Annotated in this window: 47 protein-coding genes (2 of these 47 running past the window's edge); 28 read left to right on the plus strand and 19 right to left on the minus strand. The window is 70.9% G+C overall.

The genetic code is table 11. From position 1 onward, the window contains the following. Both ACFYWS_RS24850 and ACFYWS_RS24855 read right to left on the minus strand, forming a co-directional pair. Positions 1–75, minus strand: the 5' portion of a protein-coding gene (locus ACFYWS_RS24850) for a thiamine pyrophosphate-binding protein (protein WP_389280246.1). The gene continues 1,725 nt to the left of window position 1, outside the view; 75 of the gene's 1,800 nt are visible here — the first part of the coding sequence; it begins with the start codon at positions 73–75; its stop codon lies beyond the left edge, outside the window. Then, positions 72–1,577 carry an aldehyde dehydrogenase family protein gene (locus ACFYWS_RS24855; RefSeq protein WP_389280248.1) on the minus strand — a complete coding sequence of 502 codons (1,506 nt, stop codon included), beginning with the start codon at positions 1,575–1,577 and terminating at the stop codon, positions 72–74. The genes ACFYWS_RS24850 and ACFYWS_RS24855 overlap by 4 nt, the downstream gene beginning before the upstream one ends. A gap of 181 nt (positions 1,578–1,758) precedes the next feature. On the opposite strand from ACFYWS_RS24855, the gene ACFYWS_RS24860 reads away from it, so the two are divergent. The 5 genes from ACFYWS_RS24860 to ACFYWS_RS24880 all read left to right on the plus strand — a co-directional run bounded on the left by ACFYWS_RS24860 (position 1,759) and on the right by ACFYWS_RS24880 (position 7,995). Further along, positions 1,759–2,568 (plus strand): IclR family transcriptional regulator, encoded by an 810-nt coding sequence (locus ACFYWS_RS24860; protein ID WP_389280250.1) that lies wholly within the window; start codon positions 1,759–1,761, stop codon positions 2,566–2,568. A gap of 36 nt (positions 2,569–2,604) precedes the next feature. Then, complete coding sequence (locus ACFYWS_RS24865; protein ID WP_389280252.1) at positions 2,605–3,807, plus strand: CaiB/BaiF CoA transferase family protein; 1,203 nt, start codon at positions 2,605–2,607, stop codon at positions 3,805–3,807. Next, positions 3,804–4,658: a citryl-CoA lyase gene (locus ACFYWS_RS24870; protein WP_389280254.1), complete on the plus strand. Its 855-nt coding sequence runs from the start codon at positions 3,804–3,806 to the stop codon at positions 4,656–4,658. The genes ACFYWS_RS24865 and ACFYWS_RS24870 overlap by 4 nt, the downstream gene beginning before the upstream one ends. A 152-nt stretch (positions 4,659–4,810) precedes the next feature. After that, positions 4,811–6,970 (plus strand): PQQ-binding-like beta-propeller repeat protein, encoded by a 2,160-nt coding sequence (locus ACFYWS_RS24875; RefSeq protein ID WP_389280256.1) that lies wholly within the window; start codon positions 4,811–4,813, stop codon positions 6,968–6,970. A 35-nt stretch (positions 6,971–7,005) separates the two neighbouring features. Next, positions 7,006–7,995 (plus strand): ThuA domain-containing protein, encoded by a 990-nt coding sequence (locus tag ACFYWS_RS24880; RefSeq protein ID WP_389280258.1) that lies wholly within the window; start codon positions 7,006–7,008, stop codon positions 7,993–7,995. Positions 7,996–8,044: 49 nt separating this feature from the next. On the opposite strand, the gene ACFYWS_RS24885 is transcribed toward ACFYWS_RS24880, so the two are convergent. From ACFYWS_RS24885 to ACFYWS_RS24900, 4 genes are all read right to left on the minus strand, one after another. Further along, positions 8,045–9,193, minus strand: coding sequence for a mandelate racemase/muconate lactonizing enzyme family protein (locus ACFYWS_RS24885; protein WP_389280260.1), 1,149 nt, complete (start codon positions 9,191–9,193; stop codon positions 8,045–8,047). Further along, positions 9,190–10,134, minus strand: a complete 945-nt coding sequence (locus ACFYWS_RS24890) for a dihydrodipicolinate synthase family protein (RefSeq protein WP_389280262.1) — start codon at positions 10,132–10,134, stop codon at positions 9,190–9,192. The genes ACFYWS_RS24885 and ACFYWS_RS24890 overlap by 4 nt, the downstream gene beginning before the upstream one ends. Further along, complete coding sequence (locus ACFYWS_RS24895) at positions 10,131–11,432, minus strand: MFS transporter (RefSeq protein ID WP_389280264.1); 1,302 nt, start codon at positions 11,430–11,432, stop codon at positions 10,131–10,133. Before ACFYWS_RS24895 ends, ACFYWS_RS24890 begins: the two co-directional genes overlap by 4 nt. Positions 11,433–11,626: 194 nt before the next feature. Continuing rightward, positions 11,627–12,310 carry a GntR family transcriptional regulator gene (locus ACFYWS_RS24900; protein ID WP_389280265.1) on the minus strand — a complete coding sequence of 228 codons (684 nt, stop codon included), beginning with the start codon at positions 12,308–12,310 and terminating at the stop codon, positions 11,627–11,629. A gap of 125 nt (positions 12,311–12,435) precedes the next feature. Here ACFYWS_RS24900 and ACFYWS_RS24905 point away from each other — a divergent pair, with 125 nt between their 5' ends. The 5 genes from ACFYWS_RS24905 (at position 12,436) to ACFYWS_RS24925 (ending at position 17,745) form a co-directional block, all read left to right on the plus strand. Next, positions 12,436–13,464: a zinc-dependent alcohol dehydrogenase family protein gene (locus tag ACFYWS_RS24905; RefSeq protein WP_389280267.1), complete on the plus strand. Its 1,029-nt coding sequence runs from the start codon at positions 12,436–12,438 to the stop codon at positions 13,462–13,464. Between the two features lie 206 nt (positions 13,465–13,670). Beyond that, positions 13,671–14,822, plus strand: a complete 1,152-nt coding sequence (locus ACFYWS_RS24910) for an LLM class flavin-dependent oxidoreductase (protein WP_389280269.1) — start codon at positions 13,671–13,673, stop codon at positions 14,820–14,822. An 8-nt stretch (positions 14,823–14,830) separates the two neighbouring features. Then, positions 14,831–16,213, plus strand: a complete 1,383-nt coding sequence (locus ACFYWS_RS24915; RefSeq protein WP_389280271.1) for an MFS transporter — start codon at positions 14,831–14,833, stop codon at positions 16,211–16,213. 76 nt (positions 16,214–16,289) lie between these two features. Then, entirely contained in the window at positions 16,290–17,102 is an 813-nt protein-coding gene (locus ACFYWS_RS24920) for an amidohydrolase family protein (RefSeq protein WP_389280273.1), read from the plus strand. A 163-nt stretch (positions 17,103–17,265) separates the two neighbouring features. Continuing rightward, entirely contained in the window at positions 17,266–17,745 is a 480-nt protein-coding gene (locus ACFYWS_RS24925; RefSeq protein ID WP_389280275.1) for a hypothetical protein, read from the plus strand. 53 nt (positions 17,746–17,798) lie between these two features. On the opposite strand, the gene ACFYWS_RS24930 is transcribed toward ACFYWS_RS24925, so the two are convergent. The 4 genes from ACFYWS_RS24930 to ACFYWS_RS24945 all read right to left on the minus strand — a co-directional run bounded on the left by ACFYWS_RS24930 (position 17,799) and on the right by ACFYWS_RS24945 (position 20,590). Continuing rightward, positions 17,799–18,245, minus strand: a complete 447-nt coding sequence (locus ACFYWS_RS24930) for a hypothetical protein (protein ID WP_389280277.1) — start codon at positions 18,243–18,245, stop codon at positions 17,799–17,801. Further along, positions 18,242–18,838 (minus strand): RNA polymerase sigma factor, encoded by a 597-nt coding sequence (locus tag ACFYWS_RS24935; protein WP_389280279.1) that lies wholly within the window; start codon positions 18,836–18,838, stop codon positions 18,242–18,244. The genes ACFYWS_RS24930 and ACFYWS_RS24935 overlap by 4 nt, the downstream gene beginning before the upstream one ends. A gap of 111 nt (positions 18,839–18,949) precedes the next feature. After that, entirely contained in the window at positions 18,950–19,384 is a 435-nt protein-coding gene (locus tag ACFYWS_RS24940) for an LAETG motif-containing sortase-dependent surface protein (protein WP_389280281.1), read from the minus strand. A gap of 264 nt (positions 19,385–19,648) precedes the next feature. Then, the gene (locus ACFYWS_RS24945) at positions 19,649–20,590 is read right to left on the minus strand and encodes an aldo/keto reductase (protein ID WP_389280283.1); all 942 of its coding nucleotides are present in this window, start codon (positions 20,588–20,590) and stop codon (positions 19,649–19,651) included. Between the two features lie 46 nt (positions 20,591–20,636). Here ACFYWS_RS24945 and ACFYWS_RS24950 point away from each other — a divergent pair, with 46 nt between their 5' ends. Both ACFYWS_RS24950 and ACFYWS_RS24955 read left to right on the plus strand, forming a co-directional pair. Continuing rightward, positions 20,637–22,127: a PLP-dependent aminotransferase family protein gene (locus ACFYWS_RS24950; RefSeq protein ID WP_389280285.1), complete on the plus strand. Its 1,491-nt coding sequence runs from the start codon at positions 20,637–20,639 to the stop codon at positions 22,125–22,127. 440 nt (positions 22,128–22,567) lie between these two features. Continuing rightward, complete coding sequence (locus ACFYWS_RS24955) at positions 22,568–24,061, plus strand: alkaline phosphatase family protein (RefSeq protein WP_389280287.1); 1,494 nt, start codon at positions 22,568–22,570, stop codon at positions 24,059–24,061. Positions 24,062–24,399: 338 nt separating this feature from the next. On the opposite strand, the gene ACFYWS_RS24960 is transcribed toward ACFYWS_RS24955, so the two are convergent. Beyond that, entirely contained in the window at positions 24,400–25,866 is a 1,467-nt protein-coding gene (locus ACFYWS_RS24960) for an FAD-dependent monooxygenase (RefSeq protein WP_389280289.1), read from the minus strand. 63 nt (positions 25,867–25,929) lie between these two features. Between ACFYWS_RS24960 and ACFYWS_RS24965 the strand changes: the two genes are divergently transcribed. Continuing rightward, positions 25,930–26,547, plus strand: a complete 618-nt coding sequence (locus ACFYWS_RS24965) for a TetR/AcrR family transcriptional regulator C-terminal domain-containing protein (RefSeq protein ID WP_389280291.1) — start codon at positions 25,930–25,932, stop codon at positions 26,545–26,547. Between the two features lie 212 nt (positions 26,548–26,759). Next, positions 26,760–27,845, plus strand: a complete 1,086-nt coding sequence (locus tag ACFYWS_RS24970; protein WP_389280293.1) for a pentapeptide repeat-containing protein — start codon at positions 26,760–26,762, stop codon at positions 27,843–27,845. A 42-nt stretch (positions 27,846–27,887) separates the two neighbouring features. Here the strand turns inward: ACFYWS_RS24970 and ACFYWS_RS24975 are convergent, their stop codons facing one another. From ACFYWS_RS24975 to ACFYWS_RS24985, 3 genes are read right to left on the minus strand one after another with little or no spacing between them, the layout of a single operon-like run. After that, positions 27,888–29,402, minus strand: a complete 1,515-nt coding sequence (locus ACFYWS_RS24975) for an amino acid permease (RefSeq protein ID WP_389280295.1) — start codon at positions 29,400–29,402, stop codon at positions 27,888–27,890. 41 nt (positions 29,403–29,443) lie between these two features. After that, a complete protein-coding gene (locus ACFYWS_RS24980; RefSeq protein ID WP_389280297.1) occupies positions 29,444–29,893 on the minus strand; it encodes a hypothetical protein in 450 nt (149 codons plus the stop codon). Further along, positions 29,890–32,925 carry a glycoside hydrolase family 2 TIM barrel-domain containing protein gene (locus tag ACFYWS_RS24985; RefSeq protein WP_389280299.1) on the minus strand — a complete coding sequence of 1,012 codons (3,036 nt, stop codon included), beginning with the start codon at positions 32,923–32,925 and terminating at the stop codon, positions 29,890–29,892. Before ACFYWS_RS24985 ends, ACFYWS_RS24980 begins: the two co-directional genes overlap by 4 nt. A gap of 177 nt (positions 32,926–33,102) precedes the next feature. Between ACFYWS_RS24985 and ACFYWS_RS24990 the strand changes: the two genes are divergently transcribed. Next, positions 33,103–34,128 (plus strand): LacI family DNA-binding transcriptional regulator, encoded by a 1,026-nt coding sequence (locus ACFYWS_RS24990; protein WP_389280301.1) that lies wholly within the window; start codon positions 33,103–33,105, stop codon positions 34,126–34,128. A 35-nt stretch (positions 34,129–34,163) separates the two neighbouring features. Next, a complete protein-coding gene (locus ACFYWS_RS24995) occupies positions 34,164–34,877 on the plus strand; it encodes an NAD(P)/FAD-dependent oxidoreductase (RefSeq protein ID WP_389280303.1) in 714 nt (237 codons plus the stop codon). A 178-nt stretch (positions 34,878–35,055) separates the two neighbouring features. On the opposite strand, the gene ACFYWS_RS25000 is transcribed toward ACFYWS_RS24995, so the two are convergent. Beyond that, entirely contained in the window at positions 35,056–36,201 is a 1,146-nt protein-coding gene (locus ACFYWS_RS25000) for a Glu/Leu/Phe/Val dehydrogenase (protein WP_389280305.1), read from the minus strand. Positions 36,202–36,404: 203 nt separating this feature from the next. On the opposite strand from ACFYWS_RS25000, the gene ACFYWS_RS25005 reads away from it, so the two are divergent. Further along, a complete protein-coding gene (locus ACFYWS_RS25005) occupies positions 36,405–37,331 on the plus strand; it encodes a LysR substrate-binding domain-containing protein (protein ID WP_389280307.1) in 927 nt (308 codons plus the stop codon). Here the strand turns inward: ACFYWS_RS25005 and ACFYWS_RS25010 are convergent. Further along, positions 37,286–38,263 (minus strand): LysR substrate-binding domain-containing protein, encoded by a 978-nt coding sequence (locus ACFYWS_RS25010; protein WP_389280309.1) that lies wholly within the window; start codon positions 38,261–38,263, stop codon positions 37,286–37,288. The two genes, ACFYWS_RS25005 and ACFYWS_RS25010, sit on opposite strands and share 46 nt — an antisense overlap. Before the next feature lie 211 nt (positions 38,264–38,474). On the opposite strand from ACFYWS_RS25010, the gene ACFYWS_RS25015 reads away from it, so the two are divergent. From ACFYWS_RS25015 to ACFYWS_RS25030, 4 genes are all read left to right on the plus strand, one after another. Then, positions 38,475–39,650 carry an NAD(P)/FAD-dependent oxidoreductase gene (locus tag ACFYWS_RS25015; protein ID WP_389280311.1) on the plus strand — a complete coding sequence of 392 codons (1,176 nt, stop codon included), beginning with the start codon at positions 38,475–38,477 and terminating at the stop codon, positions 39,648–39,650. A gap of 37 nt (positions 39,651–39,687) precedes the next feature. After that, entirely contained in the window at positions 39,688–41,082 is a 1,395-nt protein-coding gene (locus ACFYWS_RS25020) for a 2-oxoadipate dioxygenase/decarboxylase family protein (RefSeq protein ID WP_389280313.1), read from the plus strand. 82 nt (positions 41,083–41,164) lie between these two features. Further along, positions 41,165–42,694: an aldehyde dehydrogenase family protein gene (locus ACFYWS_RS25025; RefSeq protein WP_389280315.1), complete on the plus strand. Its 1,530-nt coding sequence runs from the start codon at positions 41,165–41,167 to the stop codon at positions 42,692–42,694. 141 nt (positions 42,695–42,835) lie between these two features. Then, positions 42,836–43,066 carry an FAD-binding protein gene (locus ACFYWS_RS25030; protein WP_389280317.1) on the plus strand — a complete coding sequence of 77 codons (231 nt, stop codon included), beginning with the start codon at positions 42,836–42,838 and terminating at the stop codon, positions 43,064–43,066. Here ACFYWS_RS25030 and ACFYWS_RS25035 read toward each other — a convergent pair. Beyond that, positions 43,038–43,472, minus strand: coding sequence for an Lrp/AsnC family transcriptional regulator (locus ACFYWS_RS25035; protein WP_389280319.1), 435 nt, complete (start codon positions 43,470–43,472; stop codon positions 43,038–43,040). The genes ACFYWS_RS25030 and ACFYWS_RS25035 overlap by 29 nt on opposite strands. Before the next feature lie 80 nt (positions 43,473–43,552). Here ACFYWS_RS25035 and ACFYWS_RS25040 point away from each other — a divergent pair, with 80 nt between their 5' ends. Both ACFYWS_RS25040 and ACFYWS_RS25045 read left to right on the plus strand, forming a co-directional pair. Next, positions 43,553–46,543, plus strand: a complete 2,991-nt coding sequence (locus tag ACFYWS_RS25040) for an aminotransferase class III-fold pyridoxal phosphate-dependent enzyme (protein WP_389280321.1) — start codon at positions 43,553–43,555, stop codon at positions 46,541–46,543. 59 nt (positions 46,544–46,602) lie between these two features. After that, positions 46,603–48,015: an amino acid permease gene (locus tag ACFYWS_RS25045; RefSeq protein ID WP_389280323.1), complete on the plus strand. Its 1,413-nt coding sequence runs from the start codon at positions 46,603–46,605 to the stop codon at positions 48,013–48,015. A 40-nt stretch (positions 48,016–48,055) separates the two neighbouring features. Here ACFYWS_RS25045 and ACFYWS_RS25050 read toward each other — a convergent pair whose 3' ends face one another. Beyond that, entirely contained in the window at positions 48,056–49,699 is a 1,644-nt protein-coding gene (locus ACFYWS_RS25050) for an alpha-L-fucosidase (RefSeq protein ID WP_389280325.1), read from the minus strand. 269 nt (positions 49,700–49,968) lie between these two features. Between ACFYWS_RS25050 and ACFYWS_RS25055 the strand changes: the two genes are divergently transcribed. From ACFYWS_RS25055 to ACFYWS_RS25075, 5 genes are read left to right on the plus strand one after another with little or no spacing between them, the layout of a single operon-like run. Then, on the plus strand, positions 49,969–51,327 hold the full coding sequence (locus ACFYWS_RS25055) for an MFS transporter (protein ID WP_389280327.1): 1,359 nt from the start codon (positions 49,969–49,971) through the stop codon (positions 51,325–51,327). Beyond that, on the plus strand, positions 51,324–52,100 hold the full coding sequence (locus ACFYWS_RS25060; RefSeq protein WP_389280329.1) for an aspartate/glutamate racemase family protein: 777 nt from the start codon (positions 51,324–51,326) through the stop codon (positions 52,098–52,100). The genes ACFYWS_RS25055 and ACFYWS_RS25060 overlap by 4 nt, the downstream gene beginning before the upstream one ends. 45 nt (positions 52,101–52,145) lie before the next feature. Next, positions 52,146–53,405 (plus strand): hypothetical protein, encoded by a 1,260-nt coding sequence (locus ACFYWS_RS25065; RefSeq protein ID WP_389280332.1) that lies wholly within the window; start codon positions 52,146–52,148, stop codon positions 53,403–53,405. Beyond that, a complete protein-coding gene (locus ACFYWS_RS25070; RefSeq protein WP_389280334.1) occupies positions 53,402–54,490 on the plus strand; it encodes a DUF917 domain-containing protein in 1,089 nt (362 codons plus the stop codon). Before ACFYWS_RS25065 ends, ACFYWS_RS25070 begins: the two co-directional genes overlap by 4 nt. Then, on the plus strand, positions 54,487–55,992 hold the full coding sequence (locus tag ACFYWS_RS25075) for a helix-turn-helix domain-containing protein (protein ID WP_389280336.1): 1,506 nt from the start codon (positions 54,487–54,489) through the stop codon (positions 55,990–55,992). The genes ACFYWS_RS25070 and ACFYWS_RS25075 overlap by 4 nt, the downstream gene beginning before the upstream one ends. A 13-nt stretch (positions 55,993–56,005) precedes the next feature. Here the strand turns inward: ACFYWS_RS25075 and ACFYWS_RS25080 are convergent, their stop codons facing one another. Next, a protein-coding gene (locus ACFYWS_RS25080) for a hydantoinase B/oxoprolinase family protein (protein WP_389280338.1) crosses the window boundary here: on the minus strand, positions 56,006–57,671 show its 3' portion. Its footprint extends 8 nt past the window's final position; only the last 1,666 of its 1,674 coding nucleotides appear in the window; the start codon falls outside the window, past its right edge; its stop codon occupies positions 56,006–56,008.

Below are 57,671 nucleotides of genomic sequence, written 5' to 3' on the forward strand. Positions count from 1 at the left end.
GACCAGGGCGTGGGCTGCGGTGACGGGCTCGTCCGTGGTGGGTGCCGGGGCCTGGGTCGCGTTCTCGTGCGTCATGCGTCGGTCTCCCCGTCGAGGGTGGTCGTGTCGCCCCAGACGGACAGGCCGCGGAGCACGAGTGTCTTGACGACGGTGAAGTCGTCGATCATCGAGCGGGGTGTCTCGCGGCCGAAGCCCGAGTCCTTCACGCCGCCGAACGGGACATGGTCCAGGCGGTAGTTGGAGGTGCCGCCCGCGATCAGCGCGCCGGTCTCCAGCTCGCGCCAGGCCTTGACGATGCGGCCGATGTCCCGGGTGAACAGGCCGGCCTGGAGTCCGTAACGGCTCGCGTTGCAGGTCTCGATGACCGCGTCGAAGTCGTCGTACGGGAGCACGGCGACGAGCGCGCCGAAGACCTCGTGCACGACGACGGAGGCGTGGGAGGGCGGTCCCGCGACGACGGTGGGTGTCACGGTGGCGCCGTCCCGGCTGCCGCCGCGCAGCACGCGCGCCCCGGCGTCCGCGGCCTCGGCCGACCAGCGCACCACGCGCTCGGCGGCCTCCTCGTCGACCATGGCGCCGACGTCGGTGTCCGGGTCGAGCGGGTCGCCGACCTTGAGGCCGTCCACGGCGGTGGTGAGCAGGGCGAGGAAGTCGTCGTAGCGGGAGCTGTGGACGTAGACGCGCTGGACGGAGATGCAGCTCTGGCCCGAGTTGCTGTATCCGGCGCGGGCGCACTCCTTGGCCGCCTGCGCGAGGTCGGCGTCCTCGCAGACGACGGTGGCGGCGTTGCCCCCGAGTTCGAGGACGAGGCGTTTGGCGCCGGCGGCGCGGGCGACGGCCTGTCCGGTGGCGGCGCTGCCGGTGAAGCTGATGACGGCGACCTCGTCGGCCGCGCACAGCAGTGCGCCTATCTCGCCGCCGCCGTGCAGGAGTTGGACCGCCTGCGGGGGCATGCCGGATTCGAGGAGCAGCGCGACGACGGCGGCGGTGGCGGCCGGGGCCTGTGGTGGGGCCTTGACGAGGGTGGTGTTGCCCGCGGCGAAGGAGGCGCCGAGCTTGTGCGCGAGTAGGTTGGCGGGTGCGTTGAACGGGGTGATGGCCAGGGCCACCCCGGCGGGCGCGCGATAGGTGAAGGCGGTGTTGCCGACGCCGCGCTGCCTCCCGGCGACGGGCAGGGTGTCACCGCCGATCTGCCGGGCCTCGGCGGCGCAGACCGCGAAGGTGTCCGCGACGCGGTCGATCTCGCCGAGGCCGTCCTTGAGCGGCTTGCCCAGTTCGAGGGCCAGCAGTCGGGCGAGGTCCTCGCGGTGGGCGGTGGCGGCCTCGGCGGCCCGGTCCAGGATGTCGGCGCGTGCGGCGGGGGCGAGCCGGGCCACGGCGCGGGCGGAGGGGCGGGCGTAGGTGAGGGCGCGGGTGACCTCTTCGCCGGTCGCGGCGGTGGAGCGGCTGACGGTGCGGCGCAGGTAGGGGCCGGTGCGCAGGAGTTCAGGTCCTTCACCGCCCCACCGGCCGGCGACGTACGGCGGCGCGTCGATCACCACGCCGTCCGCGCCGGCCTTGAGAAGGGAATCGAGCATGACATCTCCCAGGAAACCGCTGAGTGGTACTGGTGGACTGCTCTGTGGTTCGGCGTGTAACGTACGGGCGCCAACTCGCCGTGACAAGAGGTCAGTTGAAGAATCAGTGGAAGAAGACCTCCGCGGATGGCACTCCCATCGGCGGCAGGCACCGACGACAGCGGACGGAAGGCGGGGCCCCATGGACAGCACCGGACCCGGGCAGGCAGCGGAAGCGACCGGCGTACGCAGTGTGCGCAGGGCTCTGGACATCCTGGGGCTGCTGACCGAGGATCAGCCGGCGGTCACCCTGCGGGAGATCGTCGACGCCACGGGGCTCGCCAAGACCACGGCGGTCCGCATGGTGCAGACCCTCGAACAGTGCGGTCTCCTCTGGGACACCCCGGCCGGTTACACCGCGGGCCCCGGCCTGTGGCGCTGGGCCCACCTGGCGCACACGAGCTGGGAACTCCCGCGTGAGACACGCAAGTTGATGCGCGATCTCGCGGAGGAGCAGCAGGAGACGGTCAATCTGTTCATGCTGCGCGGGCTCAGCCGGGTGTGTGTGGCGCAGCAGGAGAGCCCGCAGCCACTGCGTCACGTGGTGCGGGTCGGGGACGAACTGCCGTTGTGGGCGGGGGCGTCGTCGAAGATCCTGCTGCGTTCGGCGCCCGAGAGTCTGCTGCGCCGTATCGCCGTCGACTCTCCGCACGGCGAGGGGCACGCGCGCCAGCTGCGGGTGTGGGCGGACGTCGCGGTGGAGCAGGGGTTCGCCGTGAGCAGGGGCGAGCGCGACGAGGGGCTCACGGCGGTGGCGGTGCCGGTGCTCGGCCGCACGGGGACCGTCGTCGCGTCGCTGTCGCTCAGCGGTCCGAGTCACCGCTTTCCCGAGGCGGGCGTCCAGCGGTTCGCCACCGCGCTCGTCGAGGTCGCCCGGCAGATGTCGGAGCAGGGCTTCGACCATCCGCTCAGTCCGGTCGGGCCTGCCGGCCCGGCCGGCGGCAGGAAGTGACTCCAGCAAGGGACCCGTAACGGAAGGAGCCGGTGCATGCCCGAACGACCGCTCTCAGGAATCCGCGTACTCGATCTCACGAACGTGCTCGCTGGACCGTACTGCAGTTACCACCTCATGCTGCTCGGCGCCGAGGTCGTCAAGATCGAGCAGCCCGGAAAGGGCGATCTGGCCCGCGCCCTCGGCCCCGACCCCGAGCTGAACCGCAGCGGGATCGGGGCCTCCTTCCTCGCCCAGAACGCCGGGAAGAAGTCCCTCACCCTCGACCTCAAGGACCCGGCCGACCGGGCCGACTTCGAGCAGCTGATACGCGGCGCGGACGTGCTCCTCGACAACTTCCGGGCCGGGGTCCTCGCCAGGATGGGATACGACGGCGCCCGCCTCGACTCCCTCAACCCGCGCCTGGTCAGCTGCGCCATCACCGGCTTCGGACAGTCGGGCCCGATGAGCGGCGCCCCCGCCTACGACCAGATCATCCAGGGTGTGTCCGGGATGATGAGCATCACCGGCACGACGGACACGGCCCCGCTGCGCGTCGGTTTCCCGGTCTGCGACTCGCTCGGCGGCATGGGCGCGGCCCTCGCCATCAGCGCCGCCCTGCTCGGCCGCGAGCGGACCGGGCGGGGCGCGCACCTGGACGTGTCGATGCTGGAGGTCTCGCTCTCCGCGATGGGCTGGGCCGTCTCCAACTACCTGATCAGCGGCGTCGATCCGGAGCCGATGGGCGATCAGAACGCGACGGCCGCGCCGTCCGGCACCTTCGAGACCGCCGACGGTGGCCTGAACATCGCGGCCAACCGTCAGGAACAGTTCGTCACGCTCTGCCGTCTCACCGGCCTGTCCCATCTGATCCACGACGCGCGCTTCGCGGAGCGCGAGGCCCGCAAGCTCCACCGGGCCGAGCTGAACGCCGAGTTGAATGCGGCGCTGTCCCAGAAGACCGCCCTGGAGTGGGAGGAGACACTGTCGTCCGCCGGTGTCCCCGCCGCGCGCGTCCTGACCGTGCCGGAGGCGGTGGAACTCGAACAGCTCGCGCACCGCGGCTTCTTCACCGACCTGCCCTACCCGGACGGCTCCGACCGCACGCTGCGGGTCAGTGGCAACGGCGTCCTGGTGGACGGCGAACCGTTGCCCCCGGCCTCCCCTCCCCCGCTGCTCGACCAGGACGGCGAGGAGCGCGCACGGCTCATCGCCCGCTGGCGGGCCGAAAGCCGCACGACCGAGGCGCTGCGCTCATGACCTCCACTGTCCCCGCATCCGCCGGGGGCCAGGACCGCCAGGACCCGGACAGCAAGGTCGCCCAGTGGTGGGCCACGGCCGTCAGCCGCATCGAGCCGGGCATCATCGAACTGCGCGAGCGCCCCGTGCAGGAGCTGATCGGGCACACCACCTTCGTCGAGACGATCTGGCTGCTGCTGCGGGGCGAGCTGCCCCGCCCCGACCAGGCACGCCTCCTGGAAGCGGCCCTGGTGGCGGGGGTCGACCACGGTCCGCAGGCACCCTCCATCGCGGCCGCCCGGATGGCGGCGACCTGCGGGGTGGGCCTCAACAGCGCCGTCGCGACCGGGGTGAACATGCTCGGGGACGTGCACGGCGGGGCGGGTCAGCAGTGTGTGCAGCTGCTCACCGATGTCGTCCAACTCAGCGAGCAAGGACGGGAGTTGGAGGATGCCACAGCCGACGTGATCACCGAGTGGCGTGAGCGCTCCCGCTATCTGCCGGGCTTCGGTCATCGCTTCCACCCTCGCGATCCGCGCCGCGACCCACTGCTCTCGCTCGTGGACATGGCCGTGACGGACGGCACCGTAGAGGGCGCCTACCTGCGCGCCGCCCTGGCCGTGGAGGCGCACCTCAACCGCGGCCGCGAGGGCCGCAAACCCGTCCCGATGAACATCGACGGCGCCACCGCCGTCATCTACGCCGAACTCGGCTTCGCCGCGCCGCTGGCGCGCGGCCTGTTCGTGCTCAGCCGCAGCGTCGGCATCCTGGCACACGCATGGGAGGAGACCGGGCAGGGGCGCCGCAACAAGAGCCCCATGCCGCCGTCGATGGTCCCGGTCCACCTGGTGGTACCAACTCCACCTGCCTGAAAGGCAGTTGAGGAACTTCCGGGCAACAACCCCCGCCCCGGGTATTGCCATGCCCGCACCCCCGTCCCTAACGTGACCCACCGTCCCGCGAACCTACTGTGCGGAACTTTCGACCCATCTAGCGGACCTTGATCGAATCGAGGCACTGAACGATGGAAAGACGCACCTTTCTGCTGACCGCCGCCGCGAGCGGCGCCACCACACTCCCCGCGCTCTCCGCCACCGCCGCGGAGGCGGCCCCGAAGCCCGCCGGTCTGGCCCTCCCCGTCCCCGCGCAGCCCACCACCCTCGGCGTCGCCGCCCGTGACTGGCCCAAGGTCGGCGGCAACTACGGCAACCAGAACCACTCCACCCTCACCGACATCACCCCGCGCAACGTCAAGAAGCTCGGCGGCGCCTGGCACATCAACCTGGAGGGTGGCTCGACCAGCGCGTACCAGCAGTGCACGATCGTCGTGCAGAAGGGTGTGCTGTACGTCGAGACGACGCAGCAGAACGTCTTCGCCGTCGACGGACGCACCGGCAAGGTGCTCTGGAAGACCAACCTCGGCACCGAGACCACCAACATGCGCGGCGTCGCCGTCGCCGAGGGCAAGGTCTTCACCATCTCGGGTGCCAACATCGTCTACGCCCTCGACCAGAAGACCGGCGCGGTCGTCTGGCAGAAGAAGCTGATCGTCGAGGACAACGGCGGCGACGACGGCTGCGACAACGGCAGCGGCCAGTGCGGCGGCAACAGCGGCGGGCTCGCCGGCGCGGTCGTGCACTTCGACGGCATGATCTACGTCGGCACGGAGGGCTCGACGGCCGGCGCGCGCGGCCGCGGCTACGCGCTCGACGCGAAGAGCGGCGACGTCGTGTGGACCTTCTGGGGGCCGCCGGGCCCCGGCGAGTACGGGCACGACACCTGGGAGGGTGACTCCTGGAAGACCGGCGGCGCCGTGCCCTGGATCCACCCGGCCGTCGACCCCGAACTCGGCCTCGTCTACTGGACGTTCGGCAACCCCTACCCCCGCACCGACGGCTCCTCGCGCGGCGGTGACAACCTCTTCGCCAACTCCATCGTCGCGATCGACGCGAAGACCGGGAAGCGGCGCTGGCACTTCCAGTCCGTGCACCACGACATCTGGGACGCCGACAACGTCATGGCGCCGGTCCTCGCCGACCTCCTCGTCGACGGCAAGAAGCGGCAGGTCGTCGTCTACGGCTCCAAGACCTGCTGGTTCTACATCCTCGACCGGCGCACCGGCGAGGCGCTGCACGGCATGGAGGAACGCAAGGTCCCCCAGCACACCCTCCAGAAGACATCACCGACGCAGCCGTTCCCCGGCGGGGAGCCGTTCACCGACCCGTTCCCCCGCTTCGACAAGCCGACGAGGCCGGTGCCGTTCTACCCGGCGGGCGGCCTGTACTCGGTGTTCTGGGACCGGGCCACCATCATCTTCCCCGGCGCGGGCGGCGGCGGTGACTGGGGCTTCCCGTCCTTCAGCCCGAAGACCGGATACGTCTACATCGGCTACGGCCTGGTCAACTCCTCGTACTCCAACACCCGCGGCGGGAGGGTCAACACCGCCCGCCCGCTCGGGGAGTTGTTCGGCGGCGGACTGGTCGCCATGGACCCGCGGACGAACACGGTCGCCTGGCGCAAGGAGGGCGACTGGTCCCTCGCGCACGGCAACGGCATCCTCACCACCGCGGGCCGAGTCCTCTTCCAGGGCCGCCCCGACGGCGTACTCGAAGCGATGGACGACACCGACGGCTCGACACTGTGGACGTGGCAGTGCGGCGCCGGAGTGAACACCATCCCCGTCTCGTACGAGATCGACGGCGAGCAGTACGTGGCCGTCCTCGCGGGCGGGAACGGGCTGCCGTTCCCCGACATCCCGCGTGGCGACCACCTGTGGGCGTTCAAGGTCGGCGGCAAGGTCGGCCAGGCGCCGGCGCCCACGCCCCCGTCGCGCCGCAATCAGATCCGCGCCGCGGCGGTCACCGGCGAGACGGCGAAGAACACCGTCACCCTCGGCCGTGTCTGGGACACCAAGGCCAACGCACCGGGCACGACGGAGAACACCGTCGCCCAGACCGCCATGGCACCTCAGCACCTCACCGTCCCCGTCGGCACGGAAGTCACCTTCACCAACCCCGCCGACAACCAACAGCCGCACGGCGCGGCCGCGTTCTTCGACGCCGAGTTCGACACGGCGCTGCTGATGCCGGGGCAGTCGGCCAAGCACACCTTCACCAAGGCGGGCGAGTACTTCTACAACGATCCGGCCTTCCCGCAGTCCACCGGCAAGGTCGTCGTCAAGTGAGAGTCCCGAGAGTTCCCATGGGAGGTCCGACCGACATGACGACAAGACCCCGCACCCCGATGACGCTCCTCACGGCGGCGCTCGCGACCGCCCTGGTGGCCCTCGCGGCCTTCCTGGGCGCCGCCCACGGCCAGACCCGCGACACCAAGGCGGGTGCCACCGGCGCCCGGGAACTCGGCGACCCCGACTACGGTGTGTGCCGCGACACGAGCCCCAAGTGCTACCACGACTGGGGCAACTTCACCCCCGCCACCGACGGCTACAAGGTCCTCCTCTACACCCGCACCGCCGGCCCCCGCCACGCCAACCTCGGCCCGTCCCTCGGCAGCGGCCTCAACCCGGCACTGGGCGACACGAACGTCGTCCAGAAGGCGCTCGTCGCCATGGGCAAGAAGAACGACTTCACCGTCGACTGGACGGAGGACGTCACCCAACTGTCCTCACCTTCCCGTCTGTTCAACTACAACGCGGTCATCTTCTACTCCACCAGTCGTGACACCCTCGACGACGCGGCGCAGACCTCGCTGCGCCAGTACGTGCGCGGAGGCGGCGGCTTCGTCGGCATCCACAACGCCTTCGGAACCGAGTACAACTGGCCTTGGTACGAAGGCCTGTTGGGCAACGCCAACTTCTACGACCACGGCCCGAACCAGCCCGGCACGGTCGTCACCGAGAACCGCCGTGACACCTCCACCAAGGACCTCCCGGCGCGCTGGAACTTCACCGACGAGTGGTACAACCTCGTCCCGGCCCCCACCCGCGTCCGGCTCCTCGCCACGGTCGACGAGTCCACCCTCGCCGAAGGTGTCACCGGCAACCAGGGCCACCCCGGACACGGAAAGGCCCATCCGGTGGCCTGGTGCCAGTACTACGACGGCGGGCGCGCCTGGCTCACCACGCTCGGCCACGACGCCAAGGACTTCGCCACGGACGGCTCGTTCCCGGGAGCCGAGCAGTTCCAGAAACTGGTCCTCGGCGGCATCGAGGGGGCCATGGGCAAGGCGCCGTTCTGCCGGGCGGGGTGAGTCACCGGACGTTCGAGCGTCCACCCCCTCCGTCGGCGCCCCCGCCCTGCTACATCCAGGCGGTGGACCCGTCGGGGCGCACGGGCACCCGGCGGTTCCAGGTGACCCAGTCGTCGGCCACCAGCGCGTCCTCGTCGACCTCGATGCCCCAGCCGGGCCGGTCGGGGCGCAGCTCCAGGTGGCCGTCCACCGGGAGATACGGGTCGGGGCACCAGGTGACCTCGTCGACCTTGTAGCCCATCCCGTATTCAAGGATGCCGAAGTTCGTGGTGGCCGCCGCGAAGTGCACGTTCGCCGCGGTGGCCAACGGGCCCATCGGATTGTGCGGTGACACGGGGACGTAGTGTGCCTCGGCGATCGCGGCGATCTTCACCATCTGCGTCATCCCGCCGACCACACAGATGTCTGGTTGCACGATGTCGGCGCCGCCCGCCGTGAGCAGTGCGAGGAACTCCTGTGTGGTGTAGAGGGATTCGCCCGTGGCCAGCGGCACCTGTAGCTCCGAGCGGGTCCGGCCCCACGAAGGAATATGCTCGGGGCGGATCGGCTCCTCCAGGAACAACGGCTGGTGGGGTGCGAGCGCGGCGCCCAACTCGACCGCCTGGTGCGGCGCCCAGAGGCAGGCGTGGGCGTCGAAGGCGAACTCCCATTCCTCGGGGTGGTGTTCCCGTACGTCGCCGAAGTAGTCGCCGAGCTCACGGACGACAAGGCCGTATCGGGTGGTGTGCAGATCGCGACGGTAGGGGCTCAGCTTGAACGCCGTGAATCCGTACCGCTCGTGCAAGTCCGCTGTTCTGTCCCGTAGTTCGGCGACGTCCGGGGCGTTGTACAGCCCTGCGTAGACCCGCACCCGGTCCCGGACCGCGCCGCCGAGAAGCTGGTACACGGGCACGCCGAGTGCCTTGCCTGCGATGTCCCACAGGGCGTGGTCGATCGCGGCGATGGCGGCGGAGCCCAGGGCTCCCTGCGGGAAGCGGGCCGACTGGTGCAGGAACTGGTTGACCGCGGTGGGCCGCAGCGGGTCCATGCCCTTGATCTGGTCGAAGAGGTGGGCGAGCAGCGGGAGGTAGGCGAGGTCCGGGCCGTGGTTGTACACCTCGGACCAGCCGGTCACGCCGCCGTCGGTGGTGATCTTCACCAGGACACGGGGGCGGTCGCCGACCCGTTGACGGAAGGTCTCCAGGGATTCGATCTTCATGCCACGAGCTCCTTGTCGAGGGCGGGCACGAGCTCCCGCCAGGGCCGGACGGACTCGGTCACCTCGGCCGCGACCGCGCGGGACAGTACGTGGCTCGGCGGGCGCACCTCGCGTCCGCACAGGCCGAGTTGATGCATGGCCTCCTTCACCACGGACACGTTGTCGGCCGAGTGGTTGCGGGCCCGCATCTCCTCGAAGGGGCGGATCCGGCGCCAGAGGGCCGCCGCCTCGTCGTAGCGCCCCTCTTGCAGGGCCGCGAGCAGTTGAAGGGGTACGGCCGGGGCGACATTGGCCAGGCCCGAGGTGAACCCGCGGGCACCGGCCTGCCAGTAGGCGGACGCGTAGGACTCCGCAAGACCGGCGATCCACAGCAGACCGTCCCCGGCCTGCTCCCGATGGGCCGCGAACACCACGGGGTCCGGCACCGAGTACTTGAGGCCGACGACGTTGGGTGCCCGGCGCACGAGGGCCGCGATGTGTGCGCCGGAGATCGCCGGGTTGCTGAGGTAGGGCAGGACGCCGAGTTCCGGGACGGCGCCCGCGATCGCCGCGTTGTACTCGATCCAGCCTTCCGGTGACATGTAGGGCAGCACCGGCTGGTGGATCATGATGGCGTGCGCGCCGGTGTCACGGGCGAAGCGGGCGTCCTCGCTCGCGGTGTGTACGTCGAATCCGACTCCGGCGACAAGGGTCGTGGAGGCCGAGGACGCCGCGGCGACACTGGTCAGGACCGCGCGTCGTTCGGCCGGGGTGAGGGCGTAGAACTCTCCGGTGTTCCCGTTCGGTGTCAGGACCGAGATGCCGCCCGCGACGAGACGTGCGGCCAGTGCGCCTGCGCGGTCGTGGTCGATCTCTCCGTCCTCGCCGTAGGGCACGACCGGAATCGCGATGACGGTGCTCAACTGCCGTACGAGATCAGCGGTGTTCAGGGTCGAGGTCATGAAGTGCCCCCCTTGGGGTCGTTGGCGGCCGCGAGGGCGCTCACGGGTGTGACGGGCTTGATCCGGACCCAGAACAGGTAGATGGCCGCGCTGATGAGACAACAGGCCGCGGAGCCGAGCAGGGGGCCGAGGTAGGAGCCGTCGCCGAAGGTCAGGAAGAGTCCGATCACGATCGGGCTGGTGAGGTTCCCGAGCTGGGAACCGAAGTTCTGGAAGCCCGCGACCGAGCCGACGGTCGCCGGCGACGTGGCGACCTCAGCCGGAAGGCTCAGGATCGCGGCCCCCGCGAAGGAGTGTGCCGCGTTGCTGACGGTCAGCACGGTCATGACCACGAGGTTGCTCTCGATGAAGGGCGAGAACCCGATGCAGGCGCTGAGTGCGAGTCCGGAGACGATCGGTACCTTGCGGGCCAGGTTCGTGGACATCCCGGCCGCCAGCATGCGGTCGGAGACGATGCCACCGAGGACCGTGGAACCGATGGCGATGAGCGGCGGGATGGCGCCGACCATCCCGAACTCGGCCTCGGTGAAGCCGCGGTCGTCGAGAAGGTAGCTCGGGTACCAGGTGAGGAAGAACGCGCCGGCGAGGGAGCGGAAGACGTATCCCGTCATCAGCGCCCACACCTGGTTGTTGCGCAGCAGCACACGCCACGACGCCTCGTGGTTGTCGTCCGCGTTCTGCGCGGCCACCATTTCGCCCTGGTCGGACTGGATGTGCGCCAGCTCCGCCGCGGAGACGCGCGGGTGCTTCTCGGGCTCGCGGTAGACCATCCGCCAGCCGACGATCCAGAGCAGGCCGGCGACACCGATCACCACGAAGGCCATGCGCCAGCCGCTGAACGCGATCAACGCGGTCACGATGGGGACGGAGAGAGCCGTGCCGATCTGCTGGCCCATGTCGAAGAGGCTCGACGCGAAGGCGCGTTCCCGGCGGGGGAACCACCGTGAGACCACCTTGACGTTCGCCGGCTGCACCGGCGCTTCGCCGATTCCCAGGCCGAGCCGGAACACGATGACCGAGCCGACCCCCTGGGAGAAGGCGGTCAGGGCGGTCCAGATCGACCACCAGCCGACCGCGATGGGGTAGATGACCCGGGGCCCGAAGCGGTCGAGCAGCCAGCCGGACGGGAGTTGGAAGAGCGCGTACGTCCAGAAGAAGGCGGAGAGCAGTACGCCCTGCACCGCCGAATTGATGTGGAATTCCTTGGACATGAACGGCATGGCGACGCTGATGGCGGCGCGGTCGAGATAGGCGATGGTCAGCCCGAGGGCCGAGAATCCGACGATCGTCCAGCGCATTCGGCTGCGCTCGCGAACGGGACCTGGCCCTGCTGGGGCGGACGTGCGCACGTTAGACTGGGGCATCGTTGCTCCTAGTGGGTAACGGCGACGCTCCTCGCGGAGCGTGGATCTCTGAGGTGCGGCCCGGGATCTTGGCGGTGAACGGGCCGCATCTCGTCTTCAGTTGTTTTGTTGTTCAGCTGTTTCGCTGTTCAGTGAGTGAGCTTCTCCTCCTGAAGGTGCCGGGCCACGAATCCCTCGATGTGGCGTCGGACGAGCGTGGCGGCCTCGTCGGCCCGCCCCGAGCGCACGCATTCGAGTACGGCAGCGTGTTCGCGGGACTCCTCGTGCCACGAAGGCGACCGGGCCCAGGAGGACGCGGAGACCAGCGCCGTCTGATCCCTGAGCCCGTCCAGCGAGCGGACAAGGAGTGGGTTGCCGCACCCGGCGTAGAGGCCGCGGTGGAAGTCCCTGTTGGCGGTGGAGCGGGTCGAGGCGTCCTCGGCCAGTGCCGCGACCTCCAACGCCCGTGCCGCGTCGGAGAAGTCGCCTCCCGCGACGACGCTGCGGCGCACCGCTTCCGGCTCCAGGAGCAGGCGCATGTCATAGACCGCCATCGCGTCCTGCTCGCTCAGCTCCCGCACGGTGGTACCTGCGAACGGCCGGATGACGACGAGGCCCGAGCCCTCCAGCGCCTTCAACGCCTCACGCACCGGTGTCTTCGACACACCGAACTCCCCCGCCAGCACGTTCTCCACCAGCGCGGCTCCCGGCTTGAGCTCCCCGTTCAGGATCGCCGCCTTGATGGCGTCGAGTACGTGCGCCGTCCGTGACGGCAAGGCGGCCGGACTGAAAGCAGGCAAGGTCGCGCCCCCAAATGGAATCTCATATGTCATATACGACTGGACCGTAACTGCCGTAGCCACCAAGGGCAATGGGGCTGCCGCCAGGTTCCCCGAATCCATCCCGCCTGGGCGTGATGTACTCCTTCCGGTTCCGCCGGGAGATGGGAGTCCGCGAGATGCGTGCAGTGGTGTTCGAGGAGTTCGGCAAGGACGCGGCGGTACGGCAGGTCGCCGACCCCACGCCGCCCCGGGACGGGGTCGTGGTGCGGGTCGGGGCGACGGGGCTGTGCCGCAGTGACTGGCACGCCTGGCAGGGACACGACCCGGACGTCGTCCTCCCGCACATCCCCGGCCACGAACTGGCCGGCACCGTCGAGTCGGTCGGCGCCGATGTCACCGAGTGGCGGCCCGGCGACCGCGTCACCGTCCCCTTCATCTGCGCCTGCGGGCGCTGCGCGTCCTGCGTCCGCGGCGACCACCAGGTGTGCGAACGCCAGGAGCAGCCCGGCTTCACCCACGCCGGATCGTTCGCGGAGTACGTCGCGCTGCACCATGCCGACGTGAACCTCGTCGCCGTCCCCGAGGGCATGACCGACGCCACCGCCGCGAGTCTGGGCTGCCGCTTCGCCACCGCCTTCCGTGCCGTGACCGACCAGGGGCGCGCGGCCGCCGGGGAGTGGGTGGCGGTGCACGGCTGTGGCGGGGTGGGACTGTCCGCCGTGATGATCGCGGCGGCGGCCGGTGCCCGCGTGGTGGCGGTGGACGTCTCCCCCCAGGCGCTCGCCCTGGCCTCCACCTTCGGCGCCGCCGCCTGCGTCAACGCGGCAGAGGCCCCGGACACCGCCGCCGCTGTCCGCGAGGCCACCCGCGGCGGAGCCCACCTCTCCCTCGACGCCCTCGGCTCCCCCACCACCAGCGCCGCCTCCGTCACGAGCCTGCGCCGCCGCGGGCGCCACGTCCAGGTCGGTCTCCTCCCGGGCGGCGCCCACGTTCCGATGGACCGGGTCGTCGCCCTCGAACTCGAACTCCTCGGCAGCCACGGCATGGCGGCGCACGCCTACCCCCGCATGCTGGAGCTCGTCACCGCCGGCACCCTGCGCCCCGACCGCCTCGTCACCGCCACGATCGGCCTGGACGAGGCACCGTCCGCGCTCCACGCGATGGGCTCGGCGCCGGGCCGTGGGGTCACGATGATCGCGCCCTGACAGCGGCCCGCCCGCTCGGGCGTCACGTCCGCTTGCTGAGACGGAACTTGACCAGCGGGCATCGATGCGGAACATTTTCCTAGTAATCCAGTAGGAATAGTAGGCAATGAGGGAAGGGCCGCGCTGACATGCACTGACACCGCCCCCCCCCTGGTCATGCCCTGTTCCATGCTCCGCTCCGTGCTCTGTGAGGTCCTCACCCCGTCATGTCCACACTCACCTTCCACTGGTTCCTGCCCACCACCGGCGACAGCCGCCATGTCGTGGGCGGCGGTCACGGCTCGCTCCCCGGCACCGCGGGGGGCGACCGCCCGGCGTCCGTGGAGTACCTCGGCCAGATCGCCCGGACCGCCGAACAGCTTGGCTTCGAGGGGGCGTTGACACCCACCGGCGCGTGGTGCGAGGACGCGTGGCTGACCACGGCGATGCTGACGCAGGTCACCGAGCGGCTGAAGTTCCTCGTCGCCTTCCGGCCCGGCCAGATCTCCCCCACGCTCTCCGCCCAGATGGCCGCCACCTATCAACGGCAGTCCCACGGACGCCTGTTGCTGAACGTGGTGACCGGCGGCGAGAGCGCCGAGCAGCGCGCCTACGGGGACTTCCTCGACAAGGACCAGCGGTACGCACGGACGGGCGAGTTCCTCGACATCGTGCGCCGCCTGTGGGACGGGCAGACGGTGGACCACCACGGCGAACACCTTCGCGTGGAGGGCGCCCGCCTGAACCGGCTGCCGGACCCGGTGCCCAGCGTCTACTTCGGCGGTTCCTCCCCCGCGGCCCTGGACGTCGCCGCCCGGCACACGGACACGTACCTGACCTGGGGCGAGCCGCCGCAGGCCGTCGCAGAGAAGATCGCCGAGGTCCGCAGGCGGGCCGAACTCCTCGGCCGCACCGTCCGGTTCGGCATCCGGCTGCACGTCATCGCCCGCGACACCGCCGAGCAGGCATGGGCGGAGGCCGAGCGGCTGCTGCAGGGCATGGACCCGGAGCGCGTCGCCGCCGTCCAGCGCGGCCTCGCGACCTCCGAGTCCGAGGGCCAGAAGCGGATGCGCGCGCTGCACGCCAGCGGCACCAGCTCCGACCTGGAGATCTACCCCAACCTGTGGGCCGGGGTCGGCCTGGTGCGCGGCGGCGCCGGCACCGCCCTGGTCGGCAGCCACACGGAGGTCGCCGACCGCATCGAGGAGTACCACCGGCTGGGAATCGACGAGTTCGTCCTCTCGGGCGTGCCGCACCTGGAGGAGGCGTACTGGTTCGGCGAGGGAGTCCTGCCGCTGCTGGAGCGCCGCGGGCTGTGGCGCCACCCGGCCGCACCGGCCCCCGTCGAGTCCGGCAACGTCGCGTTCGCGGGCGTGTGAGCACGGACATGAACGCAGACGTAGACATAGGCACAGACACTCACCCGACGCAGGCCCCGGACGCGGACACGGGCACGGACGCGGACGCGGACAGCGGCGCGGCAACCGGACGCAAACTGCGGACCGTCGTCCTCTCCAGCCTGCTGGGCACCACCGTCGAGTGGTACGACTTCTTCCTCTACAGCACGGCGGCGAGCCTCGTCTTCGGGAAGCTGTTCTTCCCGGACACGGACGGCACCGTCGGCACCATGCTCGCCTTCGCCACGTTCGCGGTGGGCTTCCTCGCCCGTCCGCTCGGCGGCCTGCTCTTCGGGCACATCGGCGACCGCGTGGGCCGCAAGCGCACCCTCGCGTTCGCCATGGGCCTGATGGGCGTCTCGACCGCACTGATCGGACTCCTGCCCACCTACGAACAGGTGGGCGCGCTCGCCCCCGTGCTGCTGCTGGTCCTGCGCGTCGCGCAGGGCGTGGCGCTCGGCGGCGAGTGGGCCGGAGCCGTCCTGCTGGCCGTGGAGCACGGCCCGGAGGGCCGCAAGGGCCGGTTCGGCAGCTACCCGCAGATCGGCCTGGCGCTCGGACTCGCCCTCGGCACGGGCGTGTTCGCGCTCCTGAGCAACGTACTGAGCGACGAGGCGTTCCTCGGCTACGGGTGGCGGGCCGCGTTCCTGGCCAGCCTCGTCCTGGTCGCGGTCGGGCTGACCGTACGGCTGAAGATCGACGAGACGCCCGCCTTCCGCGCCGTGCTCGGCCAGGCGGCGGGGCCCCGGGCCGTACCCCTGGTGGAGGTGGTCCGCGAGCGGCTGACGCGCCGTCACCTGCTGCTCGGCATGGTGGCCCGCTGGGGCGAAGGCGTGGCCTTCAACACCTGGGGCGTCTTCGCGCTGACGTATGCGACCGGGACGCTGCAACTGCCGCGCACCTCGGTGTTGTTGACGGTGACCGGCGCGTCGCTGGTGATGGCGGCGCTCGTCCCGGTGTCGGGGCGGCTGGTGGACCGGTTCGGCGCACGACGCACCTATCTGACGGGCATGGCCGCGTTCGGGGTGTCGGTCTTCCCCGCCTTCCTGCTGTTCGAGACCGGCGGCATGCTGGGCTTCGCCGTGGCGCTCGTGCTCGCCCTGGGCATCGTGCACGCCTGCTTCTACGGGGCGCAGGGCACCCTGTTCGCCGCGCTGTTCCCGGTGCACGTGCGCTATACGGGGATGTCGGCGGTCTACCAGGTGTCCGGCATCTTCGCGTCCGGCATCACGCCACTGCTGGTCACCGCCTTCCTCACACTCGGATCCGGCACCCCGTGGCTCGCGTGCGGCTATCTCGTCCTCTCCGCGGTGGGCAGCGTCTGGGCGACCTCCCGGCTGCGCGAGGAGGACCTGTTCGTGCGAACCGGATAGGGTGCCGATAAGCGATCGCTTAGCCGGCTTCTGTGCGGCAGCGCCGAAGCCGCCGGAAGAGAGGGCACGGAACCTGATGCCGGTCATCGACGCATGGATGCAGCACCCCACGCTGCGTCACTCCAACCATGAGATGTTCGAGTCCCTGCGCCGGTGGACGGGGCAGGGACTGCGGGTGGAGTCGCTGCCGGTCAAGACCACGGTGGCCGCGATGGCGGCAGCGGACGTCGAGATCGGTCTGTCGGCGGCCTGGTACGGACCGCAGGGGCCGCTGATCAGCAACGATGAAGTGGCCGCGTTCGTCGCCGAGTCCGAGGGGCGGCTGCGCGGAGTGGCCGGCGCGGACCTCTCCCGCCCGGTCCAGGCAGTGCGTGAACTGCGCCGCGCAGTTGAGGAACTCGGCTTCGTGGCCCTGCGGATCGTGCCGTGGCTGTGGCAACTCCCGCCCACCGACCGGCTGTACTACCCGTTGTACGCCGCCTGCGTCGATCTCGGCATCCCGTTCTGCACGCAGGTCGGGCACACCGGGCCGCTGCGCCCGTCCGAGACCGGCCGCCCCATCCCGTATATCGACCAGGTCGCCCTCGACTTCCCCGAACTGACCATCGTGTGCGGGCACATCGGCTACCCGTGGACCACCGAGATGATCGCGGTAGCCGACAAGCACGCGAACGTCCACATCGACACCAGCGCCTACACCACCCGCCGCTACCCGCGGGAACTGGTCGACTACCTGCGGGGCCGGGGCCGCGGGAAGGTCCTGTTCGGCACCAACTACCCCATGATCACCCCCGGCCAGGCACTGAAACACCTCGGTGAACTGGACCTGGACGAGGAAGCCACGAACCTGTTCCTGTCCGGCAACGCACGGCGGGTCTTCAACCTCTAGACGCCTCTAGACGCCGCCAGACGCCGCCAGACGCTGACACCATTCCGCATGTTTCGGGCCCGGCCGAAACACCTGTCCCGCCCCGGCGCCCTCCCGGCACTGTCTTCTCCAACGGGGACGCCGCCACTCCGACAGTGCGGCGCAGAACGGAGAGTGGACCATCATGCTCACTACGAAGAGGAACCTCGTCGGCCTCGGGGCGTCCGTGCTCCTGCTGACCGGGAGCGGTTTCGGCGCCGCCGTCGCACAGCCGGGCGGCGCGGGCGATGTGTCGGCCCGCGGAGTGCACGGCGACTCGAAGGCCAACGCCAGCTACGCCTACGCCCACGCGACCTGGAAGTGGACCGGCCCCGGCTCGACCGGCAAGGTCAAGGTCTACGTCAACGACCAGCGCTGCCGCGACGATTACGACTCCTTCGCCTTCATGCAGTTCAAGGGGGCCGACGGCGCCGTCATCACCGGGGAGAGCCGGGCCTGGAACGAGAACAGCGACTGCGTCGGACGCGGAAAGACCACCACGTTCCCGCGCTTCTCGGACGGGTTCAACGTCAAGAAGGCCCGCGTCGTCGTCTGCAAGAACGACGTCTGGGGCTCGGGTGACACCTGCAAGAAGGGCGGCTGGCACAGCAACCCCAAGGCGTGAGTGCCGGGTTGTGAGCGGAAGCCGCTGACGGCGCGGCCCGTCCCGGCTCCGGCTCACTCTGGTGTGCTCGCGCCGCCCCTCGCGCTCGGAGACTCGGAGGAGGGCGGGGACGAGGGGGACGGCGACACCGGGGTCGGGACGGCCGTGCCGGACGGTGCCGGCGGCGAAGGGCTGGGCGTCGAGCGGCTGTCGGGGACGGCCGAGGACGACGGTGCGGCGGGCGGCACGGGGGTGCGGTGCGGGTCCGATTCCGGGGCCAGGGCTACGTAGCCGACAACAAGTGCCGCGGCCGTGGCGAGCCCGGCGACCGGAAGGGCGAAGCGCCGGCCAAGGACGCGGAGTCGGGGCAGCCGGCGCAGATGCGGTCCTGGCGGCCGGGCCGGGCGCAGTGCCCGGACGTCGATGCTGTCGGCACGCGCGCCGAGCGCCTCGCGCAACCGTTGCTCCACCGGGCGTTCGGCGTGGTCGGCCGGAGGGACACGTGGCGTGCGGGGAGTCATATCCGGCCCTCCAGGTTCTTTTCCAGTGCGTCCAGGGCGCGGCTGGCGTTGGACTTCACCGCGCCTTTGCTGATGCCGAGGGTGGCGGCTATCTCGGCCTCGCTGAGGTCGGCCCAGTAACGCAGTACGAGGACTTCACGGCGGCGCGGCGTGAGCCGGGCCAGTGCGGCGAGGACTTCGCGGTGTGCCTCGTCGAGGACGACGGAGTCCTCCGCGGAGGGGGCTTCGCCGGCCGGTGGCGGGGTCCACGCCCGGGCCGTGCGGCGGCGACGCAGCACCGACCGTGCGGTGTTGACGACGGCGGTACGCAGATAGCCGAGGGCGTTGTCCACCTCTGTGATGTCTTCGCCGTGGCGGCGGTAGAGCGCGGTGAACGCGTCCTGCACGACATCCTCGGCGGTGGCCAAGTCGTCCACGAGCAGCACCGCGAGGCGCACCATGCGCAGCCGGTGCGCGTGGTAGAGCTCGCCGATGGTGGGTGGCCGGTCGAGATGCGGGGGTGCGTACGTGGTGGCCCGGCCCGGCGCAACGGCGGCCGGGCCGGGCGCCCCTTCGAGAGCGGTCCGCTCGCGTCGCAGCAACCCACGCAACACATCCCGCCACCCTGGGCGGACTCGGCCGTACGGGAGGGTGAACGGCCGTGGTGGCGGGGCGAGTTCGTGGGCTGCGGGGGTGTGCACAGGGTTCCTCGGGTGTGTGCTGCGTCAGCGGTGCGAGCGGCGGCGTACGGCGAAGAGGGTCCCCGCGCCACCGAGGACGAGTGCGGCTGCGCCGGCGCCCAGGACGGTGGTGGTCGTGTTCGAGGCTCCAGTATGTGCGAGCTCGTCCTCGGCGGGGGCGGGAGCGGGTGTGCCGGGCTCGGTGGGGACGGGCGAGGGCGTGTCGGTCTCGGCGGGGGCGGCACTCGGCGCCGCCGAGGGGGCTTCGTCTCCCTTGCCTCCGGGGGCGGCGGGCTCGGCGGAAGGCGGGGCACTCGCGATCGGCGTCGGGACGCTGCCGGCCGACTCCGGGGGCGCGGGGCTCGGTGTCGCGGTGGTGGCGGCCGAGGGACTCGCCGGTGACGGCACCGGCGTGGCGTGGGCGACGGGGATCGTAGCCAGGGCGGCCAGCAGGCCGGTGGCCACGACTGCGCTGCGCACAGGAACAAGGTGTTTCACGGTCGTACTCCACGGTCGGGGTGAAGGATGCCGGACGGCACCCTTCACCCCCACACGACGTGTGAGTTCGCGTCGGGTTGCCGCGGTCGCACAAAAAACTTTCTCCCGGGCGCCCGGCGCATCACGCGGCTGGAAAGACAACACCGACGCGAGCCAAGTCCCCCTGTCCCCCGATCAGATCACCGATCCCGACGCCCGGGAGTACGCGCAGCGCCAGGACGTACCCCGCACAGAGCTGCTCGCAGGTCACACCGCAGAGTCCAGGCGTCCACGCTGATCGGCCGTCAACTCCAGTGCCACACCCGCGACCGCCTCGTCCAGCTGCTCGACCGAGCTGACACCGACGATCGGCGTGGCGGCCGGATGTCCCCCGGTCAGCCATGCCAGCACCACCCTGTTCCGGTTCGTACCGGTCTCGGCGGCGATCTCGTCGAGCGCCGCGAGGCGGCGGGCGGTGCCGGGGTGGTCGTACTCCTGTGGAAGTGGCTTGTCCGCGCGGGTGTATCCGCCGCTCAGCAGCGGCGTGTAGGCCCACAGTGCCATGTCCGGTTGATGCTCCAGGTAGTGGAGCACCTCGTCGCTGACCGCGGCGAACCGGTGCCCCTCGCTGAGCCGGGTCGCGGGGCGCGGCTGGAGGTACGTGTGGCGTTGCTGCACCGCCGTGAAGCCGGCGCCGCCGCGCTCCCGTGCGATCTGCCGTGCCCGTTCGACCTGCCACACGGGGTAGTTGGAACAGCCCAGACGCCCGACCGTGCCCGCGGACACGAGGCCGTCGAAGGCGGCGACCGTCTCCTCCAGAGGTGTGCTCGGATCGGGCATGTGCGCCCAGTACAGCTCGACGTGGTCCGTGCCGAGGCGTCGCAGGCTGTCCTCGATCCCGCTCTTGACGGCCCCGGCCGACAGTCCCTCGGCGGTCTCCGGGAACCGGCCGGCCTCGGTCGGCTCGCAGCCCACCTTGGTGCTGATCCTTACGCGGTCACGGACACCCGGGCGCCTCGCCAGCCAGCGCCCGATCATCTCCTCGCTCCGCCCGCCGAAGCCGGTCGGATCGGCCCAGAACGCATAGCAGTTGGCGGTGTCGATCCAGACGCCTCCGGCGTCCACGAAACGGTCCAGTATCCCGAACGATCGGCGCTCGTCCTGAGCCGTGCCGAACAGCATGGCCCCGAGGGCCAGATTCTTCATCATGCACTTCACGCTAGGCGCGTTCGGTTCGGCGCTACGCTCCAATGTTGTGGCTGATTCCCAGACCAATTCCGCGTGGGCGACGCTGCTGGATGTCCGTTCCCCGGAGGGCGGGCGGCGCCGTCTGCACGATCGCCTGGCTCACGCGCTGCGTACCGCGATCCGCGACGGCCGTCTGTCGGAGGGCGCCGCCGTGCCACCGAGCCGCGCCCTCGCCGAGGAACTCGGCTGCTCCCGCTGGGTCGTGACACAGGCGTACGGGCAGCTCATCGCGGAGGGGTACCTCTCCGCCCGGGTGGGTTCGGCCACGCGTGTCTCATGGACGCCGGAGACACCCGGACCGACACCGTCGCACCCCCGCGGCCGGCGCTCGCCGGCCCCGCCACCGATCCGGTACGACCTCGCGCCCGGCCTGCCCGACCTGCGGGCCTTTCCCCGCCGCCGCTGGGCGGACGCCGTCCGGGCGGTCATCGGCTCGACCGTCCACTACGACCTCGGCCTGCCCGACCCCGCCGGACACATGGTGCTGCGCACCACCCTCGCGCAGTACCTGCGACGCTCACGCGGCGCGGACACACATGCCCAGTCCGTGACCGTGTGCGCGGGCGCCACCGACGGTCTGCTGCGCACCTGCCGGGCACTGCGCGCCGAAGGGATCACCGACGTGGCGGTGGAACACCCCGGATGGGGACGGCTGCGGGACGCCGCCACCAGCGCCGGCCTGCGTGTGCACCCGGTGCCCGTGGACCAGGACGGCGTCAGCGTCGACGCCCTCGCACGTACCCCGGCCCGGGCCGTCATCGTCGGCGCGGCACACCAATTCCCCACCGGCACAGTGCTGTCCCCACAGCGCCGGGCGCATCTGGTGCACTGGGCCCGCGAGGCGGACGGTTTCGTCATCGAGGACGACTACGACGCCGAGTTCCGCTACGACCGCCACCCCGTCGCCGTCATGCAGGGGATGGCCCCGGGCCGCGTCTTCCTCCTCGGCTCCGTCAGCAAAACGCTGTCACCGGCCCTCGGCCTGGGCTGGCTCGTCGCACCCGCCTCGATGACCCCATCGCTCCGGGCAGCGAACCTCGTCGCCGCCGCGCCACCGGTCCTCGACCAGCTCGCGCTCGCCACCTTCATCGACCGCGGCTGGTACGACGCACACCTGCGCGCGGCACGGCGGCGGTTCCGCTCCCGCCGCGACCTGCTGCTCCGCACACTCGCCGCACACGTCCCGCAGGGCCGGGTCTCCGGCTCCGCCGCCGGACTGCACATCCTGCTCCACCTGCCGGACGACACCGACACCCGAGGCACGGTCCGGGCAGCGGCCACCGCCGGACTGCGCCTGTCCGACCTCGACGACTACCGCACACACCGGCCGGCGGAACCCGCGCTCGTCCTCGGCTACGGCAACATCAGCGACACAGAGATCCCCCCGGCCATCGCGCTCCTGCGCGACGCGCTGCGTCCGCCGACGGCCACACCACCACCGCGCAGTACGGCACAACGAGGCATTCAAGCCGGCATCGACCTGCCCCAGGCCCTGTAGGAAGAGGCAGCGGAACCTGCCGCAGCTCCGACACACCCGGACATCGGCGACAAGGAGGGCGCGCGGGAAGGTTCGGGCCGCTTCGGCGTACGCCGCTGCGTAGCGCGGTTCGTTGAGGGGCAAGGGATCGACGCGCAGCGCACCGGCACGACATTCGCCGAGCTCACGCAGGACACCGCCGGAGTGAACGTACGGTTCACCGACGGCTCGACCGGCCGCGAGTTCGTGCATGTCCCCATGGGTGGCGCGAAGCTGACGACCGGTCACGGATGAGCACGGCTCACTGCGGCAGCGAACTGACAGTTTCCGGAAACTTCACCCGCGCTCCCTGTACCGGCGGAGCCCAATTGCGAAATGATAACGGGTCTGGACCCACGAACAACTCCCTTCAAACAGAGGGGTGTTGATGGAGTCCTCGTCACCGGTAAGGAGAACCCCCCATGTCCGCAAGGCCATCACGCCGTTCGCTCCTGATCGCCGCAGCTCTCGCCACCGTCTCCGCCCCGCTCGCCGCAGGCACCGCGCGAGCCGCCGCCCGCACCCCCAAAGTCCTGGTCATCGGGCTCGACGGCGCACTGCTCGACCGGATCAGAGACGCCGACGCACCCCACCTCGACGACCTCATGGCAAGCGGACTCACCGCGGCCAGCTCGATCTACTCCGACCCCTTGGCCCCTACGCTCTCCGGCCCCGGCTGGTCGACGATCATCACCGGTGCGTGGCCCGACAAGCACCTGGTCAAGGACAACGCCTTCACCGGCAACGACTTCACCCGGTACCCGGACTTCCTCACCAGGATCGAGACGGCGAAGCCCGCCCTCTCGACGTACGCGGTCGCCTCCTGGGCGCCCATCACCACGACCATCTTCTCCTCGAAGGTCGACACCCGGATCTCCACTCCCTCCGCCGAGTACGACACCGGCACCACCAGCCGCGCCGTTGCGGAGTTGGGCAGTGGCAACCGGGACGCGCTGTTCGTCCACCTCGACAACATCGACCACGCCGGGCACAGCGACGGCGCCGCCAGCAGCCAGTACCTGGCCGCGATACACGACGCGGACGCGCAGGTCGGCCGGATCGTCGCAGCGGTCAAGGCCCGTCCCACCTACGCGTCCGAGGACTGGCTGATCATGGTCACCGCCGACCACGGCCACACCGACGCCGGCGGCCACGGCGGTAACAGCGCCCCCGAACGGCAGACCTTCCTCATCGCTACCGGTGGAGGTATCACCGCCGGCTCCACCCGCCACGACATCAAGATGCCCGACGTCGCGGCCTCCGCACTCGCCCACCTCGGCATCCCGATCGACACGTCCTGGAACCTCGACGGCCGCCCCCTCCAGCAGCCGGCCCCGGACGCGTTCGACGCCCTGCGCCCCCAGTTGACAGCCCGCGTCGACGAGACCGGTATCGGCGCGGCCGTCCTGGGCTTCACCCACACACCCCCGGCCGGATGGAACGTCGTCAACACCGCGATGGGAACCGGCGGCGTCACCGAGTGGCGTGGCTGGAGCTTCACCACCGACGAGTTCTGGACCGCTTCCGAAAGGGGGCAGGGGCGCGAGAACAACGTCCGGGCCCGGAACGTCTTCGCTGTCGCCGACGGCGACGAGTGGGCCGACAAGAGCTACAGCGGCACCTTCGACTCCACCCTGGTCACACCCGCCTGGCCGGTGAAGGGCGGCTCGACGGCAGTCCTGCGCTACACCACGTACTACCGCCAAGAAGCACCGCAGAAGGGCGAGGTCCTCGTCGCCTACGACGATGGAACCCCCGTCCCCGTGAAGTCGTACACCTCCGACACCTCATCGAGGACCGAGAACATCACGCTCCAGGTTCCGCAGGGCGCCACCACGGCACGTGTCCGCTTCCGCTACACCGGGGGGAACAACTGGTTCTGGACCGTCGACGCCGTGTCCCTTACGGCCTCTTGACCGCCCTCCTCGTCGCCCTCTGACCCACCAAGGACGAGTCGGCCGCCGGAGGAAGGCATCCGGCGGCCGACTCGGCTCGGGCCGCCGCAGGACGCCAGGTGGGCGGCGGTTCTGACGCGGCTGGGCTCTCTGAAGCAGTGACGGCCCCGCCCCACGCGGCCCGCCCGATCGCGGTGCGCACCGCGCCGGCGGCGACGCGGGCCGCGGCGGTCTTGAGTGCGGTCGACAGGGCGGGGAGCAGCTCGCGGGACCAGCGTGCCGACGGCATGGACAGCGAGATCGGGGCGGTGGGTAGCCCGCCGCCCCGGCCGGCAGGCCGACGCACACCGCGGTCCTGGTCAGCCGTGAGTCGCGGATACCGCCACGTACGACTCGGCCCGCAGAGCCTCGGCGTCGGGCTGTTCGCTCGCCCACGCGACATGACCGTCGGGGCGGATGAGCGCGGCACGCACGGTGGACCAGGCGGGGCGTGGGTCGGGCCGGGGTGCCGTGTGCGTGATGACGTGGGGCGTGGAGGGCGGCGCCGGGGTGCCGGTGAAGTGCAGCAGGACGTGGCGGCCGGTCCGGAGCAGTGTGAAGAGGTCTGTGCTGTCGGAGAGTCCGAGGTTGGGTGCGCGGTGACCGGTCAGGGGGTGGTGGTGTGCGGGGCCCGGGTAGGTGACGGCCAGGGCGGAGAGCCGTTCGGCCAGGCTTCGGGAGAACTCGGGCACGGTGGCGATGAGTTGGCTCAGGAACGCGCGCAGGTCCTGGCCCTCCGCCGAGTAGGCGTTCAACAGCGCCGTCTGGGCGCGGGTGCTGAGCAGTAGGTCGGCGCCGACCGGGTGGCGTTCGGCGTGGTAACTGTCCAGGAGTCCGGCGGGCGCGGTGCCTGCCACTGTGGCGGCCAGTTTCCAGCCGAGGTTCGTGGCGTCCTGGATGCCGACGTTGAGGCCCACGCCTCCGGCCGGGTAGTGCATGTGCGCCGCGTCGCCCGCGAGGAGGACGCGGCCCCTGCGGTACTCGGCGGCCTGGCGGGTGGCATTGCCGAACCGGGAGAGCCAGCTGGGGTCGCGCATACCGAAGTCGGTTCCGGCGATCCGAGTCACCTTCGCGCGCAGCCCGTCGAGGGTGAGTTCGCCGGGGTGGCCGGCACCGGTGCTGCCCGGGTCACCGCCGACGATCCGGTGGATGCCGCCCGGCATCGGGACGACCATGACGCCGCCGGTCGGGCCCGACACGGCGGACACCGCGCCCTGTGGCGGGTTGTCCAGGACGACGTCACCCAGGAAGCCCCAGGTGGTGGCGTCGTTGCCGGGGAAGTCGATGCCCGCCGCTTCGCGCACGGTGCTTCGGGTGCCGTCGCAGCCGACGAGGTAGTGGGCGCGCAGTGTGTAGGGGCCGTCGGGGCCGGTCGCCTCAATGCTCACCCCGTCCTCGTCCTGGGCTAGTCCAGTCACTTGGTGCCCACGTCGGATGGTGGCTCCGACCGCATGGGCGTGCTCCTCCAGCAGCTCCTCGGTGCGGGCCTGCGGCAGGGCGAGTGTGAAGGGGAAGGGGGTGTCGAGGGCCCCGAAGTCCATCCGGTCGTCGAGCCCGCCGAAGTGGCCGCTGGGGATGCGCCGCCCCTCCGCGAGGAACGGCTCAAGCGCGCCCCGGGTGGCCAGCACCTCCAGGGTGCGCGGATGGATGGTGAGGGCTTTGGAGTGGGGATCCCGCTCGCGGCGGGTTTCCAGGACGGTGACGGGTGTCCCGCCCAGCCGCAGTTCGGCGGCCAGCCACAGCCCGGTGGGGCCACCTCCTGCGATGACTACGCGCTCGTGCTCCATGGCAGCTCCTCAAGAACGTCTTGGTCAGTGACCAAGGTGGGGTGCGCCCAGTAGACTAGGTCGGTGACCAAGAAGCAAGCGGCGAATCCCACCCGGACCCGGCTCGACCCCGAAGCGGTGGTGCGAACGGCCCTGGAACTGCTGGAGGAGAAAGGCGCGGACGGGCTCTCGATCCGCGGCATCGCGGACCGGCTCGGCGTCCGCATGAACACCGTGCTCTGGCATGCGAAGACCAAGGCGCGGCTGTCGGAGTTGATGGCGGACGCGATCGTGGCCGGGGCGCCGGTGGACGGACTGCCCGAGCCCTGGGAACCACGGGTCCGCGAACTGCTCCACCGCTACCGCCGCGCCCTGCTGTCCCACCGGGACGGGGCCAGGATCGTGGCCGGTACGTACGCCGCCGAACCCGCCACACTCCGCTTCGCCGACCTGATGACCGAGGCACTGCTGGCCGGCGGCCTCACGGAACGCGAGGCGGTCTGGACCGGCTGGAGCCTTGTCTACTTCGCGTTGGGGCTGGCCCAGGAGGAACAGGCGCTTCCTGACGCGATGGGCCCGGCGTTCGCACGGCGACTGGACACGGGCGAATACCCCTCACTGTCCCGAGCCGCCGCGCATTTCGAGGACACCTCGTTCGACGAGCGCTTCGACTACGGACTCTCCCGCATCCTGGGGGTGTGAAACGGAACGGCGCCCCAGCGGCTCCGGACGTAGATTCAGGGAGCAACCAGCGAGTCCCGCAATGCGTCTTCGACCGCATGACCTACATCATTCCGGAGTCGCTCTCCAGCGCTCCACCCAGCTGGCCATACTGCGGGCAGGGCGCCACCGCGCGTGCTCCCATTGGCTGCCGTGGTGTGCGGATTGCTGGAGGCCCCACGTGTCTGTCTCACGTGGATGAAACCGGCCGCACGTCCTATCTGGCTGCCCTGTCCCCTGGCGATGACATCGACCACCGCGGGACCGTCTTTACCCAAGAGCTGCTGAGTGAGCTTCTTGACGCCTTGCTGGACCCCGCCTCCAAGAGTCCGCGTATCGGCAACGCAGATTTCGAAGAGGCGACTTTCACGGACGACAGCGGCTTCTACGGCGTGACCTTCACCGGCGACGCCAACTTCAGCGACGCCTCCTTCGCCGGCCTGGCGGACTTCGGAGGTGTCACCTTCACCGGCGACGCCGACTTCCTCGACGCGTCATTTGCCGGGGACGCCCGGTTCGGTTCGGCGTCCTTCGCTGGCAACGCCCAATTCGGCGCCGCTTTCGCCGGGGAGGCCCGTTTCGACGTGGTGACCTTCAGCCGCGCAGCGACGTTCTCCTCGGCTACTTTCGCGCGAAGTGCGTGGTTCGGCGGGGCGACCTTCACAGGGGAGGCGTCTTTTGGCGAGGCGCTCTTCGCTGGTGACGCCAGGTTCGGCGGCGCGACGTTCGTAGAGCAAGCAGAATTCATTGACGCGGTTTTCGGCGGGAAGTCCAAGTTTTCAGACGCGCGATTCACCGAAGATGTCCGGTTCGACGGATCCCGGTTTGACACATCCCGATCGCTGGGTCCGCTGGTGTGCGGCGGAACAGTACATCTGGACGGCGCGGAGTTCGGTGCGCCGGTGACCGTGGAAATCGCGTCCGTACGTGTATCACTCCGGCGGACACGATGGGAGTCCACGGCGGCATTGCGGCTGCGCTACGCCGCCGTTGACCTCGCCGGCGCGATGCTGGAGCATCCGATGACTTTGCTGACCTACCCGACGTGCTTCATCAGCCTCGTGGACGATTATCTGGCCGATGACGTGCTCACGGGCAGGGATGTAAAGGTGCAGATCACGTCTCTGGCCGGAGTGAATGCGGCGCACTTGACGCTCACGGACGTAGACCTGACCGGATGCGGCTCCGCCGGGGTGGTGCATCTGGACCAACTCCGGCTGGAGGACACCACCAACGGTGGCCAATCCGTCGGCACACAGAACGCGCCGCCGAGAAGCTGACATCCAGCCTCCCGGCAGCGCGCACCGGTCCGTGGCGTTGCCCTACTTGGAGGTCACCACGCCCTCCGGTTCCCCCTCGCGCAGCGCCTGCGCGTTCTCCTCGGAACGTACCGGGGCCGACGGCGCGAGTTCGGCCGCCGCCTCCTCCGGGGACGTCGCGCGCAAGCGGCGCAGGTAGCGCTGGTACCAGAGGAGTGAGGCGCCGAGGAAGACGACGAGGCCGCCGACGTTGTAGGCCAGCGTCAGCCACAGCGCCTGGCCCTCCGGGAACGTGGAGGCCACGAAGGCGACCGCGAACACCGCGAGGAGGAAGATCGACATGCCGAGGCCCACGGCCCGGGAGCCGAACCGGAACTCGCGCACCGCGCCCTCGAAGCGGGCCCGCAGCACCAGGTAGGCGACCAGGATGAGGGCCGGCGGAAGCAGCGCCGTGGCGGCCGTCATATTGGTGACGATCTTCAGCAGGTCGTCGATCGAACTGCCCGCGCCGAGCGTCGGGATGAACAGCAGCGGCACGACGACCGCGAACTGGATCCAGGCGCCGACGACCGGCACTCCCTGGTCGTTGAGCGCCACGACGCGCTTGTTGAACACCTTGTCGGGGATCTCGGAGAAGAAGATCTTCACCGGCGCGGAGGTCCAGATCAGCAGCCCGCCCAGAGTGGCGACGAGCATGATGAGGCCGACGCCGCGCACCACCAGGTCGCCCGGCAGTCCGAAGTATCCGGCCGCCGACTGCATGGTCACGAAGATGCCGTTGCTGTACGAGACGCTGCTCTTCTTCACGAAGACGCCCATCAACCACGTGCCGACCGAGTAGAGCAGGCCGATCGCGATGCCGGACACGACGATCGTGCGTACGAAGGCGCGCACGCCGCCCTTGAGGTCGTTCAGGTACACACCGATCGACTCGGCGCCGCCGACGCCCTGGATGATCCACGCCAGGGTGCCGAGGAACGCCCACGCGGTGATACCGGAGCCCGGGTCGAGGCGCATCCCGCCGGGCGACATGTCATTGGCCGGGGTGATGCCGCCGAGCAGCGCGCCCACCCCCGCGACGACGAACAGCAGCGCCATGACCATCATCAGGGTGGACCCGAACGAGGTGACACTGCCGATCCAGCGGGCGCCCCTCGTCGACACGTAGGTGGCGATGAAGAAGATCACCACGGACAGTACGGCGATGAGCCACGGCTGGATGGCCCACTCGTGGCCCAGAATCATGTAGCCCGCGTACACGAGCACGATCGGCAGCAGCGAGATGAAGTAGAAGAGGTTCACGAACCAGTAGCAGAACGCCGTGAAGAACGCCCAGCGGCCGCCGAGCGAGGACTTCACCCACTGGTAGACGCCGGACTCCGAGCGGCGGTTGAGACTCACCATCTCGGCGATGACGAGGGTGAAGGGCACGAAGTAGAGGATCGTGGCGATCAGGAAGATCGGGGCGGCGAGCGTCCCGATGGCGACGTAATTGTTGACCACGTTGCGGAAGTTGAAGACAGCCGCGATGACCATGCTGAACAGGATCACCGCACCGATCGACCGGCGATTCGTCATTGAATGCTCCGTTGATGTCGGGGTTGGCGGGACAGGTGCGGCTACTTGTTGTGGAAGGTGGCGCCCTCCACGGTCACGTGGACGACGACCGCCGTCGTCCCGGGTGCGGGCAGGACACGGACCGCCTCGTCGGGCCCGGCCACGAGGACGGCGCCGCGCGGGACGGTGTGCCGCTCCCCCTTCCCGCGCAAGTACTGACGGTCGGTCAAATCGCTGTATGGGGCGTCCACTTCGAGCGTGGCCACGGGGGCCGACTCGATCTCGGCGTCCCCGTCCACGGGCGACAGCACGTACAGGTACCGGCGTCGGGCGACGAGGGCTTCCGTGGCGAGCGCGTCGGTGTGCTCGCGCATCGTCGTGAGCGAGTCACCGACCGAGTACATGACGCCGAGCGGTCGTCCCTCCGCGCGCAGCGCCTGGAGCGTCCGCTCCCACTTGGTGACGCCGCCCAGGACCTCTTCGAGGTGGGCGTGGTCGCGGAAGATCCTCACGGTGCGATCCCTTCGTCGTAGTGGGGCGCGGCGGCGGACACGGAGCGCAGGTCGAGCTCGAAGCGGAACGGCTCGAAGCGGACCCGGTGGGTGTCGAGGACCTCGCTGCCCCACGAGTTGGACCCGAGGCCGAGCACGCGGTGGTTGACGTTGACGGTCACGCGGTCCTCCGGCACGAGGTCGGTACGGTGCCGCGCGGCGTCGATCGCCTCCGCGGAGTGCGGCCACGCCGAGAACGCGAAGGGGCCCGACTCCGCCGCACGCACGGCGAGGCCGTCGCCGTGCGGGTCGGTGAGGGCCGCCCAGCGCACGTCACCGCGGTTGGCGCAGTCCTGGGGCACGACGTACGGGGTGAACATGTCGTCGACCGCGCTGTGCCAGCGACCGAGAGTGGCGGCCGCGCGGGAGTCCGGGTAGTTCTCGCCGGGCCCCAGGCCGTACCAGTCGACGGAGCGCAGCTCGCGCGGGACCGCGAAGGACAGGCCGATGCGGGGCACGATGTCGCGGTAGTCGCCGACGGGTTCGCCCTCGACGGCGAGGTGTACGCCGTGGTCGGCGAGGGTCCAGGTCAGCGTGGTCCGCATGGCGATGTCGAGGGTGGGCGGCGCGATGCGCTGAGACACCTCCACGACGACCGCGCCGTCCTGCTCCCGCCACGAGACATCACGCGTCGAGGTCTGCATGACCGAGAGGAACCGGGGCGCCCACAGCTCGTCGTTCTCCTGCTGGTGGTTGTCGACGAGAGGCTTCCAGAAGCCGACGCGGGGCGGCTCCTTCAGGAGTTCGCGCCCGTGGCTGCGCCACGACAGGTCGCCGGTGAGCAGGTCGACCGTGTACCGGTCGGCGGCCGGGGTGGTGACGACGAGCGAGGTGCCGTCGACCTCGGCGGCGACGGCCGCGCGGGTCACGACCCGCTCGGTCCGGCGCGGGCGGTCGGCGACGAGTGTCTGGTACCGGCCCAACTCCCGCATGGGCTCCGCCCATTCGTGCGCGGCGGTGGACAGGACGCGTGCGGTGACATGTGTCTCGCCGTGCGCCGCGACGTCCGGGTGCACGACCTCGCTCCATGACTTGCCGGGCGGCACAGGGCCCGGGGTGAGCGTGCGGGAGCCGACGACGCGGCCGTCGTGCAGCGTTTCGAGGACGACCACCACGTCCGACAGGTCGGTGAACCAGCGCCCGTTCGTCACGGTGCACACACCGTCCGCGTAATCGACGCGCACGGGGCAGATGACGTACTTGTACTCGACGAGTCCCGGGCTCGGCTCCTGCCACGGGAAGACCAGGCCATCGACGCAGAAGCTGCCGTTGTTCGGGAAGTCCCCGTGGTCGCCGCCATACGCGTGGTACTCGCGCCCGTCGTCCGTGGTGGCGACGAGTCCGTGGTCGCACCACTCCCACAGGAAGTGCCCCTGGATGCTGTCCCATGCCTCGAAGACCCGCTGGTACTCGGCGAGTCCGCCGGGTCCGTTGCCCATGGCGTGCCCGTACTCGCAGATGATGCGCGGCTTGGGGTGCGGGTGCTCCCCCATGTCGTTCATCTGCGAGACACGCGAGTACATCGTGGAGATGACATCGACGACCTCGGCGTCCCGGTCCTCCTCGTAGTGCACCGGCCGTGTGGGGTCGAGTTCCTTGCAACGCCGGTACATGGCGGGGATGTTGCACCCGTACCCGGACTCGTTGCCCAGGGACCACATGACGATCGAGGCGTGGTTGCGCTGCGCGAGCACGTGCCGTTCGATGCGGTCGACGTACGCGGTCTGCCACGCCTCGTCGTCCGTGATCCGGGACAGGTCGCCGATGTTCGCGAAGCCGTGCGTCTCCAGGTCCGTCTCCGCGAGGACGAACAGGCCGATGCGGTCGCACAGTTCGTAGAAGCGGGGGTCGTTCGGGTAGTGCGCGGTCCGCACCGCGTTGATGTTGTGCTGCTTCATCAGGTGCAGGTCGCGCTCGACGCGGGCCATGCCCACGGCGCGCCCGTGCCGGTCGTCGTGGTCGTGCCGGTTGACGCCGTGCATCGTGAAGGGCGTGCCGTTCAGCAGGAGTCGTCCTTCGACGATGGTCACCTCCGCAAGGCCGAGGAGGTGCGGCACGTGCTCGACGGTCCCGCCGTCGCCGCGCACGGTCAGGCGCATGTCGTACAGGTACGGGTCCTCGGGGTTCCAGAACCGCGCGCCCTCGACGACCAGCGTGGCGTCGGTGCCCGGCGTGACGGCGCGCGAGGCGACGAGGCGCTCGCCGTCGTACACCTCCCAGGTGACATCCGGCTGCCCGACGGCGTTGGTGGTCAGGGTGACCTCGGCGCGGTCGTCCGCGAGGCGGTGGGTGCGCACGAAGAAGTCGGCGAGGTGGGCGGCGGGCCGGCTCAGCAGATAGCAGTCGCGGAAGATCCCGGACGCCCACCACATGTCCTGATCTTCGAGGTACGTACCGTCCGAGTACTGGAGCACCTTGACGACGAGGTGGTTGGTGCCGGGGTGTGCCACGTCGGTGACGTCGAACTCGGCGCTGAGGCGCGAGCCCTTGGTCATGCCGACGTAGGTCCCGTCCCAGTAGATCTCGGCGTAGCTCTCGACTCCGTCGAACCGGAGCACGGTTCGCTCCCCGGCCGGTGTCGCGGGCAGCACGACGGTGCGCTGGTACACGCCGGTCGGGTCGTCGGCGGGCACCCGCGGCGGGTCGACCGGGAACGGGAAGCCCTCGTCGGTGTACTGCAACTGCCCGTACCCGTCGACCTGCCACAGGTGCGGCACGCGCACGGTGTCCCAGCCCTCGGACTCCTCGGCGAGCGCGGTGGCCGGGACGCGCGCGGGGTGGTCGAAGAGCCGGAACCGCCAGGCTCCGGTGAGGTCGACGAATCCGCGTGACCGGCGGCGGTCCATGGTGCGGGCGAGCTCGGCCGAGTCGTAGCTGAAGAAGTACGCCCGCGCGGGCAGCCGGCCTCGGCCGGTGAGGGCGGGGTTCTCCCAGTCCGCCGGGTCCCGGTCGACTCGGTCCCGGTCGGCCGGGTCCGTGAGGTGGAGAGTCATGCTCCGGAATGTAACCGGTTACATTCGTCTGCCACAACAGCAGTCAAACGTGACCTGGATCACCCCACGCCCGTCCGCCCGCGACGTCCTGACAGCGAGCCGCCTGGGCGATACTGAACACCGCACTTCTCCGTTCGTCCTGGTCACGGGCTTCCGTCCCGTGCGGAAAGGTCACCGATGCCCCGAGGCAGGCCCGGCGCCCCGCGCTCCGTGACGATCGCCGATGTCGCCCGCGAGGCGGGTGTCTCCCGCGCGACCGCCTCCCGCGCGCTCAACGACTCGGACCTCGTCACGGCCGAGACGAAGCGCGTCGTGCGGGAGGCGGTGGAGCGCACCGGCTTCGTGATGAACGCGCGCGGCCGCGCCCTGGCCACCGGCCGCGCGGAGACCGTGGGCGTCCTGGTCACCGAGCCGCTGGACGAACTCTTCGACGACCCGACATACGGCAGGGTGCTGCGCGGCGTCGCGGAAGGCCTCACGGGCAGCGGCTTCCTGCCGGTGATCATCCAGGCGTCCAGCGAGTCGGAGCGCGCGCTCGCGCTGCGCAGCTTCGGCCGCCGCTCGGTCGACGCGGTGGTCCACCTCACCCCGTACCGGGGCAGTGACCTGCTGGAATCCCTCGCGGGCACCGGACTGCCCGTGGTCCTGTGCGGGCAGCTCAACGACTCGCCGTACGACGGGATCTTCTCGACGGTCTACTCCGACGACGTGCGCGGCGCCCGCCTCGCCGCGGAGCGGGTGCTCGCCGACGGGCGCGAGCGGGTGGCCGTCGTCCTCGGTCCCGCGGACAACCCGGCGACCGTCGACCGCCGGCGCGGCTACGCGGAGGCGCTCGGGTCCCGCCTCGACGAGTCGCGCGTCGTGCACACCGGCTGGGACACCGCGGCCGGGCTCGCGGCGACGGCGCGCCTCCTGGAGTCGCACCCCGACATCGACGCGGTCCTCGCGGGATCCGACCGCATCGCCGTCGGTTCGCTGGCCGCCCTGCACGCCGCCGGGCGGCGGGTCCCCGAGGACGTCGCCGTGGTCGGTTTCGACGGCCACGCCATCGCCGCGACCTCGACGCCACCGCTGACCACGGTCGCGCAGCCCCTCGTGGAGGAGGGACACGTCGCGGCGCGCCTCGCCCTCGACATGATCGGGGGCGCGGCGCCGCGTACCGAGGTGCTGGAGATGAGTTTGGTGTCACGCGTGTCGGCCTGAGCGGTCGTACGGTCCGAGGCCCGGACGCGGCCGTCATGCGCGAGGCCGGCCTCCCCGTCGAGGACTACGAGGGCCTGCTGGGGCGCGGTCTCGTGCTGCCGGACCGGGCTCGCGTCAACCCCACGGTGCGCGCCCTGGAACTCGCGGAGCGCTGCCGGAAGCGCGGCGCGGTGCTGCACGAGAACAGTCACGTCACGGGTGTCGAGGCGGGCGCGGTACACACCGGGCGGGGCGTCGTGCGGGCGGGCGTGGTGATCGTGGCGGTGGACGGCAAACTGGACGCACTGCTCCCCCAACTCTCGGACGCGGTGCACTCGGTGCGCCTCCAGATGCTCGCCACCGAGCCGCTCTCGCGCCGCGTCCTGGACGGCCCGCTCGGCCGCCGTGACGGCTTCGAGTGGATGCAGCAGGACGCCGAAGGGCGCCTGCTCATCGGGGGCGGCCGCGACCACTACGAGTCCACCGAGAACACCTTCGACGACCGCCCCACCGCCCCGGTCCAGCGCTGGATCGACCAGCAGGCCGAACGCGCCGCGGGCGAACCCGTGCGGGTCTCCCACCGCTGGGCCGCGTCGGTCGGCTACACCGCCGACCAACGCGCCCTGTGCGTATCCGTGCACGACGGTGTCATGGCGGTGGGCGGCTACTCGGGCGCGGGCAACCTGGTGGGGCCGCCGGCCGCGCGGACGGCGGTGGGGCGGCTGCTCGACGGCGCGGACGTTCCCGGCTACTTCCGCGCGCGGGTGTGAGCGCGATCGGCTGGGCCGCCGGCGGGGCCCGCCTCTGGGGCGCCAGCGGCGAATCGCGCCGGCACGACTCCTACGTGTGCGGCAGGCGGCCACCCGTGGTCGACCTGCACTTCTGCAACCAGTGCCGAGCCGAGCTGCGTACAACACCCCTGTGCGCAACCGGCAGGACCGGCACCCGCTACGCCCGGATCCGCCCCTTGCTCACCATCGCCTCCCGTACCCGCCGTTCGGCGATCCCGCGGCCTGCGGCGTGCGGTGTGATGGCGCGGCGGGCGGCCTCGTCCAGGACCGTCACCGCGTTCTCCCGCAGGCGTTTGCTGATCGTCTCGAAGATGGTGGGTGTCTCGGGGCGGAAGCCGGAGTAGCGGGCGTCCATGGCGAAGGCCGCCGCCACGACGCCGCCCGCGTTGGCCACGAAGTCGGGCAGCACGTGGATGCCCCGGTTCTCCAGGACCGTCTGGGCCTCGGGTGTGGTCGGCAGGTTGGCGCCCTCGACCACGAGTTTCGCCTTGATCCGGCGGGCGGTCGAGGCGTCGATGACATCCTGGAGGGCCGCGGGGACGAGGATGTCGCAGTCGACGGTCAGCTCCTGGCCCGGTGCGATCACGGTTCCCGCGGGGTAGCGGGTCACGAAGGCGTCGCCGTGTTCCTCGCGGGCGGCCTCAAGCGCGCGGACGTCGAGCCCCGCCGGGTCGTGCAGGGCGCCCTGCGCGGTGGACACGGCCACGATCGTGGCGCCGAGCTGCGCGAACCGCCGGGCCGCCGCGTGCCCCACGGCCCCGTAGCCCTGGAGGGCGACCCGTGACCCGGCCAGCGGCAGCTGAAGGTGGAGTGCGGCGGCGTCGGTGGCTTCCGCGACGCCGTAGCCGGTGACACCGAGCCTGTCGTAGGCGACCCCGCCGAGCTGTGTGGGAGTGCCCACCGCCGCGCCCCGGTCGCCGAGTTCGTCCTGGATGACGGCGGCGTCGTTCTCGGTCAGGCCCATGTCCAGGCCCATCACGTACTCGCGGGGCACCTCGTTGGACAGCGCGCGGGCGAAAGCGCGCAGCACCTCCTCCTTGTCGGGCGAGGTGGGGTCCGCGACGATGCCGGCCTTGGCGCCCCCGAAGAAGAGGTCGACGCTCGCCCACTTCCATGTCATCACCCGCGCCAGGCGGGCGACTTCACCGACGGAGACGCTCGGGCTCATGCGGGTGCCGCCCTTGCCCATGCCGCGCGCCGTGTTGTCGATGACCAGCACCCCCTTCATGCCGGTGCGCCGGTGCGAGACGACGACGATCTTCTCGGGGCCCCAGTCGTCGACGAGGGAGAGTGCGTCGGTCACGGTGCTGATCCTTGTCTGTCCACGGGACGGCCGGGGTGGCCGGGATCGCCGGAATGGCAGGTCCGGTTGCGCGACTTCACCCTCCGCGTCCGACGGCGCGCCTCACAAGGGTCAGCAGCACGAGACTCTTCACCTTCCAGCACCAGAGATGCTTATGCTGTCGGTGCGCGCGCCGTGGGGTCCACGTTCCGGGAGGTTCCGGGTTGTTGAAGCCGCAGCATCTGCTCACGCTGAGGACCGTCGTGCGTACGGGGTCGTTCGTCGTCGCGGCGCGTGAGCTCGGCTACACCTCGTCGGCGGTGTCCCAGCAGATCTCGGCGCTGGAGAGGGACACCGGTCTGGTTCTCTTCGAGCGGGAGGCGCACGGGATCCGCGCGACCTCGGCGGCGGACCGCCTCGTCGAACTCGGCGCCCCGCTCCTGGCCACCCTGGACGAGCTGGACCAGCAGGTGCGCCGGCTCGCCACGGGTGCGACCGGGAGGCTGCGGCTCGGGAGTTTTCCCACCGCGGGGGTGCGTCTGGTGCCTGCCGCGCTGTCGGCCCTGACCTCGGCCCATCCGCACGCCGAGATCCAGTTGCGGGAGGGCGAGCCGACGGAACTCGTCACCGCCCTGGACGCCGGTGAACTCGATGTGGCCCTGGTGTACGAGTACGGGCTCAGCCCTCAGCAGTGGCCCGCCGGCCTGACACCTCACCAGCTGCTGCGCGAGGACCTCGTGCTGCTCCGGGCGCCCGGAAGCCGCCGTGGCACGCGGCTTTCGGGCCTGTCGGAGGAGCGCTGGATCACGAGCCGGGAGGGCTCCGCCGGGGCGCTGTCGCTCGACCGGCTGTGCGCAGCGGCCGGCTTCGAGGCGAGCGTGGCCTTTCGCAGCAACAACTACGACGTCGTACGGGAGTTGGTGTCGACGGGGCAGGGCGTGGCGATCGTGCCCGGCCTCGCCCATGTGCCGAACACGTCGGTGCGGGCGAGCCGCGTCACCCAGCGTTCGGCCTTCCGCCGCGTGCTCGCACTGCACCGCCGCGGGAACACCAGCCCGCTGCTCGGGACGGCGATCTCCGCGCTGCGCGGCGCCGTGCCCACCGGTCAGCCGTACGTGCACGGGGCGGGCGACGGGGACGCCGCCCCGTAGCCGACCCGCCCCGCCTGCCGCGTCTCCGCCCGCGCCACGGCCTCGGCCTCCTTGCGCAGTACGTCGACGAGGGCCGCCACGGTCGGCCGGTGCTCGGCGAAGGAGCGGAACACCACCACGATGTGACGCTCCATCACGTCCTCCAGCGCCAGCACGTCCAGGCGGGAAGGGCGCAGCCTGAGCATCAGGCCCGTCACGACGCTCACCCCGACGCCCGCCTCGATCAGGGCCAGCGTGGCCGCCGTGTCCGTGACCTCGTGCAGGACCCGGGGCTCGAACCCGGCGCGGCGGCAGGCCGTGAGCACGGCGCGTCCGTAGTAGCTGTCGGCGAGCGGGAGAATCCAGCCCCACTCGGCCGCGTCGGCGAGGGAGACCGTCCGGCGGCCGTGCGCGGTGCCGGCCGGTACCGCGAGCGAGAAGCGTTCGCGGGCCAACCGCACCATTTTCAGGGAGGGTTCGCGCCGGATGGGCACGTCCGGGTAGTCGAGGCCGATGGCCAGATCCACGGTCCCGCCTGCCACGGCGCCGTACACCTCGTCGACGTCCATGTCGCGGCTGCGGACGGTCACCGCGGGGTGCAGTTCGCGTACGCGGCGCAGGGCGGGTGGCAGGATCTCGGCTGCCGCGGAGGCGAAGAGGCCCACCCGGAGTGTGCCGGACACCTCGTTGCGGGTGCGCTCCAGTGCCTCGACCGCCTCGCCGTGCGCGGTCAGGATGCGTTCGGCGTGCGCCGCCAACGTAGCTCCCGCGTCGGTGAGTTCGACGCGCCGCCCGGTGTGCCGCAGCAGTCGCGTGCCGGTGACCTTCTCCAGTGCGGCGAGCTGCTGCGAGACCCCTCCGGGTGTGTACCCCAGGGCGTCGGCGACGGCGGTGACGGTCCCCCGCCGGGTCAGTTCGACCAGGGACCGCAGCTGCGCACTCGTCCAGTCCATGACGGGGACCATATAGCTCCGCTGGAGGATCGTGAACAGTAACTGTTGATGGACGTCAACGGTTCGGCTGCTGCACGATGGCCATGGCCTCCAGACAGCTGATCGACATCGCCTCCGTACCTCGACTGCCCTCGCCACTGACCGCCCTCGCCGCCTCCGGACGTCCGGCCCAAGTCCACGTCCGGTGGCGGCTGTTGGAAGGGATCAGCACGTGACCTGTTCAGTCTTCCGCACGGTTCCCTCCTCCGCCGCCGTCGTGATCATCGGGGGCGGGGTGATGGGCGCCAGTACCGCCTTCCACCTGGCCGAGGCCGGTGTGCGGGACATCGTCGTCGTCGAGCGCGGCGAGCTGGCGTGCGGCAGCTCGGGCAAGCCCATCGGCGGTGTGCGTGCCCAGTTCTCCGACCCGCTCAACATCGAGCTGGGCCACCGCAGCCTGCGCGCCTACCGGGACTTCACCCGCCGCCCCGGCGCCGACATCCGGCTCGACACCGTCGGCTACCTCTTCCTCCTCAGCACACACCAACAGGCCGACGCGTTCCGTCAGTGCGTGGAGATACAGAACGGCCTCGGCGTGCCCAGCCGGATCATCGACCCCGCCGAGGCCCGGAAGCTGTGCCCGTACATCAGCACCGACGGCCTCGTCGCCGCCGCCCACTCCCCCGACGACGGGCACGCCCGCCCCGCGCTCGTCGTCCAGGGATACGCGCGGGCCGCGGCCCGCGCAGGTGTCACCATCGCCACGCACACCACCGTCACCGGGCTCGACACCACCGGGGACCGGGTCACCGCCGTGCACACCAGCGCGGGCCGGATCGCCTGCTCCACCGTCATCTGCGCCGCGGGCGCCTGGTCGGCGCGGATCGGTGACATGGCCGGAGTCGATCTCCCCGTCCGGCCGGTGCGCCGCCAGCTCGCGTTCACCGCGCCGCTCGCACCGTCCGCCCCACGCATCCCCTTCACCATCGACTTCGCCTCCACCGGGTACTTCCACAACAGCGACGACGGCCTGCTGTTCGGCCTCGCCGACCCCGACGAGGAGGACGGCTTCGACACCACCTGGACCCCCGAGTGGCTGGACCTGTTCCGCGCCGCCGTACGTCACCGGGCCCCGGCCCTCGCCGACATGGAGACGGTGAGCGGCTGGGCCGGCCTGTACGAGAACACACCGGACCACAACGCGGTCATCGGACGCTCCGGCGAGGTCCCCAACTTCTTGTACGCCGCCGGGTTCTCGGGCCACGGTTTCCTCCAGGCCCCGGCGGTGGGGGAGCTCGTGCGCGACCTGCACCTGGAGCGGGAGCCGTTCACCGACGTGTCCCCGCTCAGCGCCGACCGCTTCCGGTCCGGCGCCGCGGTCAGCCGCCCCGAGGCGCACGTGGTGTGACCGCATGAAGCACATCGAACCAAGCGAAAGGGAGCCCATGTCCACCGTTCCGCAATGGCGCCTGCGGGCCGCGTTCGCCACCCACCTCTCCGAGATGTACGGGCGCGAAGTGCCCGCCTACACCACGCTCGTGGACGTCTCGCGCGAGGTCAACGAGGGCGTCCTGGGCGCGCGCGGCGCGGACGCCGAACGCCTGGGCTCCATCGGCCGGGTCACCGCCGAGCGGCACGGTGCCATCCGCGTCGGCACACCCCGGGAACTGTCGCAGGTGGCACGGATCTTCGCCGCCGTCGGCATGCACCCGGTCGGCTTCTACGACCTGCGGGAGGCCGCCGCCAGCGCCGTGCCGGTCATCTCCACCGCGTTCCGCCCGGTCGACGGCGAGGAGCTGGCGCGCAACCCGTTCCGCGTGTTCACCTCCCTGCTCACCCCGGCCGATCCCCGCTTCTTCGACGCCGACCTGCGCTCGCGCCTGGAGAACTTCCTCGCAGCCCGCGAACTCTTCCCCCAGGAACTGCTCAAGTTGGCCGACCGCGCGGCTGCCGAGGGGGAACTGCCGAAGGCGCAGGCAGCCCGCCTCCTCGAACTTGCCGTGGGGGCATTTGAGTTGGCGCGGGAGCCGGTCGACCGGGCCTGGTACGAGGAGCTGGAGCGGGTCTCGGCCGTCGCCGCGGACATCGGCGGCGTACGCAGCACGCACATCAACCACCTCACACCCCGCGTCCTCGACATCGACGAGCTGTACCGCCGCATGACCGACCGCGGCATCGAGATGATCGACACCATCCAGGGCCCGCCGTCCTGGAAGGGGCCCGACGTGCTGCTGCGGCAGACCTCGTTCAAGGCCCTCGCCGAGCCGCGCGCGATGCGCGGCCCCGACGGCAGCGTGACCAGCGGCGCCCTGCGCGTCCGCTTCGGCGAGGTGGAGGCGCGTGGCATCGCCCTCACGCCCAAGGGCCGCTCTCTGTACGACGACCTGCTCGGGCAGGCCGACCAGCAGGCGGCGGGACATCCGCCGCAGCGGCGTGGCGACATCGCGCGCTCGGTGTGGGAGCGGCACATGCCCGCCGACGAGGCCGAACTGGCCGCGCAGGGGCTCGCCTACTTCACGTACGAGACGGTCCCCGGACAGTCGCATGAGGGACATGTCCCTTCTGAAGTGGCCGAGTTGGTGCGTGGTGGCTGGGTTCGCACCCGGCCCATCGTCTACGAGGACTTCCTGCCGCGCTCGGCCGCCGGCATCTTCCAGTCCAACCTCAGCGGCGAGGGTACCCGCGACAGTGCCCAAGAAGGTGTCGCCTACGACGCCGACTGGCTCTCCGGCGCCATCGGCCGCGAGGTACTCGACCCGTACGCCCTCTACGAGGAGCAGCAGAGTCGGTCCCTCGCGCAGGTCGCCCGGGAGCTGGGGCTCAAGGGCACCATCGACTGACGCGCCCCCTCCCCCTCCCGCGCCCTCTCCTTCCGCTTGGCACATCAACTCCCGTGTCCCACCCACTCCCTCAAGGAGCATCATGACTGGCACCTCCCTTCCCTCCACCGACGAACTGCGTGAGCGCGCGCTCGCGGCGCTGGGCCGCGTCGGCGTCACGCCCGACGAAGGCAGCGACTTCCGCGCCCGCACACCGATCACCGGCGAGGACCTCTTCGGCCTGGCGGCCGCGAGCGGGGCAGACGCCGAGGCGGCGGTCGCCGCCGCCCACGAGGCGTTCCTCACCTGGCGTACGACGCCGGCCCCGCGCCGAGGTGAACTCGTGCGCCGTCTCGGTGAGTTGTTGCGCGAGCACAAGAGCGACCTGGCCGACCTCATCACCATCGAAGCGGGCAAGATCCGCTCCGAGGCACTCGGCGAGGTCCAGGAAATGATCGACATCTGCGACTTCGCCCTCGGCCTGTCCCGCCAGCTCTACGGCCGCACCATCGCCTCCGAACGCCCCGGCCACCGCCTCGCCGAAACCTGGCACCCGCTCGGCGTCGTCGGTGTCATCTCCGCGTTCAACTTCCCCGCCGCGGTCTGGTCGTGGAACACCGCCGTCGCCCTCGCCTGCGGCGACACCGTCGTCTGGAAGCCCTCCGAACTCACCCCGCTCATCTCCCTGGCCTGTGATCGGCTTGTGGCCCGCGCCGCCGACGACGTAGGAGCGCCCCGCGATGTGCACCGGCTGCTGCTCGGGGACCGTGCCGTCGGCGAGCGGCTTGTCGACGATCCGCGCGTCGCGCTCGTCAGTGCCACCGGGTCGACCCGGATGGGGCGTGAGGTGGGTCCGCGCGTCGCCGCCCGATTCGGCCGCAGCCTCCTCGAACTCGGCGGCAACAACGCCGCCGTCGTCACCCCCTCCGCCGACCTCGACCTCACCGTCCAGGGCATCGTCTTCGCCGCCGCCGGCACCGCGGGCCAGCGCTGCACCACGCTGCGCCGCCTCATCGTCCACCGCGACATCGCCGACACTCTCGTCGAACGCCTCACGGCCGCCTACCGCAAGCTCCCGATCGGCAACCCCTTCGACGAGGCCACCCTCGTCGGGCCCCTCATCTCCCCCAAGGCCCTCGACGGCATGCGAGGCGCACTCGACCGCGTCGGGGCCCATGGCGGAAAGGTCCTCGTCGGCGGCAACCGCCGCCTCGCCGACCAGGCGCCGGAGGCCGCCTACGCCGAGCCCGTCATCGTCCGCGTCGACGAACAGAACGACGTCGTACGCGAGGAGACCTTCGCCCCGATCCTGTATGTCCTGACCTACGACACCCTCGACGAGGCCATCGCGCTGCACAACGACGTCCCCCAGGGCCTGTCGTCCAGCATCTTCACCCGTGACCAGCAGGAAGCCGAACTCTTCCTGTCCTCCGCCGGATCCGACTGCGGTATCGCCAACGTCAACATCGGCACCTCCGGCGCCGAGATCGGCGGCGCGTTCGGCGGCGAGAAGGAGACCGGTGGCGGCCGCGAATCCGGCTCCGACTCCTGGAAGGCCTACATGCGCTCCGCCACCAACACCATCAACTATTCGAGCGAACTCGCCCTCGCGCAGAACGTCAGCTTCCTCTGATCGCGGCGCACCACGCCACTCGCCCTTCACCCGGAGAGTCACCCGTGGAGGTCACCCCTGACCGTCCCGCCCACGACGGGTCGCCGGCCGAAGCCGTGGACCGGCTGCGCGCCGCGATCGGCGGCGACGACGACACGGTAGTTGGACGCGACTGCGCGCGCCGTCGCGTCCAACTACCGTGTCGTACCGGGTGTCGTGGTGCGCCCCCGAACCTCCGACGGTGTGCTCGCCGCGCTCGACATCGCCCGCGACACGGGCGTCCCGCTCACCTCGCGCGGAGGCGGCACGTCCATCGCGGGCAATGCCGCTGCTGACGCTCTGACACGACCGGTCGGCACACTGTTCAGGCGCCCCGGTTCACCAGCTCGGTGAGCAGGATCTGGGTGCGGGTGTGGGCGAATCCGGGCATCTGCTGCAACCGGAGGATCACCTGCTCAAGGTGGTCGGTGTCCCGCACCTGCACCAGGACCTGCGCGTCGGCGTTGCCCGCCGTCGTCCAGGCCCGCACGATCTCCTCCTCCTCGTTGAGTGAGGCGGTCAGCTCCGCCCGTGAGGTGCTGGGAGCGACGTAGAGCCCGATCAACGCCTGTACGCCGATGCCGAGTTGACGTTGGTCGACCCGCACGGTGTATCCGCGGATGACACCTGTCTCCTCCAGCCGCGCGATGCGCCGCTTGACCGAGGAGGAGGCGAGCCCGGAGACCCGCGCCAGATGTTCCAGCGAGGCACGGGCGTCCATCGCCAACTCACGCAAGATTCCGCGATCCGTATCGTCCATGAGTCGAATTCTTGCACCAGCACGATGAGTTGCGCAGGTTCCATCGACAATCGGCACACCCGGAACCTAGCTTCCAGCGCATGCAGACCACGATGCTGTCCGCCCTCGCCGCGGACCTGTTCGACGTCAGCGCCGAGGCCGTGCCACTCCCCGGCGAAGCCACCGACAACACACGTCTGGACGTGGAGGGCCGGCCGCGGTACCTGCTCAAGATGTACGCGGCCGGCACGAGCCCCGTGGAGATCGACCTCCAGGAGGCCCTCCTCGCCCACCTGGCGCGCACCGAATCCGCCCTGCCCACGGCCTCGTTGGTCGCCACGAGCACCACGACCGTGGCCGGGCACGAGCGCACCGCGCACCTGCTTGAGTGGATCCCGGGAACCCCGTACTCCCAGGGCGGCCCGGCGGACGCGCGCAGGCTGCACGCCCTCGGCTCCGCGGTCGCGACCCTGGACGGCGTCCTCGCCGGGTTCGAGCACTCCGCGCTGGACCGCGACTTCCGCTGGCACCCGCTGCGCGCGGGTGACCTCGCACGCGCGCTGTCCCATGTCGCCGACGACGTACGGGACTTCACCGCGAACGCCCTGGCCCGGCTCGGCGAGCTGATGCCCGAGCTGCGCGCCCTGCCGCAGCAGGCGATCCACAACGACGCCAACGACAACAACGTGCTCCTCGGCGCGGACGGACGGATCGCCGCCATCATCGACTTCGGCGACGTGGTGCGCGCCCCGCGCGTGTGCGGGCTCGCCGTGGCCGCGGCCTACGCCCAGCTCGGACAGGCCGATCCGGTGGACGCGGCCTGCGCGGTGGTCGCCGGGTACCACGCCGAGGCCCCGCTGTCGGCCGCGGAGCTGCGGCTGCTGCCGGACCTGATCAACGCCCGGTTGGCGATGAGCATCGCCAACTCCGTCGAACAGCTCGCCGCCGACCCGGACAACACCTACCTGGAAAGCAGCCAGCCACAGATCCGCGAGCTGGTGCGGGTGCTCTCCGCCGAGCCGCGCGAGGTGCTCGTCGCACGCTTCCGCGACGCCTGCGGGTACCGCCCCGTCCCGGCGGAACGGCAGATCGTGGCTTGGCTGCGCTCGGCGGCCTGCGACCCCGCGCCCATGCTGCGCACCGACCCGTCGACCGCCCGGACCCACACCATCGACTGGACCGCGCACGGCCCCGCCGAACTGCACATCCAGCACGGCGCCCAGTCGGTGGAGGCGGCCATCGACGCGCACCGCGCCGCCTGCGGCGCCACACTCAGCATCGGCCGGTACCGCGAGGACCGCGTGGTGTACCGCTCGGACGCGTTCGCCGGTGGTCCCGGAGGCGAGCGGCGCAGTGTGCACATGGCGATGGACGTGTTCGACGTCGCGGGCGCGCCCGTCTTCGCCCCGTTCGACGGGACGGTGAAGGCCGCCGAGTTCCGCGATGCGGACGACGACTACGGCGGTGTCGTCCTGCTCGAACACCGCACCACCACCAGCGATGGCGACGGGGACGGCACACCGTTCTGGCTGTTGGTCGGTCACCTCGACCGGCGCAGCGTCGAGCGGCTGCGTGCCGGGGACCCGGTGCGTCGCGGAGACACCATCGGCCGCCTTGGCACGGCGGCGGAGAACGGCGGGTGGCCCCCGCACGTGCACATCCAGCTGTTCACCACGCTGCTCGGCCGTTCCACGGATCTGCCGGGAGCGGTCCGCCCGAGCGAGGCCGACGTGTGGGAGAGCATCTGCCCCAACCCGAACCTCGCGCTGCGCGCGCCGGGCGACACGGCCGTCGCCCCGGACCGGCGTGCCGAGCAGATCGCCGCGCACCGCACCGCGAACCTCTCGCCCACCCTGTCGCTGAGCTACGCGGAACCGCTGCACATCACGGCGGGCGAGGGCGCCGAGCTGATCGACGTACATGGCAGGCGGTACCTCGACCTGGTCAACAACGTCTGCCACGTGGGCCACAGCCACCCGCACGTGGTCGGCGCGATCGCCGAGCAGGCCGCGCGGCTGAACACCAACACCCGCTACCTGCACGCGAACATCACCGAGTACGCGCGCCGGCTCGCCGCCACCTTCCCCGACCCGCTGAACGTGGTGATGCTGACGAACTCGGGCAGCGAGGCGAACGACCTCGCCCTGCGCCTCGCCCGCACCGCCACCGGCCGGGAGCACATCCTCACCCTCGACTGGGCCTACCACGGCAACCTCAGCTCACTGGTCGAGATCAGCCCGTACAAGTTCAACCGCTCCGGCGGAACCGGTCCTGGCGAGCGGGTGCGGGTGTGCGACATCCCCGACCCCTACCGCGGCGCCTTCGGGGCGGAAGGACCGCGCTACGCCGAGCACCTCCGGACGCGGTGCGCCGAGCTGTCCGCCGCGGGCACCGGGCCCGCCGCCTTCATCCACGAGTCGATTCCCGGCTGCGCCGGGCAGGTCGAGCTCGCCGACGGCTACCTTCCGGCCGCCTACGCCGAGGCGCGCGCGGCCGGCGCGCTGTGCATCGCGGACGAGGTGCAGTGCGGCTTCGGCCGGGTCGGTGAGCACATGTGGGCCTTCGAACGGCACGGTGTGGTGCCGGACATCGTCACGCTGGGCAAGCCGATCGGCAACGGCCACCCCATCGCCGCGGTGGTCACCACACCCGAGGTCGCCCGCAGGTTCCGGACCGGCATGGAGTACTTCAACACCTTCGGCGGCAACCCCGTGTCCTGCGCGGCCGCGCTGGCCGTACTCGACGTCGTCGAGGACGAGCGGCTGATGGCCAACGCCGACCGTGTCGGCGGCTACCTGCGCCGGCGGCTGACCGCGATGGCCGAGCACCACCCGTCGATCGGCGACGTTCGCGGGCGGGGCCTGTTCCTCGGCGCGGACCTCGTCGTCGACCGCGACAGCAAGGAGCCGGACCGCGCGCTGGCGAAGCGCGTGGTGGAGGCCGCGAAGCGGGACGGCGTGCTGCTGTCCACCGACGGCCCTGGCGACAACGTGTTGAAGATCAAGCCGCCCCTGGTACTGAGCATGGCGCAGGCCCACCGCGCCGCCGATGTCATCGAGCGCGCGCTCACGGAGGCGACCGCCGGTCGCTGAGCCGGTGACCGCCCACCGCACTCCCCGCAATCCGATTCGGGAAACGAAAGGGCACCACCATGACCTCAGCCCAGGGCAAGCAGGCACGAGACGACAGCCGGCCCCCGCAGGTGGACCCGTCCGACGAGGGCTATCGGCGCGGCCTCACGTCCCGTCAGATCCAGATGATGGCCATCGGCGGCGCGATCGGCACCGGCCTCTTCTACGGGTCGAGCACGGTCATCGCCCGGATCGGGCCGAGCGTGATCGCGTGTTACGCCGCCGCCGGTGTCATCATCTTCCTCATCATGCGGGCCCTGGGCGAGCTGATGACCTACCGGCTCACGTCGCGAAGTTTCGCGGACTACGCGCGCGAGTTCTGCGGCCCGTTCGCGGGTTTCACCACCGGGTGGTCGTACTGGCTCGCATGGACCGTCGGCTGCATGGCGGAGGTGACGGCGGCCGGCCACTACATCGCCTACTGGTGGCCCGCCTTCCCGGTGTGGGCCACCGCGGGGGTGGCGCTGTTGGTGCTCTTCGTCGCGAACATCGTCTCCGTCAAGCTCTTCGGTGAGCTGGAGTTCTGGTTCGCCACGGTCAAGGTCGTGGCGATCCTCGCGCTGATCGTCATCGGGATCGGCATTCTGACCTTCGGTTTCTCAACTCTCGGTCACACCGCGTCCGTTGAGCACTTGTGGGCGGACGGCGGATTCGCCCCGCACGGGGCCTGGCAGTCCATGCTCGCCATGCACGGCATCGTCTTCGCCTATCTGGGCATCGAACTCGTCGGCCTCACCGCCGGGGAGGCGAAGAACCCCAAGGAGACACTCCGCAAGGCGATCAACACCCTTCCGGTCCGCATCGCCGTGTTCTACATCGGCGCGCTCATCATCCTGCTGTCCGTTCTCAGCTGGACCAAGTACACGCCCGGTGTCAGCCCGTTCGTCCAGGTCCTGGCCGCCGTCGGCATCCCGGGCGCGGCCGGCATCATGAACTTCGTCGTCCTCACCGCCGCCCTGTCGGCCTGCAACTCCGGTATCTACTCCGCGGGTCGGATGCTGCGCGGGCTCGCCGTCAGCGGCGAGGCACCCGCGGCGATGAAGCGCCTCAGCGACCGCCGGCTCCCGCTGCCCGCCGTGGTCCTGTCCACCTTGATCATGGGGCTCGGCGTCATCGTCAACGTCGTCTCCCCGGACAAGGCGTTCGTCTACATCACCTCGGTCAACGTCTACGCGGGCATGTGGACCTGGGCCATGATCCTCGTCTCGCATCTGCGCTACCGGTCCAAGGTACGTGCCGGGCTCCTGCCCACCGTCGACTTCCGGATGCCCGGCGCTCCGGTGACCAACTGGATCGCCCTCGTCTGCCTCACCATCGTGGCGGTCCTCATGGGCACCTCCAGCGACACCCGGCTCGGCCTGTACGTGTGGGTGATCTGGTTCGCGATCCTGATCGTCGGCTACCGGCTCGCGCGGCGCCGCGCCGCGCGGTGACCGCGCGGCGGGCAGGTGCCGCGGACGCCCACCGCCTGAGTCAGTCGGCCGCCCGGTGGAGCGTGGTCCGGCCCAAGTGGGGCTCCGCTCGCGCGGCAAGCACCTCGACGCGTACGCGGCTCGCGGTGACGGGAGCGTCCAGCGGCAGAATTCGCAGATGGCCGATGGTGGTACCGGTGGCGATCCGCCGCCAGGCCCCGCCGATCTCGGCCTCTACGGCGAACTTCTCGACCCGTTGCCCGTGCTCGATGTCCTCACGGACCGCGACCCGGTCGAAGGTGGTCGTCCCGTCGCCGTTCTTGGCGGCAGGACGGCCGTACACCTTCCGCACCCGTTGCCCGAAGGCCGTCAGTTCGGCGACATCCGCGGCATCGATCGTCCCGGCCTTCGAGGGAGGCACGTTGAGCAGCAGCGTCGCGTTGCGCCCGACACTCTTCTCGTACAGGTCGAAGAGCTGGGCCGCCGTCTTCGGCTTCTCGTCCGCGTGGTGGAACCAGCCCGGCCGATTGGAGACATCGGCCTCAGCGGGGAACCAGGACAGATGGGTCACGCCGGACTCGGTGAGCCGGTTCCGGGAGCCGATGTCGTCGACGCTCGCGCCGTGCGGCAGCAGCCATTCACCGTGGTACGTCCGCGGGTCGGCGGTCGTCGGCACGACGCTCCACTCGGTCTCGCGGGCGATCCCGTCCTCGTTGCCGACCCAGCGCACGCCTGCCGGGCCGCCGAAGACCACGGTGTCCGGCGACAGCGCTCTGATCACCCGGAACCACTCCTCGAAGCGGTACTCCTGGGTGATCCCGGCGTCGGCCCACGGATTGGCGCCGTCGAGCCAGAACTCGTCCAACGGCCCGTACTCGGTGAACAGTTCGTAGACCAGGTTCAGGTAGTACGCGTCGTAGTCGTTGACGCGCACGGTGAACGTGGGCAGCTTCCCCGACCGCACCGCGTCCGCCCGGTCATCACCCTCCACGAGGGTGGGGATGGTGTGCTCTGCCACCTCACTGCCGTTGCCGAACCGGCCGAGTCCGCCGGGCGCACGGTCGCCGTCGTCGACCGCGGTCTGCTCCACCGACGTCAGCTTCCCGCCCTCGGACTGCTTCTTCCGCAGTGACTCGATCCACTCGGCGTGCCACGCATGCGGCAGCTCGCCACCGTCGGAGGGCGAGAGATAGATCCCTACGCGCATCCCCTGGGCGCGTGCCGCGTCCACGTACGTGCGGACGACATTCGGCTGCCCGGGACTCTTGAGGATCGAATGAGGCGTGTACCGACTGGGGAAGAGCGTGAACCCGTCGTGATGCTTGGCGGTGATCATCGCCAGCTCGGCGCCCATGGCCTTGTACGTACGGATCCACTGGTCGGCGTCGACAGCGGTCGGCGCGAACGTCGCCGCGTCCTCGGCACCCGACCCCCACTCGCGATCGGTGAACGTGTTCATCCCGAAGTGCGTGAACGCCGTTATCTCCCGCCGCTGCCACGCCAACTGCCCTTTCCTGGGTACGACGTTGGCGGCCTTGGCGATGATCTGCTCCGGGGTGTCACCGCCGGTGACCGGGACGATCGAGGCGGGGCGGACGCGGCCCCTGCTACCGGCCGGTGCGGCGGCGTACGCGCCGGTACTGCCGAGGGCGGCGATCGCGGGAGCGGCTCCCAGGGCACCGAGGATCTGGCGGCGAGACGTCATCAATCACTCCTAAAGGCACACTGCTCGGATCTCTCTTCGCTGCGCGTCTGCGGATCATGACGCAGTAACGGATTTTCGGTAAGTGCGCGCTGCCCTTCTGGTCGATCACCGGCGTTCCCGCGGGCGCCGACCCGGCGGACGAACGGGCAGGAGGGGCTCAGCGCACACTTCGAGTGGCACGTGTTGGTCACAGGGCACAGCAGCCTCGCCACACCGGTTCCTAGAGTCCCCCACTCATCCGCACCGTCCCCCTCTTGGAGAGGTGTTCGATGAGCACCGACGACCCGGTCCGCTCCAGTCCCGACGCACCCGCCGCCCCCTCGCCCGGCATCGAAGCACTGCCGGTGGGCGCCGTGTTCGCCCACATGTCACTGACCTCCGCGCACATCAAGGCGGGTGCAACCCTCCTCGCGGCCCTCGCCATCGAGTCGTGGGAGATGCTCAGCCTCACCTACGTAGCCGGGGACCTCGAACGCGATCTGCACATGAACAGCGCCCAACTGGGCCTGGTGATCTCTGCGTTGTTCCTCGGCATGATCCCCGGCGCGCTCGTATGGGGTCCGCTCGCCGACCGGATCGGACGCCGGCGCACCTGCCTGTGGAGTTTCACCGGGTACGGCGTGCTCGCCGTACTCAGCGCCCTCGCACCCGACTTCGGGCTCCTGATGGCAGCACGGGTCCTGTCGGGCTTCGCCTTCGCCGGAGTCTTCACGATCACGTTCCCGTACTTCGAAGAGCTGCTGCCGGTCCGCAGCCGCGGCCGGGCGGCGGTGTTCCTCGCGGCGGGCTGGCCGTTCGGCACGCTCGCGGCCGTCGGGGTCGCCGCGCTGGTCGGCGGGCACGGTTGGCGCGCGGTGGTCCTCGTCAGCGCCACGGCGAGTCTGTGGGCACTGGCGATCCGCCGCTGGGTCCCCGAGTCGCCGTACTGGCTGGCACAGCAGGGACGTTCGGACGAGGCGTACGACGTGCTGGCCCGGCTGGGCGCCACGGACCTGGACCGTACGCGACCGCTCACCGTCCCAGGACCGCCGGCGGGCTCGATCCGCGGGCTGCTCAAGGGGTCGCTCGCCCGTGTGACGGTCATCCAGGTCGCCGTCAACTTCCTTTTCTCCTGGGGGTATTGGGGACTGCAGTCCTGGCTGCCCACACTGCTCCAGGACCGGGGCCTGTCCGCTTCATCGAGTCTTGGCTTCGTCGCGGTCAGCGCCGTCTTCATGATCCCCGGGTACGTCAGCGCGGCATGGCTCACCGGCCGGTTCGGGCGCAAGAAGGTGTTCGTCGGCTACGTGCTCGCGGCGGCCGCCGGTGGCTTCTTCTTCGCCGACGCGCACACCCTGACCGGGCTCTACGCGGGCATGTTCGGCCTGTCCTTCTTCAGTCTCGGCGCCTGGGGCGTCTGGGACGCGTGGGTCGGCGAGCTGTACCCGTCGCCGGTCCGTGGCATGGGCTACAGCCTCGGTGTCGTCGGCCAGCGCGTCGCGAACACGGCTGCCCCGAGCCTGATCGGCCTGCTGCTCGCCCACTCCACCGGCTTCACCTCGACGGTGATCTTCATCGACCTGTTCCTCGTGGCCACGGCGCTGCTGGGACTGGCTCTTCCGGAAACCGAAGGAAAGGAACTGCGATGACCAGGATTCTGTGGGTCAACCCGGTGTGCTCCGACACGTACGACGAGGCACTCGCCCAGTCGTTCCGTGACGCCGTCCAGCAGGGCACGTCCGTGGACGTGGTGTCGTTCGGCGGCAAGGGGCCGCACCACCTGGAGTACAGCTGTTACGAGGCGCTCGTGGCACCCCAACTGCTGGGCACAGTGCGGTGGGCCGAGGAGTCCGGCTACGACGCCCTCGTCGTCGGCTGCTTCTACGACCCGTTCCTGCGGGCCGCCCGCGAGGTCGCTTCCCGCATGATCGTCACTGCTCCGGCCGAGGCCTGCATGGCGGTCTCCTCCGCCCTGGGGGAGAAGTTCTCCATACTGGTCGGCCGCCGCAAGTGGATCCCGGAGATGACCGAGAACGTGCGCAAGGCCGGGATGGCCGACCGGCTGGCGTCCTTCCGGGTGCTGGGCATGGGCGTCGAGGATTTCCAGGCCGACCCCGCGGTCACCGAGCGGCGCATCCTGGAGGAGGCGCATGCCGCGGTGACCGAGGACGGCGCGGACATCGTCGTGCTGGGGTGCACCATCGAGTTCGGCTTCTTCCGGCAGGTGCAGGAGAAGGTGGGTGTCCCGGTCGTCGACGCGACCGTCGCGCCGTTGAAGTACGCCGAGTTCCTCGCCGGCCTGAACACACGTTTCGGCTGGAGCCACAGCAAGAGGACCGGCTACGAGGGTCCCGCCATCACGGAACTGCAACGACTCATTCCGGCCACCGCACCCCTGCGGGTAGTGTCCGCAGGGGTCTGACGTGCAGGAACGCAAGAACGTTCGGAGTCGGCGGGAAGAGGGGCCTTGCGCATCGGGGTACATCTGACGGGCCGTGAGGCGCGGGCCGTCCTCGCCGACGGCAGCCGCGTCCACGCCTGTGGCGCGGCGATGGGCGGCCGCGCGCTCGGCACGGTGCTGCGCGAACTCGCCGGGCAGGCCACGTACTCCGTGCGCTCGGTGACGCTTGAGGTCAGCGATCTCCTCGTCGACGCGGTGTGCAGGACAGGCGCCGGTTCTGCCGGAGCCCCGGTGTCCGTCCTGCGTGTCCTGCCTCGTACGTCGCGGCATACGGCGTCGGCCGACCACCCGTCGGCGATGATGCGCTCGTTCGTCGCGCACCGTGCGGCCGTCTCCGGCGGGCACGACCTGTTCGGCACCGCGCTCGCTCCGCTGGACGTGTCGGGGGCGGTCGCCGCGGCCCTCGAGGCCCACCGGTCGGGGCTGCGGGCGATGGCGGTGGTCGCGACCGGCGCCGTGGGGGCACCCGGACACGAGAGCGCGGTGGCCCGGGCCGTTCTGGACGCCGTGCCGGAGTTGCGGCTGAGCTTGTCGCACGAAGTCGGCGGCGTGGGGCTGCTGTTGCGTGAGAGTGCTGCCGTGCTCAACGCGGTGATGCTTTCGGCCGCCGGCGACCTGGTCGACCGCTGCCGGCGTGCGGTGCGTCGGCTCGGCGACGTCTCCTGCTGGTTCGCCACTGCCGACGGCGGGCGGATCTCGGCGGAGCGGCTGCGGGCGCTGCCGGTGCTCGGGCTCGACGCGGCCGCCGCCATGAACCTGCTCGGGGCGGCCGCCCTGCACGGCCGCGGCACCGGGACGGTCGTCGTCGACGACGGGCGGAGCTGCACCATCGGCGAGCTGCGCGACGGCCTGCCGCATGTCGCGGCCGACCTGCACAGCGCCCTCGGCGTGCGTCTGGCCGCGCCCCGGCCGGTCGTCGACGTCGTCGGCACCGAGGAGTTCCGTGCCGATCCGGCCCGATGGCTGCGCGGTGCGCCGCACGAGGTGCCGGTGATCGCCACCGAGGGCCGACCGGATCTGGGTGCGCTCGGTGCGGCGCTGTGCGAACCGACGGCATGGGTCGACCTCGTCGTGCAGGCCGAGTCCGCGGACGAACTGTGCCGTCAGCGCCGGGCCGTCGAGGAGCGGGCCCTTCGGATGGTGGTCACCAGCGAGGCACCGCCCGGCTCCGAGCGGATCGTCGAGTCCGGCGCGACAGCACTCGCCTACATGCGCGCGGGCACCTACCGCGTGCGGGCGCGGGCCACGACGGGAGCACGCGCGTGAAGGTACTGACCGCCGACGACCTGCCGGCGCTCGCCGCGGGTGCGGAGCTGTTGTCGTCCGGCGCCGGCCACACGGACCTGGACGGTGTGCTGCACTGGCTGTCCGGGCTGCTCACCGAGCACGGCCCGCTTCCGCTGCCGGCGCCGTCCGAGCTCGCGTCGGACACCCGGTGCGCCGTCGTCGGGATCGTCGGATCGATCACCGCCCTGGCCGAGCTGCCCATGGTCGGGGACGAACCCCGGCGGGCGATCGACGCGCTGCAGGCCCGGCTCGGCACGACCATCGGTGCCGTAGCCGCCCTGGACGTGGCCTCCGGGAACGCACTCATGCCCGTGGCCGCGGCCGCGTCGCTGCGGCTGCCGCTCGTGGACTGCGACGGAATGGGCCGGGCGTTCCCGCTCGTCCACCAGACGACGTTCTCGCTTGCCGGGGTGGAGCTCACACCGCTGGCCGCCGTCGGTGCGACGGGCGACACCCTCGTCCTCGACGCGCCGCCGGACCGCGCCGAGCGTCTGTTGCGGGCGGCTCTGGACGTCTCGGGGGGCTGGATGCTGACCGCGACGTACCCGACCACTGCGGCGCGCCTGGCCGAGGCCGGGATCGTGGGGTCCATCAGCCGGGCGGTCGCCGTCGGCAGGGCCCTCCTCGACGGCGCGACCCACGACGATCTGGCAACCCGCCTGCGCTCCGCACTCACCGGCAGCCGTGTCCTCGGCACGGGCCGGGTCGTCGAGTCCGAGCACCGCACCCGCCCGGCCGACATCGGGCACCCGGCGTATCCGTCGAGCATCGTCGTACGGACCCAGGAGCAGCCGGTGCGCACCATCCGGTTGGAGGCGCAGAACGAGTTCCTGCTCGCGCTGGTCGACGGCGCGGTCGCGGCGGCCGTCCCGGACAGCATCTGCCTCCTCGACCCGTACGACGGCCGCGTCCTCGACGTGGAGACCGTCGCGGTGGGAGCCGAGGTGCGGATCCTCGTCGTGCCCGCCGCCGACGTGTGGCACACCCCGCGGGGCCTCGACCTGGTCGGCCCGCGCTCTTTCGGGTTCCCCGTCCGTCACCCACGGGAGGAGTCCCGCCGATGAGCACCACTCGTCTCCCAGATGTCCTCACCGTCGCGGAACTCGTGCACCACGGTCCGCTGGCCCGGCACACGATGCTGGGGGCCGCTGCCCTGGACGCCCAGGTGCGGCACGTCACGCTCGTCACCGATCTCGACCAGACGCGTGGCTGCCGGCCCGGCACGGCGCTGGTCCTGCACACCGCGGCGGCGCAGGGCGGCTGGGCGCTGGAGTCCGCGTTGCGCACGGCGTGGGAGCGCGGTGCGGCCTGCGTGCTCGCTCCGCGGGACGCGAGCATCGGCCGGTCGACGATCGACCTGGCGGACCGGCTGAACGTGCCCCTCTTCGCCCTCGCGGACGACCCCGCCCGGCACGCCCTGGACCTGGCCGCGGCGGTCGCCGCGCCCGGCGCCGCCCGCGGCCGACTCGCTGCCCGCTGCGCCACGGCGATCAGCGAGCAGAGCAGCCTGAGCGGCATCGTCGGGGTGATCAACGCGGAACTGCCGGGCACGGCCGTGGCGTTGGTGGCCGAAGGCGGCCGGGTGCTGACGGGCCGGGCCTCCGCCGTCGGCGGCCAGGTGGGTGTCGCGGTGCCGGGCGTCGACGGAAAGCCGTGGGCGCGCCTCGTCGCACGTCTGTCCGCGGAGGCGACGGAGCAGGAGACGGTCACGACGGTCCTGCGGCTCGCGCGCGCCCCGCTGGCGGCGAGCGCGGCCAAGGCGCTGCTTGCGACGGCACGCCGCACGGCCCGCGAGCGGCTGCTCCTGGAGACGCTGACGAGCGGGGTGCCGGACGCTGACACGCGGCGGGCCGCGGCCGAACTGGGCTGGTGTTTCGACGCGTTGAACACCGTCGTGTTTCTCCGCCCCTCGGCCGGTGCGCCGTCCGTGGACCCGGACGTGGCGGGCGCCGGGGTGGCCGCCGGCTGGTACGAAGCCTTCGGGCAGCGGCCGTTGATCCCCTACGGGGGCGGCTGGGTCGGCTGGTGGAGCGAGCCGGAGGACACCGCGAGCCGGGTCGCGGCCACGGTGCGCGCCCGCCTGCCGAAGATCCGGTGCGCCCTGCCGCTGAGCGCGGGCGTCGGCGAACCGGGGCGCGGCGCCGACGGGCTGCGGCGTTCATTGCACGAGGCACAGCTCGCGGCCGCGGTGGCCGCCCGGTCGGGCGCCGGGAACGTCGAGCGGTACGGCGTCCTTGGCCCTCGTGTGGTGCTGGCCGGGCTGCCGAACGAGGAGTTGGCGCCCGCCGCGCGGACGGCTCTCGCGGCCCTGCTGACCGCGGCCGACGGCGACACGCTCGTGCGCACCCTGTGTGCCGTCCTGGACTGCGGCGGCTCCACCGGTCAGGCCGCGGCGCGCCTGGGAGTGCACCGCAACACCGTGTCAGGACGCCTCGAACGCATCCGTGCCAAGGGGGTGGCGTACGACGACCCGGACCTCAGATTCGCGCTCCATGTGGCCTGCTTCGTCCTGCTGGGTGAACCGACGGTGGTGCCGCCCGGCGGGACGCCGAGCGGCACCACCTGACCCGTACGGACGGTCAGCCGGCCGCGTACACCGTGCTCGCCGTCGCCTCGGTGACATGCCCGTCGAGAACATCGGCGCGCACCGCTTCGGGGGCGCGCTCGACCGGCTCGCCGAACCCACCGCCGCCGCCGGTCCGGCACCGTACGACGTCACCCTTGCGCAGTTTGAGCCCGTTGCACTTGAGCAGCCGACGTTCGTCCTCGCGCCCGGGGTTGATGACGACCTCGGGCGGGGTGGCGTCCCGACCGCCGAACAGGCCCCAGGCGGGCGTGGCCGAACGCTCGAACCACAGGGACACCGTGCAGTCGGCCAGGGCCTCGTACTCGCGGGTCACGCCGTTGCCGCCGCGCCAGCGCCCCGCGCCACCGGAGTCCGGCCGGAAGGCGTACTCGTTGATACGGAACGGGAAGCGGGTCTCGAAGACCTCGACGGGGATGTCCTTGAGCGATCCGTTGACGTTGTTGATGAGGGCGCTCTCGCCGTCGGAGCCATCCCACGCGCCCCAACCTCCCAGTGTCGCCTCGAGGCTGACGTAGTCACGGGAGGTGCGCGGGTCGCGGCCCGCGAGCAGCACGATCATCGAGTCGCCGTGGCTGGCGCCCGCGACCTTGTCCGGCAGGGCGGGCGCGAGTGCCTTCGCCACCAGGTCGATGAGCAGGCCGAGGTGGGAGAAGTACCACTGGCAGGCGGCCGGGGCCACGGCGCCGAACACCGACCCCTCGCGCACCTTGACGTCCATCGGCCTGAACGAGCCGCCGTTGCCAGGGACATCCGGGCTGACCAGCAGCTTGTAGCCGACCCGGCAGGCCGAAACGGTCTGTGACGTACCGCAGTTGATCGGTCCGAGCGTCTGGTCGGCGGACTCGGTGACGTCGAACTCGATGTCCTCGCCGGACACCGTGATCTTCAGCTTCACCGGGATCGGGGTGTCCAGGTCGAAGCCGTCGTTGTCCAGGCAGCCCTCGGCCGTGTAGACACCGTCGGGGATGTCGCGGACGACAGCGCGCTCCAGGCGCTCGGTCTGCGCGAAGATCTCGTCGCGGGCGGCGTGCAGCGTGTCGACGCCCCATCGGCGGACGATCTCCTCCAGCCGCTGCTGACCCATCGTGATGCACGAGATCATGCCGTGCATGTCACCGAGTGTCGGGTACGGGAAGCGGACGTTGGTGGCGATGGTGTCGACGACCTGGCGGACCTCTTTGCCGCCCTCGACGAGCTTCTGCGGGCCGAGCCGCAGCCCCTCCTGGAAGATCGACGTGGAGTCCATCGAGCCGCCGGGGTCCTTGGATCCCATGTCGATCCAGTGCGCCCGGGAGGCGGTGAAGCCGACCAGCTCGTCGTCGATGAAGACGGGGCCGAAGATGGTCACGTCGTTGAGGTGGGTGCCGCCGAGGTAGCTGTCGTTGAGGATCCACACGTCGCCCGGCTGCCACACCTCGCGGCCGAACCGCTCCTCGGTCGCCTTGGTGCAGGTCTCCAGGTTCCCCAGGAAGATGGGCAGTCCCGCGGACTGGCCGAGCACCTGGTGCTGGTCGTCGAGGAGCGCGACGACGCAGTCACCGCACTCGTAGATGATCGGCGTGTACGCGGACCGGATGAGGATCGCGTTCATGTCGTCGGCGGCGGACTTCAGGGCGTTGCGGATGATCTCGACGACGACGGGGTCGATGGTGTTCTGA

This window comes from Streptomyces sp. NPDC002795 (genome assembly GCF_042888725.1).
Classification (GTDB): Bacteria; Actinomycetota; Actinomycetes; order Streptomycetales; family Streptomycetaceae; genus Streptomyces.

Excerpts from the sequence above, each read along its gene's own strand:
- ACFYWS_RS24855 (WP_389280248.1), bottom strand. The coding sequence starts at position 1,577 with ATGCTCGATTCCCTTCTCAAGGCCGGCGCGGACGGCGTGGTGATCGAC.
- ACFYWS_RS24860 (WP_389280250.1), top strand. The coding sequence starts at position 1,759 with ATGGACAGCACCGGACCCGGGCAGGCAGCGGAAGCGACCGGCGTACGC.
- ACFYWS_RS24865 (WP_389280252.1), top strand. The coding sequence starts at position 2,605 with ATGCCCGAACGACCGCTCTCAGGAATCCGCGTACTCGATCTCACGAAC.
- ACFYWS_RS24870 (WP_389280254.1), top strand. The coding sequence starts at position 3,804 with ATGACCTCCACTGTCCCCGCATCCGCCGGGGGCCAGGACCGCCAGGAC.
- ACFYWS_RS24875 (WP_389280256.1), top strand. The coding sequence starts at position 4,811 with ATGGAAAGACGCACCTTTCTGCTGACCGCCGCCGCGAGCGGCGCCACC.
- ACFYWS_RS24880 (WP_389280258.1), top strand. The coding sequence starts at position 7,006 with ATGACGACAAGACCCCGCACCCCGATGACGCTCCTCACGGCGGCGCTC.
- ACFYWS_RS24885 (WP_389280260.1), bottom strand. The coding sequence starts at position 9,193 with ATGAAGATCGAATCCCTGGAGACCTTCCGTCAACGGGTCGGCGACCGC.
- ACFYWS_RS24890 (WP_389280262.1), bottom strand. The coding sequence starts at position 10,134 with ATGACCTCGACCCTGAACACCGCTGATCTCGTACGGCAGTTGAGCACC.
- ACFYWS_RS24895 (WP_389280264.1), bottom strand. The coding sequence starts at position 11,432 with ATGCGCTGGACGATCGTCGGATTCTCGGCCCTCGGGCTGACCATCGCC.
- ACFYWS_RS24900 (WP_389280265.1), bottom strand. The coding sequence starts at position 12,310 with ATGACATATGAGATTCCATTTGGGGGCGCGACCTTGCCTGCTTTCAGT.
- ACFYWS_RS24905 (WP_389280267.1), top strand. The coding sequence starts at position 12,436 with ATGCGTGCAGTGGTGTTCGAGGAGTTCGGCAAGGACGCGGCGGTACGG.
- ACFYWS_RS24910 (WP_389280269.1), top strand. The coding sequence starts at position 13,671 with ATGTCCACACTCACCTTCCACTGGTTCCTGCCCACCACCGGCGACAGC.
- ACFYWS_RS24915 (WP_389280271.1), top strand. The coding sequence starts at position 14,831 with ATGAACGCAGACGTAGACATAGGCACAGACACTCACCCGACGCAGGCC.
- ACFYWS_RS24920 (WP_389280273.1), top strand. The coding sequence starts at position 16,290 with ATGCCGGTCATCGACGCATGGATGCAGCACCCCACGCTGCGTCACTCC.
- ACFYWS_RS24925 (WP_389280275.1), top strand. The coding sequence starts at position 17,266 with ATGCTCACTACGAAGAGGAACCTCGTCGGCCTCGGGGCGTCCGTGCTC.
- ACFYWS_RS24930 (WP_389280277.1), bottom strand. The coding sequence starts at position 18,245 with ATGACTCCCCGCACGCCACGTGTCCCTCCGGCCGACCACGCCGAACGC.
- ACFYWS_RS24945 (WP_389280283.1), bottom strand. The coding sequence starts at position 20,590 with ATGATGAAGAATCTGGCCCTCGGGGCCATGCTGTTCGGCACGGCTCAG.
- ACFYWS_RS24955 (WP_389280287.1), top strand. The coding sequence starts at position 22,568 with ATGTCCGCAAGGCCATCACGCCGTTCGCTCCTGATCGCCGCAGCTCTC.
- ACFYWS_RS24960 (WP_389280289.1), bottom strand. The coding sequence starts at position 25,866 with ATGGAGCACGAGCGCGTAGTCATCGCAGGAGGTGGCCCCACCGGGCTG.
- ACFYWS_RS24975 (WP_389280295.1), bottom strand. The coding sequence starts at position 29,402 with ATGACGAATCGCCGGTCGATCGGTGCGGTGATCCTGTTCAGCATGGTC.
- ACFYWS_RS24985 (WP_389280299.1), bottom strand. The coding sequence starts at position 32,925 with ATGACTCTCCACCTCACGGACCCGGCCGACCGGGACCGAGTCGACCGG.
- ACFYWS_RS24990 (WP_389280301.1), top strand. The coding sequence starts at position 33,103 with ATGCCCCGAGGCAGGCCCGGCGCCCCGCGCTCCGTGACGATCGCCGAT.
- ACFYWS_RS24995 (WP_389280303.1), top strand. The coding sequence starts at position 34,164 with ATGCGCGAGGCCGGCCTCCCCGTCGAGGACTACGAGGGCCTGCTGGGG.
- ACFYWS_RS25010 (WP_389280309.1), bottom strand. The coding sequence starts at position 38,263 with ATGGACTGGACGAGTGCGCAGCTGCGGTCCCTGGTCGAACTGACCCGG.
- ACFYWS_RS25020 (WP_389280313.1), top strand. The coding sequence starts at position 39,688 with ATGTCCACCGTTCCGCAATGGCGCCTGCGGGCCGCGTTCGCCACCCAC.
- ACFYWS_RS25025 (WP_389280315.1), top strand. The coding sequence starts at position 41,165 with ATGACTGGCACCTCCCTTCCCTCCACCGACGAACTGCGTGAGCGCGCG.
- ACFYWS_RS25035 (WP_389280319.1), bottom strand. The coding sequence starts at position 43,472 with ATGGACGATACGGATCGCGGAATCTTGCGTGAGTTGGCGATGGACGCC.
- ACFYWS_RS25040 (WP_389280321.1), top strand. The coding sequence starts at position 43,553 with ATGCAGACCACGATGCTGTCCGCCCTCGCCGCGGACCTGTTCGACGTC.
- ACFYWS_RS25045 (WP_389280323.1), top strand. The coding sequence starts at position 46,603 with ATGACCTCAGCCCAGGGCAAGCAGGCACGAGACGACAGCCGGCCCCCG.
- ACFYWS_RS25050 (WP_389280325.1), bottom strand. The coding sequence starts at position 49,699 with ATGACGTCTCGCCGCCAGATCCTCGGTGCCCTGGGAGCCGCTCCCGCG.
- ACFYWS_RS25055 (WP_389280327.1), top strand. The coding sequence starts at position 49,969 with ATGAGCACCGACGACCCGGTCCGCTCCAGTCCCGACGCACCCGCCGCC.
- ACFYWS_RS25060 (WP_389280329.1), top strand. The coding sequence starts at position 51,324 with ATGACCAGGATTCTGTGGGTCAACCCGGTGTGCTCCGACACGTACGAC.
- ACFYWS_RS25075 (WP_389280336.1), top strand. The coding sequence starts at position 54,487 with ATGAGCACCACTCGTCTCCCAGATGTCCTCACCGTCGCGGAACTCGTG.